Origin of the sequence: Allofournierella massiliensis (genome assembly GCF_004345265.1) — a bacterium.
Lineage (GTDB): Bacteria > Bacillota > Clostridia > Oscillospirales > Ruminococcaceae > Allofournierella > Allofournierella massiliensis.
On sequence record NZ_SLUM01000021.1, the window covers coordinates 1 to 54,971 of the forward strand.

54 protein-coding genes (1 of these 54 running past the window's edge) are annotated in these 54,971 nt (G+C 62.2%); 14 read left to right on the forward strand and 40 right to left on the reverse strand.

Annotation, left to right across the window (positions count from 1 at the left end):
- Positions 1 to 262: 262 nt before the first annotated feature.
- The 15 genes from EDD77_RS12100 to EDD77_RS12170 form a co-directional block, all read right to left on the reverse strand.
- Positions 263 to 919 carry an HAD family hydrolase gene (locus EDD77_RS12100; protein WP_058962656.1) on the reverse strand — a complete coding sequence of 219 codons (657 nt, stop codon included), beginning with the start codon at positions 917 to 919 and terminating at the stop codon, positions 263 to 265.
- 114 nt (positions 920 to 1,033) lie between these two features.
- Complete coding sequence (locus tag EDD77_RS12105) at positions 1,034 to 1,795, reverse strand: histidinol-phosphatase HisJ family protein (RefSeq protein ID WP_058962657.1); 762 nt, start codon at positions 1,793 to 1,795, stop codon at positions 1,034 to 1,036.
- On the reverse strand, positions 1,792 to 2,442 hold the full coding sequence (gene hisIE / locus EDD77_RS12110) for a bifunctional phosphoribosyl-AMP cyclohydrolase/phosphoribosyl-ATP diphosphatase HisIE (protein ID WP_058962658.1): 651 nt from the start codon (positions 2,440 to 2,442) through the stop codon (positions 1,792 to 1,794). The genes EDD77_RS12105 and hisIE overlap by 4 nt, the downstream gene beginning before the upstream one ends.
- Positions 2,443 to 2,445: 3 nt before the next feature.
- Positions 2,446 to 3,204, reverse strand: coding sequence for an imidazole glycerol phosphate synthase subunit HisF (hisF, locus tag EDD77_RS12115; RefSeq protein WP_058962659.1), 759 nt, complete (start codon positions 3,202 to 3,204; stop codon positions 2,446 to 2,448).
- Positions 3,201 to 3,914, reverse strand: a complete 714-nt coding sequence (gene hisA, locus EDD77_RS12120; RefSeq protein ID WP_058962660.1) for a 1-(5-phosphoribosyl)-5-[(5-phosphoribosylamino)methylideneamino]imidazole-4-carboxamide isomerase — start codon at positions 3,912 to 3,914, stop codon at positions 3,201 to 3,203. The genes hisF and hisA overlap by 4 nt, the downstream gene beginning before the upstream one ends.
- A complete protein-coding gene (gene hisH / locus EDD77_RS12125) occupies positions 3,911 to 4,531 on the reverse strand; it encodes an imidazole glycerol phosphate synthase subunit HisH (protein WP_058962661.1) in 621 nt (206 codons plus the stop codon). Before hisH ends, hisA begins: the two co-directional genes overlap by 4 nt.
- Positions 4,531 to 5,118 carry an imidazoleglycerol-phosphate dehydratase HisB gene (gene hisB, locus EDD77_RS12130; RefSeq protein WP_058962662.1) on the reverse strand — a complete coding sequence of 196 codons (588 nt, stop codon included), beginning with the start codon at positions 5,116 to 5,118 and terminating at the stop codon, positions 4,531 to 4,533. Before hisB ends, hisH begins: the two co-directional genes overlap by 1 nt.
- Positions 5,115 to 6,182, reverse strand: a complete 1,068-nt coding sequence (gene hisC, locus EDD77_RS12135; protein ID WP_058962663.1) for a histidinol-phosphate transaminase — start codon at positions 6,180 to 6,182, stop codon at positions 5,115 to 5,117. Before hisC ends, hisB begins: the two co-directional genes overlap by 4 nt.
- The gene (gene hisD, locus EDD77_RS12140) at positions 6,179 to 7,462 is read right to left on the reverse strand and encodes a histidinol dehydrogenase (RefSeq protein ID WP_058962664.1); all 1,284 of its coding nucleotides are present in this window, start codon (positions 7,460 to 7,462) and stop codon (positions 6,179 to 6,181) included. The genes hisC and hisD overlap by 4 nt, the downstream gene beginning before the upstream one ends.
- Position 7,463: 1 nt before the next feature.
- The gene (gene hisG, locus EDD77_RS12145) at positions 7,464 to 8,084 is read right to left on the reverse strand and encodes an ATP phosphoribosyltransferase (RefSeq protein WP_058962665.1); all 621 of its coding nucleotides are present in this window, start codon (positions 8,082 to 8,084) and stop codon (positions 7,464 to 7,466) included.
- Positions 8,078 to 9,184 carry an ATP phosphoribosyltransferase regulatory subunit gene (locus EDD77_RS12150; RefSeq protein WP_058962666.1) on the reverse strand — a complete coding sequence of 369 codons (1,107 nt, stop codon included), beginning with the start codon at positions 9,182 to 9,184 and terminating at the stop codon, positions 8,078 to 8,080. The genes hisG and EDD77_RS12150 overlap by 7 nt, the downstream gene beginning before the upstream one ends.
- Before the next feature lie 161 nt (positions 9,185 to 9,345).
- Positions 9,346 to 9,885, reverse strand: a complete 540-nt coding sequence (rbr, locus tag EDD77_RS12155) for a rubrerythrin (RefSeq protein WP_058962667.1) — start codon at positions 9,883 to 9,885, stop codon at positions 9,346 to 9,348.
- A gap of 180 nt (positions 9,886 to 10,065) precedes the next feature.
- Positions 10,066 to 10,482 (reverse strand): IS5 family transposase, encoded by a 417-nt coding sequence (locus EDD77_RS12160; RefSeq protein ID WP_058962668.1) that lies wholly within the window; start codon positions 10,480 to 10,482, stop codon positions 10,066 to 10,068.
- 330 nt (positions 10,483 to 10,812) lie between these two features.
- Positions 10,813 to 11,805 carry a GGGtGRT protein gene (locus EDD77_RS12165; RefSeq protein ID WP_058962669.1) on the reverse strand — a complete coding sequence of 331 codons (993 nt, stop codon included), beginning with the start codon at positions 11,803 to 11,805 and terminating at the stop codon, positions 10,813 to 10,815.
- Positions 11,806 to 11,823: 18 nt separating this feature from the next.
- Positions 11,824 to 12,516 carry an iron-sulfur cluster assembly scaffold protein gene (locus EDD77_RS12170; protein ID WP_058962670.1) on the reverse strand — a complete coding sequence of 231 codons (693 nt, stop codon included), beginning with the start codon at positions 12,514 to 12,516 and terminating at the stop codon, positions 11,824 to 11,826.
- A gap of 358 nt (positions 12,517 to 12,874) precedes the next feature.
- Here EDD77_RS12170 and EDD77_RS12175 point away from each other — a divergent pair, with 358 nt between their 5' ends.
- Positions 12,875 to 13,126 carry a hypothetical protein gene (locus EDD77_RS12175; RefSeq protein ID WP_058962671.1) on the forward strand — a complete coding sequence of 84 codons (252 nt, stop codon included), beginning with the start codon at positions 12,875 to 12,877 and terminating at the stop codon, positions 13,124 to 13,126.
- 307 nt (positions 13,127 to 13,433) lie between these two features.
- Here EDD77_RS12175 and ucpA read toward each other — a convergent pair whose 3' ends face one another.
- Both ucpA and EDD77_RS12185 read right to left on the reverse strand, forming a co-directional pair.
- Positions 13,434 to 14,231, reverse strand: coding sequence for an SDR family oxidoreductase UcpA (gene ucpA / locus EDD77_RS12180; protein ID WP_058962672.1), 798 nt, complete (start codon positions 14,229 to 14,231; stop codon positions 13,434 to 13,436).
- Positions 14,232 to 14,322: 91 nt separating this feature from the next.
- Positions 14,323 to 15,498: an MFS transporter gene (locus EDD77_RS12185; RefSeq protein WP_132587401.1), complete on the reverse strand. Its 1,176-nt coding sequence runs from the start codon at positions 15,496 to 15,498 to the stop codon at positions 14,323 to 14,325.
- Between the two features lie 143 nt (positions 15,499 to 15,641).
- On the opposite strand from EDD77_RS12185, the gene hisS reads away from it, so the two are divergent.
- Complete coding sequence (gene hisS, locus EDD77_RS12190) at positions 15,642 to 16,886, forward strand: histidine--tRNA ligase (protein WP_058962674.1); 1,245 nt, start codon at positions 15,642 to 15,644, stop codon at positions 16,884 to 16,886.
- A gap of 74 nt (positions 16,887 to 16,960) precedes the next feature.
- Here the strand turns inward: hisS and EDD77_RS12195 are convergent, their stop codons facing one another.
- Positions 16,961 to 17,719 carry a TraX family protein gene (locus EDD77_RS12195; RefSeq protein WP_058962675.1) on the reverse strand — a complete coding sequence of 253 codons (759 nt, stop codon included), beginning with the start codon at positions 17,717 to 17,719 and terminating at the stop codon, positions 16,961 to 16,963.
- 220 nt (positions 17,720 to 17,939) lie between these two features.
- Between EDD77_RS12195 and EDD77_RS12200 the strand changes: the two genes are divergently transcribed.
- The gene (locus EDD77_RS12200; protein ID WP_058962676.1) at positions 17,940 to 20,453 is read left to right on the forward strand and encodes a ribonucleoside-diphosphate reductase subunit alpha; all 2,514 of its coding nucleotides are present in this window, start codon (positions 17,940 to 17,942) and stop codon (positions 20,451 to 20,453) included.
- A gap of 20 nt (positions 20,454 to 20,473) precedes the next feature.
- Positions 20,474 to 21,517, forward strand: coding sequence for a ribonucleotide-diphosphate reductase subunit beta (locus EDD77_RS12205; RefSeq protein ID WP_058962677.1), 1,044 nt, complete (start codon positions 20,474 to 20,476; stop codon positions 21,515 to 21,517).
- A 141-nt stretch (positions 21,518 to 21,658) separates the two neighbouring features.
- Here the strand turns inward: EDD77_RS12205 and EDD77_RS12210 are convergent, their stop codons facing one another.
- The 7 genes from EDD77_RS12210 to EDD77_RS12240 all read right to left on the reverse strand — a co-directional run bounded on the left by EDD77_RS12210 (position 21,659) and on the right by EDD77_RS12240 (position 30,500).
- Positions 21,659 to 24,160 carry a glycoside hydrolase family 3 N-terminal domain-containing protein gene (locus EDD77_RS12210; RefSeq protein ID WP_058962678.1) on the reverse strand — a complete coding sequence of 834 codons (2,502 nt, stop codon included), beginning with the start codon at positions 24,158 to 24,160 and terminating at the stop codon, positions 21,659 to 21,661.
- Positions 24,161 to 24,233: 73 nt separating this feature from the next.
- Positions 24,234 to 24,428 (reverse strand): hypothetical protein, encoded by a 195-nt coding sequence (locus EDD77_RS12215; RefSeq protein ID WP_058962679.1) that lies wholly within the window; start codon positions 24,426 to 24,428, stop codon positions 24,234 to 24,236.
- Between the two features lie 345 nt (positions 24,429 to 24,773).
- Positions 24,774 to 26,273, reverse strand: a complete 1,500-nt coding sequence (gene glpK / locus EDD77_RS12220; protein WP_058962680.1) for a glycerol kinase GlpK — start codon at positions 26,271 to 26,273, stop codon at positions 24,774 to 24,776.
- Positions 26,270 to 26,647 (reverse strand): DUF1667 domain-containing protein, encoded by a 378-nt coding sequence (locus EDD77_RS12225; RefSeq protein ID WP_058962681.1) that lies wholly within the window; start codon positions 26,645 to 26,647, stop codon positions 26,270 to 26,272. Before EDD77_RS12225 ends, glpK begins: the two co-directional genes overlap by 4 nt.
- Positions 26,644 to 27,915, reverse strand: a complete 1,272-nt coding sequence (locus EDD77_RS12230) for an NAD(P)/FAD-dependent oxidoreductase (RefSeq protein ID WP_058962682.1) — start codon at positions 27,913 to 27,915, stop codon at positions 26,644 to 26,646. The genes EDD77_RS12225 and EDD77_RS12230 overlap by 4 nt, the downstream gene beginning before the upstream one ends.
- A complete protein-coding gene (locus EDD77_RS12235) occupies positions 27,912 to 29,357 on the reverse strand; it encodes an NAD(P)/FAD-dependent oxidoreductase (protein ID WP_058962683.1) in 1,446 nt (481 codons plus the stop codon). Before EDD77_RS12235 ends, EDD77_RS12230 begins: the two co-directional genes overlap by 4 nt.
- Before the next feature lie 15 nt (positions 29,358 to 29,372).
- Positions 29,373 to 30,500, reverse strand: a complete 1,128-nt coding sequence (locus tag EDD77_RS12240) for an endonuclease/exonuclease/phosphatase family protein (RefSeq protein WP_058962874.1) — start codon at positions 30,498 to 30,500, stop codon at positions 29,373 to 29,375.
- A gap of 341 nt (positions 30,501 to 30,841) precedes the next feature.
- Between EDD77_RS12240 and EDD77_RS12245 the strand changes: the two genes are divergently transcribed.
- Positions 30,842 to 31,408, forward strand: coding sequence for a glycerol-3-phosphate responsive antiterminator (locus EDD77_RS12245; protein ID WP_058962684.1), 567 nt, complete (start codon positions 30,842 to 30,844; stop codon positions 31,406 to 31,408).
- Between the two features lie 293 nt (positions 31,409 to 31,701).
- Here EDD77_RS12245 and EDD77_RS12250 read toward each other — a convergent pair whose 3' ends face one another.
- Entirely contained in the window at positions 31,702 to 32,130 is a 429-nt protein-coding gene (locus EDD77_RS12250) for an Hsp20/alpha crystallin family protein (protein WP_058962685.1), read from the reverse strand.
- A 399-nt stretch (positions 32,131 to 32,529) separates the two neighbouring features.
- Between EDD77_RS12250 and EDD77_RS12255 the strand changes: the two genes are divergently transcribed.
- From EDD77_RS12255 to EDD77_RS12280, 6 genes are all read left to right on the forward strand, one after another.
- On the forward strand, positions 32,530 to 32,850 hold the full coding sequence (locus EDD77_RS12255) for a PadR family transcriptional regulator (protein ID WP_058962686.1): 321 nt from the start codon (positions 32,530 to 32,532) through the stop codon (positions 32,848 to 32,850).
- Positions 32,847 to 33,356, forward strand: a complete 510-nt coding sequence (locus tag EDD77_RS12260; RefSeq protein WP_058962687.1) for a DUF2812 domain-containing protein — start codon at positions 32,847 to 32,849, stop codon at positions 33,354 to 33,356. Before EDD77_RS12255 ends, EDD77_RS12260 begins: the two co-directional genes overlap by 4 nt.
- A gap of 233 nt (positions 33,357 to 33,589) precedes the next feature.
- On the forward strand, positions 33,590 to 34,039 hold the full coding sequence (locus tag EDD77_RS12265; protein WP_058962688.1) for a helix-turn-helix transcriptional regulator: 450 nt from the start codon (positions 33,590 to 33,592) through the stop codon (positions 34,037 to 34,039).
- A 30-nt stretch (positions 34,040 to 34,069) separates the two neighbouring features.
- Positions 34,070 to 34,279 carry a hypothetical protein gene (locus EDD77_RS12270; RefSeq protein ID WP_058962689.1) on the forward strand — a complete coding sequence of 70 codons (210 nt, stop codon included), beginning with the start codon at positions 34,070 to 34,072 and terminating at the stop codon, positions 34,277 to 34,279.
- Positions 34,280 to 34,475: 196 nt separating this feature from the next.
- Positions 34,476 to 35,462: a helix-turn-helix domain-containing protein gene (locus EDD77_RS12275; RefSeq protein ID WP_058962690.1), complete on the forward strand. Its 987-nt coding sequence runs from the start codon at positions 34,476 to 34,478 to the stop codon at positions 35,460 to 35,462.
- A gap of 194 nt (positions 35,463 to 35,656) precedes the next feature.
- Positions 35,657 to 36,742, forward strand: coding sequence for a helix-turn-helix domain-containing protein (locus EDD77_RS12280; RefSeq protein WP_077138442.1), 1,086 nt, complete (start codon positions 35,657 to 35,659; stop codon positions 36,740 to 36,742).
- A 49-nt stretch (positions 36,743 to 36,791) separates the two neighbouring features.
- Here EDD77_RS12280 and EDD77_RS12285 read toward each other — a convergent pair whose 3' ends face one another.
- The 5 genes from EDD77_RS12285 to EDD77_RS12305 form a co-directional block, all read right to left on the reverse strand.
- On the reverse strand, positions 36,792 to 37,034 hold the full coding sequence (locus EDD77_RS12285) for a helix-turn-helix domain-containing protein (protein ID WP_058962876.1): 243 nt from the start codon (positions 37,032 to 37,034) through the stop codon (positions 36,792 to 36,794).
- A gap of 30 nt (positions 37,035 to 37,064) precedes the next feature.
- Positions 37,065 to 38,276 carry an NADP-dependent isocitrate dehydrogenase gene (locus EDD77_RS12290; protein ID WP_058962691.1) on the reverse strand — a complete coding sequence of 404 codons (1,212 nt, stop codon included), beginning with the start codon at positions 38,274 to 38,276 and terminating at the stop codon, positions 37,065 to 37,067.
- 44 nt (positions 38,277 to 38,320) lie between these two features.
- Positions 38,321 to 39,505: an aminotransferase-like domain-containing protein gene (locus EDD77_RS12295; RefSeq protein WP_058962692.1), complete on the reverse strand. Its 1,185-nt coding sequence runs from the start codon at positions 39,503 to 39,505 to the stop codon at positions 38,321 to 38,323.
- A 34-nt stretch (positions 39,506 to 39,539) separates the two neighbouring features.
- A complete protein-coding gene (locus tag EDD77_RS12300) occupies positions 39,540 to 40,718 on the reverse strand; it encodes a cation diffusion facilitator family transporter (RefSeq protein ID WP_058962693.1) in 1,179 nt (392 codons plus the stop codon).
- Between the two features lie 148 nt (positions 40,719 to 40,866).
- On the reverse strand, positions 40,867 to 41,085 hold the full coding sequence (locus tag EDD77_RS12305; protein WP_058962694.1) for a DUF896 domain-containing protein: 219 nt from the start codon (positions 41,083 to 41,085) through the stop codon (positions 40,867 to 40,869).
- 467 nt (positions 41,086 to 41,552) lie between these two features.
- Between EDD77_RS12305 and EDD77_RS12310 the strand changes: the two genes are divergently transcribed.
- Complete coding sequence (locus tag EDD77_RS12310) at positions 41,553 to 42,194, forward strand: epoxyqueuosine reductase QueH (RefSeq protein ID WP_058962695.1); 642 nt, start codon at positions 41,553 to 41,555, stop codon at positions 42,192 to 42,194.
- Positions 42,195 to 42,508: 314 nt separating this feature from the next.
- On the forward strand, positions 42,509 to 43,447 hold the full coding sequence (locus EDD77_RS12315) for a hypothetical protein (protein ID WP_058962696.1): 939 nt from the start codon (positions 42,509 to 42,511) through the stop codon (positions 43,445 to 43,447).
- Between the two features lie 82 nt (positions 43,448 to 43,529).
- On the opposite strand, the gene EDD77_RS12320 is transcribed toward EDD77_RS12315, so the two are convergent.
- The 9 genes from EDD77_RS12320 to EDD77_RS12360 all read right to left on the reverse strand — a co-directional run bounded on the left by EDD77_RS12320 (position 43,530) and on the right by EDD77_RS12360 (position 54,565).
- The gene (locus EDD77_RS12320) at positions 43,530 to 46,760 is read right to left on the reverse strand and encodes a M56 family metallopeptidase (protein ID WP_058962697.1); all 3,231 of its coding nucleotides are present in this window, start codon (positions 46,758 to 46,760) and stop codon (positions 43,530 to 43,532) included.
- Positions 46,761 to 46,777: 17 nt separating this feature from the next.
- Positions 46,778 to 48,934, reverse strand: a complete 2,157-nt coding sequence (locus tag EDD77_RS12325; RefSeq protein ID WP_132587403.1) for a M56 family metallopeptidase — start codon at positions 48,932 to 48,934, stop codon at positions 46,778 to 46,780.
- A gap of 4 nt (positions 48,935 to 48,938) precedes the next feature.
- Positions 48,939 to 49,319 carry a BlaI/MecI/CopY family transcriptional regulator gene (locus tag EDD77_RS12330; protein WP_058965348.1) on the reverse strand — a complete coding sequence of 127 codons (381 nt, stop codon included), beginning with the start codon at positions 49,317 to 49,319 and terminating at the stop codon, positions 48,939 to 48,941.
- A gap of 195 nt (positions 49,320 to 49,514) precedes the next feature.
- Entirely contained in the window at positions 49,515 to 50,399 is an 885-nt protein-coding gene (locus EDD77_RS18695) for a TPM domain-containing protein (protein WP_132587404.1), read from the reverse strand.
- Positions 50,396 to 50,962 (reverse strand): LemA family protein, encoded by a 567-nt coding sequence (locus EDD77_RS12340; protein WP_058962700.1) that lies wholly within the window; start codon positions 50,960 to 50,962, stop codon positions 50,396 to 50,398. Before EDD77_RS12340 ends, EDD77_RS18695 begins: the two co-directional genes overlap by 4 nt.
- Before the next feature lie 3 nt (positions 50,963 to 50,965).
- Positions 50,966 to 52,135, reverse strand: a complete 1,170-nt coding sequence (locus EDD77_RS12345) for a toxic anion resistance protein (RefSeq protein ID WP_058962701.1) — start codon at positions 52,133 to 52,135, stop codon at positions 50,966 to 50,968.
- Between the two features lie 197 nt (positions 52,136 to 52,332).
- Complete coding sequence (locus EDD77_RS12350) at positions 52,333 to 52,962, reverse strand: 5-bromo-4-chloroindolyl phosphate hydrolysis family protein (RefSeq protein WP_058962702.1); 630 nt, start codon at positions 52,960 to 52,962, stop codon at positions 52,333 to 52,335.
- Between the two features lie 313 nt (positions 52,963 to 53,275).
- Entirely contained in the window at positions 53,276 to 53,755 is a 480-nt protein-coding gene (locus tag EDD77_RS12355) for a DNA-deoxyinosine glycosylase (protein ID WP_058962703.1), read from the reverse strand.
- A gap of 12 nt (positions 53,756 to 53,767) precedes the next feature.
- Complete coding sequence (locus EDD77_RS12360; RefSeq protein WP_058962704.1) at positions 53,768 to 54,565, reverse strand: Cof-type HAD-IIB family hydrolase; 798 nt, start codon at positions 54,563 to 54,565, stop codon at positions 53,768 to 53,770.
- A gap of 251 nt (positions 54,566 to 54,816) precedes the next feature.
- Here EDD77_RS12360 and EDD77_RS12365 point away from each other — a divergent pair, with 251 nt between their 5' ends.
- On the forward strand, positions 54,817 to 54,971 hold the beginning of the coding sequence (locus EDD77_RS12365; protein ID WP_058962705.1) for an AzlC family ABC transporter permease. It continues 577 nt past the right edge of the window; 155 of the gene's 732 nt are visible here — the first part of the coding sequence; its start codon is at positions 54,817 to 54,819; its stop codon lies beyond the right edge, outside the window.

The following is a 54,971-nucleotide window of genomic DNA, read 5'->3' on the forward strand; positions in this document are numbered from 1 at the left end:
GATATTGTTCAATTTTCAAGGTCCTGTGCCGCTCTCCCTCGCGGGACAGCTTGTTTATTATATCTCGCAAAGTCTTGTTTGTCAAGCACTTTTTTTGAAATATTTTTTCAAGCTCTTTCGAGCGGCTCGCCGTCGTTGACGGCTCAGTTATAATACCACACCCTCTAAGCAGAAGTCAACACCTTTTTTCAATTTTTTCTGAAAAAGTATCACTTTGCTAATATGCTGCCCGGTTTGTCCTTTCTGTATAGAAAAAAGGCCCTTACAGGCCCAGCAGCGGGGCCAGCTGGGCAACCGCATCCAGCGGGTGGGTGGAATGTTTTTTCATGAAGGCACGCACCGGCTGCACCTCGCAGCCCCAGCCCGCAAAGGCAAAGGGCACGCCGCAGCGTTGCGCCATCTGACAGCCGGGCTTTAAATCGTCCACCATTAAAAGCTCCTCCGGCGCAAGGTCATAGTGGCGCATGATCTCCTCCAGTGCATAGGGGGCGGGCTTGCGCTTTTGGGGCGGCAGATCCCAGCCGAACACCAGCTCCGGCTCGAAGCCGCAGTGAATGCGGTAATCCCGCCGGATCATCTCCTCGCTGGAATGGCTGGCCACGCAGATAATTCCCCCGGCATCCCGGTACCGGCGCAGCAGGTCGGCCATGCCCGGGAACATGGGCGGCACATGGGTGCTGGTCCACTTTCTCCAGATCTGCCCCTCCAGCTCCATCTCCTCATCGGTCAGGTGCAGCATATCCCGGCAGAGGGCTTCAAAGCCCGGTTCGAAATTATACAGCACATACTCCTGCAGACTCCAGTTCACTTCCGGGCGCAGAATCCTCATGGCATCCAGAAAGGCCGGGTAGTGGATGGTGGGCGTGCTGGCCACCACGGTATCGTCATGATCCAGCACCAGACAGGGCAGACAGGCCATATTCGTTCCCCCTTATAATAATATAACGTATTATAGCAGACCGGCCCCGCCGGGGCAAAACAAAGCCGCCCGATGGGGAACGCTTTTCCCCCGCCGGGCGGTGTTGTTTGTGTATTACAGGGAGGGCCCGCACAGGCTGCCCCATTCCTGCCAGCCGGCCAGCAGCTGGTCGGCCTTGTGGCAGTCGCTGGAAAAGATCAGCCGGGCGCCCCGGGCCTGCAGCTCCTCCAACAGCCAGTTGGCCGGGTAGGGCTGGGTGCGCCAGCCCTTGGCCACCGCGCCGGTGTTCACCTCGAAGGCCACACCCTCCCCTGCCAGCCGATCCAGCGCGGCCAGTGCCGCTGCCCGGTAGCGGGGGTGGGCTTCGTCAAACAGCACGCCGCCCTCGTTGAACTTGGCGATCAGGTCGAAATGGCCCACGATATCGCACCCGGTGCGCCGGTGCACATCCGCCAGCGTGGCGAAGTAATCCTCGGCGAAGGCATAGTAATCCCCGCCGTAGTGGTCGGCCACAATGCGCTGCTGCCACTGGGGGTCCTCATCCACCGGCAGATACTCCCCGTGCCGATGGAGATAATGCACCGAACCGATGACAAAATCGTACCCTTCGGCGGGCTGTTCCGAGTAATAGTCCTGCTCGATGCCAAGCAAAATCCGCAGCTTCGGCGCGTATTCGCTTTGCAGCTGCCGCACCCGCCGGATATAGTCCCGGGTGCCCGCAGGGCTCATGCAGTACCGCTCGTCAAAGCCGGTGTGGCTGTGACCGGAAAAGCCCAGGGTTTCGCAGCCTGCCGCCAGCGCCGCCGCGGCCAGCTCCTCGGGGGTGTTGTCGCCGTCGCAGAAGGTGGTGTGGGTGTGCAGATTGTAAGGTCTCATGAGGTCATCTTTTCCTGCTTGACCTTGTGGTCGATGATGTGACGGCTGGCCAGCTCGTCCCGCACGTCCTCCACGGTGATGTCCATCTGCACCATGAGCACCATGGCGTGGTAAGCAAGATCCGCCAGCTCGTAGATGGTCTCCTTCTTATCCTCGGCCTTGCCCGCGATGATGACCTCGGTGCATTCCTCGCCCACCTTTTTCAGGATCTTGTCCAGACCCTTCTCGAACAGATAGGTGGTGTAGGAGCCCTCGGGCCGGTCGGCGTTGCGCTGACATAAAAGGTCGTACAGGCCCTCCAGCGTGAAGTCGCCCCGCTCGTCGCTCTGGAACAATACGTCCTCAAAGCAGGAGTCGTTGCCCAGATGGCAGGCCGGGCCGTCCTTTTCCACCAGTACCAGCAGCGCGTCCCGGTCGCAGTCGGCGGTGATGCTCACAATGTGCTGGTAGTTGCCGCTGGTCTCACCCTTGAGCCACAGCTCCTGACGGGAGCGGCTCCAGAAACAGGTGAGCTTTTTTTCCATACTGATGGCCAGGCTCTCGGCGTTCATGTAGGCCACGGTGAGCACCTTGCGGCTTTTGGCATCCACCACCACCGCCGGGATCAGGCCCTTTTCGTCAAATTTCAGGTCTTGAATGGTCAGCATATCTTATCGCCTCACTATGATGTCGTTTTCCCAAAGGGTCTGCTTCAGATCCGGAATGGCAATCTCGCCGAAATGGAACACCGAGGCCGCAAGGCCCGCGTCCACACTGGGCACCTTTTTAAACAGCTCCACAAAATCCTGCTGGCTGCCCGCGCCGCCGGAGGCGATCACCGGAACCGGCACCGCCCGGCAGACCTCGTCCAACAGCTCCAGATCAAAGCCCTGCTTCACGCCGTCGGTGTCGATGGAATTCACCACCACCTCGCCCGCGCCCAGCTCCACGCCCCGGCGCAGCCAGCCGATGGCCTCGATGCCGGTATCCTCCCGGCCACCCTTGGCGAACACCTGAAACCGGCCGTTCACCCGCTTGATATCCGCCGAGAGCACCACGCACTGGTTGCCGTAGCGCTTCGCAGCGCGGCGGATCAGCTCCGGGTCCCGGATGGCCCCGGAGTTCACGCTCACCTTGTCGGCGCCGCACTTGAGCACCCGGTCAAAATCCTCCAGCGTGTTCACGCCGCCGCCCACGGTGAGGGGGATGAAAATGGTCTGGGCCACCCGGCAGAGGATGTCGGTGAAGAGCTTGCGCCCCTCGGCAGAGGCAGTGATGTCGTAGAACACCAGCTCGTCGGCTCCGCTCTCGGAATAGTATCGGGCCAGCTCCACCGGGTCGGACACATCCGACAGCCCTTGGAAGTTCACGCCCTTGACCACCCGGCCGTCCCGCACGTCCAGACAGGGGATGATTCGTTTTGTGATCATTTCGCCGCCTCCAGTGCTTCGGCCAGATCCACTGCGCCGGTGTAGTAGGCCTTGCCCAGAATGGCCCCGTAGAGATTCATCTCCCGCAGGGCCTTGATGTCATCCAGACTGCTCACGCCGCCGGAGGCCACGATCTGCAACCCCTGCCGTTTGGCAAGCCTTCGATACAGCTCCAGATTCGCCCCCCGCATGGCTCCGTCCCGGGAAATGTCGGTGCAGATCATGGTGGAAACCCCAAGGCCCTGCATCCGGTCGAAGAAGGCTTCCGCTCCCTCGTCGCTGGTCTGCTGCCAGCCCCGGATGGCCACCTGACCGCCCCGCAGGTCGGCCCCAACGGCCACCCGCTCGCCCCAGGTATCGAGAGCGTTTTGCAGAAAGTCCGGGTCGGTGACGGCGGCGGTGCCCAGAATCACCCGGCTCACCCCGTTTTCCAGATAGGCGCGGGCAATGTCCATAGTGCGGATGCCGCCGCCCACCTCCACAAACAGGCCGGTCTCGGCGGCAATGCGCCGGATCAGCTGCAGATTGGGGGTGGTGCCGTCCCGCGCGCCCTCCAGATCCACCAGATGGATGTGGGTGGCGCCGGTTTCGGCAAATTTCTTGGCCAGAGCCGCCGGGTCGGGGTTGTACACGGTCATCTGCCGGTAATCGCCCTGATAGAGCCGAACCGCCTGCCCTTCGTACAGGTCGATGGCCGGAAACAGAATCATGCTTTTCCCTCCTCTTCACAAAAGGCCCGCAGAATGGCAAGGCCCACCGGGCCGCTCTTTTCCGGGTGGAACTGGCAGCCCATCACGTTCCCCTTCTGCACCATGGCGGTGATGGGGATGCCGTACTCCGCCGTGGCCACCAGACTGTCGGCGCAGCCCTCGGCGTAATAGGAATGAACAAAATACACGCAGTCGCCGGGCTTCACGTCCCGCAGCAGCGGGCTTTCGGCCACCGGCTGCAGGGCGTTCCAGCCGATGTGGGGAATCTTCAGCTCCGCCGGGAGGGCCCCCTCCATGGGCACCACCCGCCCGGCCAGCAGGCCCAGCCCCCTGTGACGGCCGTATTCAAGGCTCTCTTCAAAGAGCAGCTGCATGCCAAGGCAGATGCCCAGCACCGGCACGCCTTTTTGCGCCTGCTTGATCACCAACTGATCCAGCCCGGTGGCCCGCAGCTTGTCCGCCGCGTCGCCAAAGGCGCCCACGCCGGGCAATACCAGTTTATCCGCCTGTTCCAGAACGGCGGGGTCGGCGCTCACCTGCACCTCGGCCCCCACATAACGCAGGGAGGAGCAGAGGCTGAACAGGTTGCCCACCCCGTAATCGATCACGCCGATCATCACAGCACCCCTTTTGTGGATGGAATTTCCCCGGCAAATTCCGGGTCGATGGCCACTGCCGTGCGCAGGCAGCGGGCCGCCGCCTTGAAGGCTCCCTCCATGATGTGGTGGGAGTTGGCCCCCGCCATCTTTTGCAGATGCAGGGTCAGCTGAGCCTGCCGGGCGAAGGCAATCCAGAATTCCTCGAACAGCTCGGTGTCGAAGTCGCCCACCTTCTGGGTGGGAATCTCCACCTGCCCATAGTAGCCGCCCCGGCCGGACAGATCCGCCGCCGCCAGAATCAGGGTTTCGTCCATGGGCAGCAGGGACTGGCCGTACCGGCACACGCCCCGCTTGTCGCCCAGAGCCTGCCGGAAAGCATCGCCCAGGCAGATGCCCACGTCCTCCACCGTGTGGTGGTAGTCCACATAGGTGTCGCCGGTGCAGGTCAGCTCCAGATCGAACCGGCCGTGCCGGGCAAACAGCACCAGCATGTGGTCCAGAAAGCCGCAGCCAGTGGCGCAGCTGCCCTTGCCGGTGCCCTCCAGCACAAGGCGCAGGGAAATGTCCGTCTCGGCGGTGGTGCGTTTGATCTCTGCCGTTCTCACTGGGCTGCCTCCTTCATGATTTCCTTGATGGTTTGCATAAACCGTTCCATCTGGGCTTCGTCGCCCACGCTCACCCGGATGTAATCCCGGGTGCGGGGCGCGTCAAAATAGCGCACCAGCACGCCCCTTTGCCGCAGAGCCTGATACATGGCCCCGCCGCCCATGCCGGGGGCCGCCGCGAACAGGAAGTTTGCCTTGGAGGGCAGCACCTTCCAGCCCATGGCCTCCAGCTGGCCGGCCACCTTGTCCCGGATGGCGGCAATGCGGCGGCAGTTTTCCATATAATAGTCGTCCTGTGCCAGCGCGGCCTCGCCTGCCGCCAGCGTCATCCGGTTCACGTTGTAGGGGTTGGTGGAATAGCGCAGGGTTTCCAGGTCGGCAATCAGCGCCTCGCTGCCCAGCGCAAAGCCCAACCGGGCCCCCGCCATGGAGCGGGACTTGGAGAAGGTGCGCACCACCAGCAGATTGTCGTACCGGTCCAGCAGGGCGGCGGCGCTTTCGGCCCCGAAGTCCACATAGGCTTCGTCCACGATCAGCACCCCGTCCGGATTGGCCTTCAGAATCGCTTCAAAGTCATCCAGCCCCAGCGCCAGACCGGTGGGGGCGTTGGGGTTTGCGATCACCGCCACTCCGTTTTTGCCGAAGTAATCCGCCGGGTCGATGGAGAAATCCTCCTTCAGGGGAATCACCTCATAGGGCAGGCGGTTTTTGGCCGCGAACACCGGATAAAAGCCGTAGGTCACGTCCGCAAAATACAGAGGCCGCTCTTCCCCCGCAAAGGCGCAGAAGGCCAGATCCAATACTTCATCCGAGCCGTTGCCCACCATCACATTGGCGGGCTTCACCCCGTAGCAATCGGCCAGCGCCCGGCGCAGCCCGGCGCACTGGGGGTCGGAGTAGAGCTGCAATTTGCCGCACTGCTCGGCCACCGCCGCCGCCACCCCCGGCGAGGGCGGGAACGGGGATTCGTTGGTGTTCAGTTTCAGATAGTCCTGATCCTGCGGCTGCTCTCCCGGGGTATAGGGGGTGAGCGCCGCGTATCGACTTGAAAAAAACCGGCTCATTGTTTTTTCTCCTCCAGCCGCACGGTGACGCTGTTGGCGTGGGCGTCCAGCCCTTCCTTACGGGCAAAGCAGGCCACCTTTTCGCCCACCTTGGCCAGCGCGTCGGCGGTATAGTAAGTAAACTGGCTCTTCACCACGAAATCGTCCACCGAAAGCGCCGACGAGAATTTCGCGGTGCCGCTGGTAGGCAGGGTGTGGTTAGGGCCGGCGAAATAATCGCCCAGCGCTTCCGGGCAGTTCTTGCCCAGAAAGATGGAACCGGCGCAGCGCACCCGATCCAGATAATCAAAGGGCGCGTCCACGCACAATTCCAGATGCTCGGGGGCGATTTCGTTGGCAATGTCGATGGCCAGATCCAGATTTTCCGCCACAATAATTTTGCCATTGTTGTCGATGGAGGCCCGGGCGATCTCGCTGCGGGGCAGCAGCGGAATCTGCCGCTCCAGCTCGGCCTGCACCGCTTTGGCCAGCTCGCCGCTGTCGGTGACCAGCACCGCGCTGGCCATTTTATCGTGCTCGGCCTGACTGAGCATGTCCGCCGCCACGATCTTCGGGTTGCAGGTGCCGTCCGCCACCACCAGAATCTCGCTGGGGCCGGCAATCATGTCGATGGCCACCCGGCCGAACACCTGCTTTTTGGCTTCGGCCACATAGGCGTTGCCGGGGCCCACGATCTTATCCACCTTGGGCAGGGTCTCGGTGCCGAAGGCAAGGCCCGCCACGGCCTGTGCGCCGCCCACCTTGAAGATGCGATCCACGCCCGCGATCTTCGCCGCCGCCAGAATCACCGGGTTCACCTTGCCGTTTGCGCCGGGCGGGGTGACCATCACCAGCTGGGGGCAGCCCGCGATCTTGGCGGGGATGCTGTCCATCAATACGGTGGAGGGGTAGGCCGCGGTGCCGCCGGGCACATACAGGCCCACCTTCTGGATGGGCACAATCTTCTGACCCAGCACCACGCCGGGCTGGTCGGCCACCACAAAGCTGTTGCGGCGCTGCTTTTCGTGGAAGGCCCGGATGTTCGCCGCCGCCTGTTCCAAAATCGCCACAAATTCCGGCTCCACCGCCGCGAAGGCCTCGTCGATCTCCGCTTCGGTCACTTCCAGATTGGTCAGGTCGGCCTTGTCAAAGCGCAGGGTGTATTCCCGCAGGGCCTCGTCGCCCCGGGCGGCCACCTGGGCCAGAATCTCGGTCACCGCGCCCTCCACATTGGAGGCGATGTTGTCCCGGGCAAAAATTTCGCTGTTCGGTACCTGGCCGTATTCATAAATGGGGATCATGTCACTTCACCTGTTCCTTCATTCTGGCCAGCATCTCTTCCAGCTGGCGGTTTTTGAATTTAAAGCTGGCCTTGTTGGCGATGAGCCGGGCGCTGATGGGCAGGATGTCCGCCACCACCTCCAGATCGTTCTCCCGCAGGGTGGTGCCGGTTTCCACAATGTCCACGATCACGTCGGACAGGCCCAGAATGGGGGCCAGCTCGATGGAGCCGTTCAGCTTGATGAAATCCACATCCCGGCCCATGCCCGCGTAGTAGTCCGCCGCGATGGACGCAAACTTGGTGGCCACCCGCAGGGTGCGCTCTCCGTCGTCCCGGAAGGCGCGGGGGGCGGCCACCGCCATCTTGCAGCGGCCCACGTTCAGATCCAGCAGCTCGTACACATCCGGGTGGTATTCCAGTAAAATGTCTTTTCCGGCCACGCCCACATCGGCGGCGCCCCGCTCCACATAGATGCTCACGTCCGAGGGCTTGACCCAGAAGTACCGGATGCCCTTTTCGGCGTTTTCAAAAATCAGCTTGCGGCTGTTTTCCCGGATGGCCGGGCACTCGTAGCCCGCCGCCTCGAACATGGCGTAAACCTTTTCGCCCAGGCGACCCTTGGGCAGCGCGATGTTCAGCATGGTTTCCCCTCCTTGTCCAGCCGGATACATTCCTGATACCGCAGCTTGGGCGGCGCGGCCTTCTGGGCGCTCACGCTCTTGCCCTCGGCGCGCAATTTTTGCACCGCCGCCGCCACCGCCGCCGCGGGGGTCTCGTTTTCATAGAGCAGCAGCACCTGCACGTCCCATTCCGGGCGGGGGCTGCGCAGCTGATCCAGCCGGTCCAGATACAGCGCAAAGCCCACCGCGCCCTGACTGCGGCCCATCCGGCGCATCAGCCGGTCGTACCGGCCGCCTGCCAGCACACTCTGGCTCAGGCCCTGCAAAAAGCCCCGGAACACAATGCCGTTGTAGTAGTCCATGTGGTTGACCACCGAGAAATCCAGCACCACTTCCTCGCCCAGGCCCGCCGCGTCCAGCAGAGCGCTCAGCTGCTCCAGCTCGGCCACGGCCTCGCCGGCAAGCCCGCCGCACAGCGCCCGCAGCTTTTGCAGCGCCGGACCCCGGCTGCCGTAGATGGTTACGAGACCCGCCAGCCGCTGGGCGCAATCCGCCGGGACCCCGTTTTCCGCACACAGGCGGGCCAGATCGTGGGCGTTTTTCTGGGAGAGGGCCTCCAGCGCGCTGCGGCGGAATTCCCCGTCGCCGCCCGCGGCGTCCAGCAAAGCGGAGACAACGCCCAGATGGCTGATCTCCAGCACATACTCCGGGCCGATGAGCGCCAGACTCTTCGCCGCCAGCTCCACCGCCTCGAACACATCGTAGCCGTCCACGTCGCCGATGCACTCCAGACCGGTCTGCATGATCTCCTTGAACTGGCCCGACCGGCGGGACACCCGGTACACGTTTTCGTTGTAGCACACCTTGCGCTTGCAGCCGGGGTTTTCCTCTCCCTTTTGCAGGATGGAAAGGGTCACGTCCGGCTTTAAGGCCATCAGGCGGCCGTTGGTGTCGGTGAAGGTGATAACCCGGTCGCTGAGCAGAAAGTCCTTGTTGCGGGCATACAGCTCGTATTCCTCGAACCGGCTCATTTTGTAGGGCAGATATCCGTAGCTCTGGTACAGAGCCCGCAGGGCGATCACCGCCCGTTCCTCGTTTTTCAGCAGCTGGTCGTTTTGCATCCCGGCTCCCCTCCCTGTTTCGCGTTTCACTTTATTGTGATAATGTAATACTATAAAGAAGTATACAGGACAGACCGTCCTTCTGTCAAGAGCAGATGGGGAGTTTTCGCAAAACAAAAAGGCCCCCGGCGAAACGCCGGGGGCCAAAGGTTCAAAACAAATCAGTGATTTTCCGCGCGAAGCACGAAGTAGCCCTGAGGATGGTCGCAGACCGGGCACTTGGCGGGGGCGTGGGTGCCGATGTGGATGTGGCCGCAGTTGGTGCAGATCCAGACCTGCTCGGTCTCGCGGGCAAACAGCTTGCCCTCTTCCAGCAGCTTGGCAACCTCGCGGTAGCGGGCCTCGTGCTCCTTCTCGATGTCGCCCACCATGGTGAACAGGGCGGCGATGCGGTCGAAGCCCTCTTCCTTGGCGGTGGCGGCGAAGCTGGCGTACATGTCGGTCCACTCGTAGTTCTCACCGGCGGCAGCGTCGGCCAGGTTGGCCAGAGTGCCGGGAACCTCGCCGTCATGCAGCAGCTTGAACCAGATCTTGGCGTGCTCCTTCTCGTTGTTGGCGGTCTCCTCGAACACGGCGGCGATCTCGTTGTAGCCTTCCTTCTTTGCCTTGGATGCGTAGTAGGTGTACTTGTTGCGGGCCTGGCTTTCACCGGCAAAGGCGGCCATCAGGTTGGCTTCGGTCTTGGAACCCTTCAGATTCATGGTAAACTCCCTCCAATAAAGTAAGAATATTTTTTATTACAGCGCCCAAAGGCGCTATCTTCCGTTATCTTTCTCTAATGTATCACGCGGACGTGTGTTTGAAAAGTGACTTTGTCACAATCGACCAGGCACCGGCTGGCCGCAGCACGCCGCTGCCCCTATCCCATGAAGGAATGCCGTTCACTGTTCCCGCTCGCACTGGCGGGAAATGCGCTTGAACAGCTTCACCGCCCTGTCCACCTGCTCCTGCGGGATGCGCTGGCGAAAGCCCACCATACTGTGGGCCACAAAGGGCGCAGTGTGGGAAAAGCTGGTCATGCCGATGAAGTATTGCAGGTAGGGGTTTTCCCGAATCATCTGCACGGTCTGCCGGTCGGAAAGCTCCAGCGCCTGCCGGATGACCAGACTGCCGAAGGCCATGCGCAGGGGCAGCGCCTGATTGCCTGCCCGGCCGAAGTTGCCCGCGTAGTGGCGCTCCATCTCCTGCCAGTCGATCTCCTTCGCCAGCTTCACCCAGCGGTTATTCTCATCCAGTGTTCCCCCAAAGGGCTGCACATAATCGTAAAGGGTCATCTGTGATTCCGCCATATCATACATAACCCGCCGCCTCCTCTTTTTTGGACTGCATTACTTTTCTTATTGTAGCATAAAATCAAGGGTAATGCCGAACAATTTCCAGGTGGTGGAGCGCGCCGGAAAATTTTTTCGTGATATGAACCAAAAAGCACAGCCAATCCTTGGTAGACCCGCGAGCATTTTTGGAAAATAGCACGGAAAATTTTGGCGTGATACGCCGCCTGAGCCGTAAGGCGTGAATTGTGCGGTGTTGCCCAAAGGAGAAAAGCCAGTGCGCGGGCAAACAAAAAAGCACCGCTCCCAAAAGGGAGCGGTGCTCATGCTCAAAACGCAGTGTGCTTAACGGGTCGATTAAACCTGAGAAGCAGCAACAGCGCAGGCCACGGTGGCGCCAACCATGGGGTTGTTGCCCATACCGATCAGGCCCATCATCTCCACGTGAGCGGGCACGCTGGAGGAGCCGGCGAACTGAGCGTCGCCGTGCATACGGCCCATGCTGTCGGTCAGGCCGTAGGAAGCGGGGCCGGCAGCCACGTTATCGGGATGCAGGGTACGGCCGGTGCCGCCGCCGGAAGCAACGGAGAAGTACTTCTTGCCGTTCTCGATGGCCCACTTCTTGTAGGTGCCGGCAACCAGGTGCTGGAAGCGGGTGGGGTTGGTGGAGTTACCGGTGATGGAAACCTCAACAGCCTCAGCCTTCATGATGGCAACGCCTTCCAGAACGTCGTTGGCGCCGTAGCACTTAACGGCAGCGCGCTCGCCGTCGGAGAAAGCCTTCTCGCGAACAACCTTCAGCTCGCCGGTCTTGAAATCGTAATCGGTCTCCACGTAGGTGAAGCCGTTGATGCGGCTGATGATGTAAGCAGCATCCTTGCCCAGGCCGTTCAGGATAACGCGCAGGGGGGTCTTGCGGGCCTTGTTGGCGGTGCGGGCGATACCGATGGCGCCCTCGGCGGCAGCGAAGCTCTCGTGGCCGGCCAGGAAGGCGAAGCACTTGGTGTCGTCGCTCAGCAGCATGGCGCCCAGGTTACCGTGACCCAGACCAACCTTGCGCTGCTCGGCAACGGAACCGGGGATGGTGAAAGCCTCCAGGCCCTCGCCAATGGCGGCGGCGCACTCGGCGGCGTTCTTCAGGCCACGCTTCACAGCGATGGCGGTGCCCAGGGTGTAAGCCCAAACGGCGTTCTCAAAGCAGATGGGCTGCACGCCCTTCACAATAGCGTCGCAGTCGATGCCCTTCTCGAGGAGCATCTCACGGCAGGCGTCCAGGGATTCCAGGCCGTTGGCCTTCAGGCATGCCTCGATCTTAGGCATGCGGCGATCCATAGATTCAAAAGTAGCCATAGTATTTCTCCTCCTCTCTTACTCTTCGCGGGGGTCGATGTACTTGGCAGCGCCATCGAACCGGCCGTAGGTGCCAACGTTCTTCTCGAACGCGGTCTTGGGATCCTCGCCGTGGCGGATGGCTTCCAGCATCTTGCCCAGACGAACGAACTGATAACCGATGACCTCGTTGTTCTCATCCAGAGCGGTCTTCAGGATGTAGCCCTCGGTCAGCTCCAGGTAACGAACGCCCTTGGCCTTGGTGGAGAAGATGGTGCCGGTCATGCTGCGCAGACCCTTGCCCAGATCCTCCAGGCCGGCGCCGATGGGCAGGCCGCCCTCGCTGAAGGCAGTCTGGCTGCGGCCGTAAACGATCTGCAGGAACAGCTCGCGCATGGCCACGTTGATGGCGTCGCACACCAGGTCGGTGTTCAGGGCTTCCAGAATGGTCTTGCCGGGCAGGATCTCGCCGGCCATGGCGGCAGAGTGGGTCATGCCGGAGCAGCCGATGGTCTCGACCAGAGCTTCCTCGATCACGCCGTTCTTAACGTTCAGAGTCAGCTTGCAGGTGCCCTGCTGGGGGGCGCACCAGCCCACACCGTGGGTCAGGCCGGAAATATCCTTGATCTCATAGGCCTTAACCCAGGCGCCCTCCTCCGGAATGGGGGCGGGGCCGTGATGGGGGCCTTTGGTCAGAGGACACATACGCTCTACTTCATGAGAATAGGTCATAATAGTACTCTCCTTTGCTCTCTTTGTAAGCTTGTTGCGGATTTCACAACATCTACCTTTTCATTATAAATAGGGGGGCCGGGTTTTGCAAGGCGTTTTTGAATTTGTTCGGCTAAAAAATTGCACCGTGGGCCCCGTTTTTGCCCGGCACTGGATTTTTGTGCGAATTAAATCGTCATTTCTTACAAAGAATTCGTGTCTTGCTTGTTGCATCTGCACAAAGGCAGTGCTATATTATAGGTGCACGGCAGGCAAGGCCCTCCGTGCGTGGGAGAAAGTATTGGCAAACGCCAGAAAAGGCGGGCCGGCTGCCTGAATGCGCCGGTGCCCGCACAAGGGAAAGTGAGGAATCCGTTTTATGGATCGCATCAGTCTTCATAATTTCAACGTTCGTGATTTCAGCGAGATGCTGGCTTCCTGCAAGGGCGACGTTTACATGATCACCCCCGAAGGCGACCGGCTGAACCTGAAGAGCAAGCTGTGCCAGATCATCGGCTTCACGGCTCTGATCCAGGGCGGCCAGATTGCCGAGGCCAAGTTCGAGTGCTCCGAGCCCGAGGACGAGGCAAAGCTCTACCGCTTCAACCTGTTCGGCGACACCAAGGGCTAAGCATCACGAATCAAACGTCAGGGCCGCGCACCTATTTATAAGGGGCGCGGCCCTCAGCTTGTCGATAAATCAGCTCCAAAAACAAAGCGGTACAAAAACAGCGTCAGGATTCACGGGCATGTACCGGGAATCCTGACACCTTAACAGAAAAAACACCCGGTTTTGTGTGCGAAGTGCGCAAAACCGGGTGTTTTTTCGCCGGAAAAAGGGTACTGGGGGAAACCAATAAGCATCCACCGCGCCTTGCGTCGGTGGTGCGTTTGGTGTCCCTCAGGAGGCTGTCGAACTTTTTCGACAGCCTCAGAGGTCAGTTGGTGCCGATGCTCATGGTCTCGGGCAGGGTGCTGCCGCCGTCGATCACGATCTGGCTGCCGGTCAGATAGCTGGACTCGTCGATGCCCAGGAAGGCAAACAGCTCGCCAACCTCGATGGGCTTTGCCAGACGCTTCATGGGCACGCCCACGGCGATGTCGTTGATGGCGCTCTCGGGATCTTCGGGGTTGGACTCCACAGCCATCTTCTCCACCATGGGAGTGCGGGCATAGCCCAGCTGAGAGCAGTTCACACGGATGTTCCGGTCGGCGTATTCCACAGCCAGGCACTTGGTCAGGCCAACCAGAGCGGCCTTGGTCATGGCGTAGGCGGCTTCGCCCGCGTCGGCCACGATGTCGCCGGTGACGGAGGAGGCGATTACGATGTTGCCGCCGCCCTGCTTCAGCATGTAGGGGATCACGGCCTTGCAGGTGTTCCACACGCCCTTGATGTTCACATCGATGTGGAAGTCGCGGGTGGCGTCGTCCATCTCCTCAAAGGGAGCCAGACGGCACACGCCGGCGTTGCAGCAGGCCACGTTGATTTCACCGAAGGTGTCCACGCCCTTCCTGGCGGCTGCGTCCATCTGGGTACGGTCGGCCACGTTGGCCACCACGGTGATGATCTCGCTGCCGTATTCCTTGCGCAGCTTCTCGGCGGTCTCTTCCACCTTCGGGTCCAGATCCACCAGCACCATCTTTGCGCCGTATTTTGCGTAGGCGGTGGCAATGCCCTCGCCCAGACCGGCAGCCGCGCCGGTGATCAGTGCTACCTTGCCATCCAGTTTTGCCATGGGGAATCGCTCCTTTATCATTAGAATGCGGCGAGCCCTCACGCCGGGCCCGCCCGGTTACCTTCACCATAGCATTCCGGGCAGAGCGCTGTCAACCGGAGGTTTTCTTCTTTTGCGCCGGCCCCAGCTTCCACAAACAGAAGGCCCCGGCCAGTGCCGCGCCCACCGCCAGCCAGTGCCGCCCGTTTTCCAGCCCAAAAGCCTTTGCCGCGAAGGGAAAGCCCAGACTGCCCGCCGCCATGCCCAGCGCCAGCAGGCCGTAGTTGACCCCGGTGTGGGCAAGGCCGAACCGCTCGGTGCACAGGCTGGGCAGCACCGCCGCCTGCCCGGCGTAGAAAAAGCACAGCCCGGCGTAGGCGGCGAGAAAGAGCCAACTTTTTGCAAAGGCAAACCCGGCGGAAAGCCCGGCCAGCGCCCCGAAGGCGGCGATCAGCACCGCACGGCGGCCCAGCTTATCCCCCGCTGCGGCCAGCGTCAGCCGCCCGGCGGCGGAGCCCGCCGCGCCCACCGCCACCATCCAGCCGGCGGCGGTTTCCGGCAGGCCGCTCCGGCGGGCAAGCTCCAGAATGCGGGGGCTGAACAGCAGCACCGCCGGGGTGGCCAGCGCCACCGAGGCGGTGATCCACCAGTAGGCGGCGGTGCGCAGCATCTGGCCCGGGGTCATGCCCTGCTGCTTTGGGGCGACGGGCGTTTTTTCCGGGTTCTGCAACACAAGGCTGGCCCCGCCGCACACAAGGCCCAGCAGCGCCCCCAATGCCCAGAAGCAGCCCCGGATGCCCCACAGCCCGGTGAACCACTTCACCAGAAGCGTGAGCGCCGCGCCGGAAAGCCCCACCGCCACGCCGATCACCCCGGTGGCAAGGCCCTTTCTGTCCGCGTACCATTTCTGGGCGCAGCCCATCACCGCCGGATATAAAAAAGCGCAGCCCGCCCCCACCGGGGCGCTGAAGGCAAGATAAAAGAGCCACGGTTTTTCCGCCGGCACAAAGCCCGCCGCCACAAACCCGGCGCAGAGCCCGGCGCTGCCAAGAAGAGCGGCGAAGCGGGGGCCGAGCTTATCCTGCAAAAAGCCGCCGGCCACCCCGCCCGCGCCGAAGGCCGCCACCAGCCAGCTGAGCACAAAGCTGGCCGATTCCTCATCCAGACCATATTCCGCCCGCACCGGCTCCTGAAACACACCCCATGCGGTGGGGATGCCCGCCAGCAGCTGGATGGCCGCCCCCGCCGCCAGAATCACAAAGGGGTGCTGCTTTACAAACTGGCCCATTGCTTTTGTTTCCTCCCATGATTTTTTGGCTTAGTATGCCCCCTTTTTGTTGACAAATACCGGCCCGCCGGGCTATCATTAGAAGATAAAAGTGCTTTATTCTGTTAAAATACAAACGCTTTGATACTGTGGGAGGAACATCAATGAAAACCAATCCGCTGAAGGGCATGAAGGACTATCTGCCCGCCGAACAGGCGCTGCGTGACTATGTGCAGGGCCGCATTCTGGAAACCTACCGCGCCAGCGGCTTCGAGCGTATCTCCACCCCCATGCTGGAGGACATGGAGAATCTGGACAAGAGCGACGGCGGCGACAACCTGAACCTGATCTTCAAGGTGCTCAAGCGGGGCGACAAGCTGGCCAGTGCCATCGCTTCCGGCAACGAAAAGGATCTTTCCGACATGGGCCTGCGGTACGACCTGACCCTGCCCCTCTCCCGCTACTACGCCGCCAATAAGGACAAGCTGCCCAGCCCCTTCAAGGTGATCCAGACCGACCGGGTGTTCCGTGCCGAGCGGCCCCAGAAGGGCCGGATGCGGGAGTTCGTCCAGTGCGACATCGACATTCTGGGCGACGGCTCCTGCAACGCGGAGATCGAGCTGATCGACGTGACCGCCCGGGCGCTGCTGAACATCGGCTTTGACGACTTCACCGTGAACATCAACGACCGGCGCCTTTTGCGCGGCATGCTGACCAGCATGGGCTTTGCCCCCGAAAGTCTGGACAGCGTGTGCATCACCTTCGACAAGCTGGACAAGATCGGCGCCGAGGGCGTGGCCAGGGAGCTGACCGAGAAGGAATGCCCCGCCGAGGCCGTTGCCGCCCTGAGCGATTTTCTGGCGAAAGGCGAGTTCAGTCTGGAGGCCATCGGCGCTCTGTGCGAGGACAAGACCCTTGCCGAAAACCTGAAAAAGGTGATCGCCACCGTGGAAACGCTGGCCGGCGGCAAGTATAAAATCGCCTACTGCCCCAGCCTTGTGCGCGGTCAGGGCTACTACACCGGCATGGTGTTCGAGGTCACCTGCGCGGCCTTCAGCGGCGCGGTGGCAGGCGGCGGCCGCTACGACAACATGATCGGCAAGTTCATCGGCCAGCAGGTGCCCGCGGTGGGCTTCTCCATCGGCTTCGAGCGCATCTGCGGCATTCTGGCCGAGCAGGGCTTTGCCATTCCGGCCCAGAAGCCCAAGATGGCCCTGCTCTACCTGCCCGACGCGGACTTCGCTCAGGTGCTGGCCAAGGCGGCCACCCTGCGGGAGGGCTACACCGTGACCGTGCTGCCTCAGGCCAAAAAATTGGGCAAGCAGTTCGGCGCGCTGGAAAATCAGGGCTTTGCCGCCGTGGCCTTTGCGGACAACGACGACGTAAAGACTCTGGGCGCCAACGGCTGATTGTTCTCCGTTTCATTTTCAACACAAAAAGGCTCTGCCTGTGGAAAACCCACGGGCAGAGCCTTTTTTATTTATTATTGTAAGACAAGCAACTTGATCGCCGCCAGCACCGCCAGATGGGCCGGGTAGAACAGATAGAAAAACCACTTCCAGAATACCCGGCCGTGCTGGGCCCTCTTTCCGTTATAAAACAGCAGGATCACCGCGCCCGCCACAAGAATGCCCAGTGAGCTTGCCGCCGTGTGCAGCGCCGTCTGCACCGTCCAGTTTGCGGGCAGGCTCTGGAAGAAAAAGATCACCGCTTCCCCGAAAAAGACAAGCGCCAGCCCGCTGCGTCTGCCCCCCAGCCCGAACTTGCCGTACCGCCAGCTGCAGAATATGAAGGTGAACAGCGGGGCCATCGTTCCCCAGTCCATGAACAGGCTGACAAAGAACAACCCCAGCAGCGCCGCGAAATTCCGCCCGAGCCGCTCGCCGGGCCGGATGGCCATTTCATGGGCCACATGGGCGGTTCCCAGACAGACCAGCAGGGTGAACAGCATGTTCAGCTGGAAAAAGCCCAGCGCCAGCTGGTAGGGAATCTGGGCGATCACCGCGAAAATCAGCAGCCGCAGCGCGTAGGCCTTGCGGTTGCGGGTGTACTGGTAGCCCTCGGCCAGAAAATAGCACATAGTCACCGCGGTGAAGTAGCCGATGTTCACCAGCGGCTCAAACCATGGGCTTTGCGGCGAAAGCAGCACGTTGGCGATGTGATTCAACAGCATTGTGGCCATGGCGATGGCCTTGATGGCATCCCGGTTCAAACAGGGCCAGATTCCCACGCCGGGTTTCATGGGCGTTCCCCTCCCCTTGTTTCGTTTTCTTTATTCTAACAGAACATGGGGAGCCTGTCACCCCCGGGCGGCGTTTTGGGTGCCGGTTTATTTTCTCTGTTTTGTACACTATTTCGGTATAATTCACACACCAGATATGGGTTTTGCGCATTGAAGCAGATGCAAGATGTGGTGTATAATAGGAAACGTTGCAAAATAGACATTCACGGGAGGACACACCATGCAGATTCAAAAGCGCAGCGGCCAGGCCGAGGCCTTCGACGGGGGCAAGATTCTTGCCGCCATGGAAAAATCCTTTGCCAGCGTGGGGCAGGCCCCCAGCGTGGAGCAGCTGGCCGGCCTGCTGGACGCGGTGACCCGTCGCCTGAGCGGCGAGCTGGTCACGGTGGAGCAGATTCAGGACGAGGTGGAGCGGGCGCTGATGGAGCAGGGCCACTTTGAGGCGGCCAAAAGCTACATCCTTTACCGTTCCCGCCACGCGGAGCTGCGCGCCGCCCGCCAGAGCATTGCGGCGCAGGTGAACGCCCCCGGTCTGGAGGATTGCCTTGTGGGCATCCAGAATGATTTCGACCAGCTCTCCTACCCCCTCACCGCGCTGGCCGCCCGGTTTGCGGGCTTTGCAAAGCCGGAGATGGACGCTGCCGAGCTGCTGGCCGCCCTGACCAAGGCGGCGGTGGAGCTGACGTGCCCGGACGCACCCAAGTGGGAGTTCATCGCGGCCCGGCTTTTAAACCTTTCCTTCACGCTGCGGCTGGAAACCGAGCTTTCCCGCCGGGGCATCCACACCCTTTATGACAAGCTGCGCTACCTGACCGACGAGGGCCTTTACGGCAGCTACATTCTGGAGCACTATTCCCGGGCCGAGATCGGCGAGGCGGAAGCCTTCCTCTGCCCCGAGCGGGACAAGCTGTTCACCTATTCCGGCCTGGATCTTCTGCTCAAGCGGTATGTGATCCACACCCGGCAGCATGTGCCGCTGGAAACCCCGCAGGAGATGTTTCTGGGCATTGCCCTGCATCTGGCCATGGAGGAAAAAACCGACCGGCCGGGCTGGGTGAAAAAATTCTACGACATGCTCAGCCGGATGGAGGTGACCATGGCCACCCCCACTTTGTCCAACGCACGCAAGCCCTACCACCAGCTGTCCAGCTGCTTCATCGACACGGTGCCGGACAGCCTGGAGGGCATCTACCGCAGCGTGGACAATTTTGCGCAGGTGAGCAAGTTCGGCGGCGGCATGGGCCTTTACTTCGGCAAGGTGCGGGCCGCTGGCGGCAGCATCCGGGGCTTTGAGGGCGCGGCCGGCGGCGTGATCCGCTGGATTCGCCTTGTGAACGACACCGCGGTGGCGGTGGATCAGCTGGGCGTGCGGCAGGGCGCGGTTGCGGTGTATCTGGACGCCTGGCACAAGGATCTGCCGGAGTTTCTGCAGCTGCGCACCAACAACGGCGACGACCGGATGAAGGCCCACGACGTGTTCCCGGCGGTGTGCTACCCGGATCTGTTCTGGAAGCTGGCAAAAGAAAATCTGGACGCCCCCTGGCACCTGATGTGCCCCCACCAGATTCTCACCGTGAAGGGCTACTGCCTGGAGGATTACTGGGGCGAAGAATGGGAAACCCGTTACCGGGACTGTGTGGCCGACCCCCGCATCCAGAAGCGCACCGTCACCGTGAAGGAGCTGGTGCGGCTGATTCTGAAAAGCGCGGTGGAGACCGGCACCCCCTTCACCTTCAACCGGGACGCGGTGAACCGGGCCAACCCCAACGGCCACGCGGGCATGATCTACTGCTCCAATCTCTGCACCGAGATCGCCCAGAACATGGCCCCCATCGAAACGGTGAGCACCGAGATTTCCACCGCACAGGGCGACCCGGTGGTGGTCACCACCACCCGCCCCGGCGAGTTCGTGGTCTGCAATCTGGCCAGCCTGTCGCTGGGCAACCTGCCGGTGACCAACAAGGCCTACATGAATCAGGTGGTGGCCACCGCGGTGCGGGCACTGGACAACGTGATCGACCTGAACTTCTATCCCCTGCCCTACGCCAAACTCACCAACCGGAAGTATCGCAGCATCGGTCTGGGCGTCAGCGGCTACCACCACATGCTGGCCAAGGCGGGCATCCGGTGGGAGAGCGAGGAACACCTGACCTTCGTGGACGAGGTGTTCGAGACCATCAACAAAGCGGCCATCGCCGCCAGCAGCGCCATCGCCGCCGAAAAGGGCAGCTACGCCGCCTTCGAGGGCAGTGACTGGCAGACCGGCGCGTATTTTGCAAAGCGGGGTTACGACAGCCCCGAATGGCGGCAGCTGGCCGCCACCGTGGCAAAGCAGGGCATGCGCAACGCCTACCTGCTGGCGGTGGCCCCCACCAGCTCCACCAGCATTCTGGCGGGCACCACCGCGGGCGTGGACCCGGTGATGAAGCGCTTCTTCCTGGAAGAGAAAAAGGGTAGCATGCTGCCCCGGGTGGCCCCGGAGCTGGGCATGCGCACCTACTGGTATTACAAGAACGCCCACCAGATCGACCAGAGCTGGAGCGTGCGGGCGGCGGGCGTGCGCGGGCGGCACATCGATCAGGCCCAGAGCATGAACCTGTACATCACCAACGACTACACCCTGCGTCAGGTGCTGAACCTGTATCTGCTGGCGTGGGAACAGGGCGTAAAGACCATCTACTACATCCGCAGCAAATCGCTGGAGGTGGAAGAGTGCGAGAGCTGCTCTTCCTGAGCTTTGAAGGAGTGTGAACCATGACCCAGCTGATCAAAAAGCCCCTCTTCAACCCGGGCGGCGACACCGACGTGCGCCTGCGGCGGATGATCGGGGGCAACACCACCAACCTGAACGACTTCAACAACATGCGCTATGCCTGGGTGAGCGACTGGTACCGGCAGGCCATGAACAATTTCTGGATTCCCGAGGAGATCAATCTGGCGCAGGATACCCGGGATTACCCGAACCTTTCCGCCGCCGAGCGCACCGCCTACGACAAAATCCTCAGCTTTCTGGTGTTTCTGGACTCCATCCAGACCGCCAACCTGCCCAACATCGGGGAATACATCACTGCCAACGAGGTGAACCTGTGCCTGTCCATTCAGGCCTTTCAGGAGTGCGTACACAGCCAGAGTTACAGCTACATGCTGGACAGCATCTGCAGCCCGGTGGAGCGCAACGACATCCTCTACCAGTGGAAAACCGACGAGCACCTTTTGCGCCGGAACACCTTCATCGGTGACCTTTACAACGAGTTCCAGCAGAACAAAGACGCCTTCACCCTGCTGAAGGTGATGATGGCCAACTACATTCTGGAGGGCATCTACTTTTACAGCGGCTTCATGTTCTTCTATAACCTTGCCCGCAACGGCAAGATGCCCGGCTCCGCGCAGGAAATCCGGTACATCAACCGGGACGAGAACACCCACCTGTGGCTGTTCCGGAACATTCTGCTGGAATTGCAGAAGGAGGAGCCGGAGCTGTTCTGCCCGGAGAATGTGCAGGTGCTGAAGGAAATGCTGGAAGAGGGCGTGCGGCAGGAGATCGCCTGGGGCCACTATGTGATCGGCGACGCCATCCCCGGCCTGACCCGCCAGATGGTCACCGACTACATCCGGTATCTGGGCAACCTGCGCTGGACCGGCCTCGGCTTCGGGCCTCTTTTTGAGGACAACCAGACCGAGCCCGCCTCCATGAGCTGGGTGAGCCAGTACTCCAATGCCAACATGGTCAAGACCGATTTCTTCGAGGCCAAAAGCACCGCCTACGCCAAGAGCACCGCGCTGGTGGATGACTTGTAAGCCTGATTTTTCTTTCCCATAACAGCAAATCCCCCGATGGAGCTTCCATCGGGGGATTTTGCGTTTGCAAAGGGTGCAGACAGGCAGAAAAATGCCGGGCATTGCTGCCCGGCATTTTTCCATGATTGCAGTTTTTGCAGATTAACCCTCTGCGCCGTAGGATGCGGCGTAGGCTGCATAGTCGATGTTCTGCACCTTGGTCAGAGGCTCGGCGGAGTACTTCTCAACGCGCTCATCGTTGATCACGCCGGCCCAGTTCAGACCGAATGCAAAGTCGTAAGTATTGCCGTTGGCGTCAACGTAGCACTCCATATCGCGGGGCACGTCCTCCAGCTGAGCTTCCACGGCTTCCATGTCGGCGGGCTGCTGGAACACCAGCAGGCCGTTGGGCTCGGTCTCGCCCAGGATGATCTCGGCAACCACTTCGGGGCGCTGCTTGGAGTAGCAGCCCAGGATGACGTCGGCCATGGACTCGGTCTCGGTCCAGACCATGCCGCGCTCCATCTTCATGGAAACGATCACGGGGATATCGCCGGCCACGGAGTCCGCATACTGCAGAGCTTCCAGATCGCCGTAGTTGGCAGCAGCGGGAGCGGTGTTGCCCTTGTAGGAGCGGTTCTGCTTCTCGCCGTCAACGATAGGACCAGCAATAGAGGTCTCACGGGCGGTTTCCGCAGTGTACTCGCCGTACTGCATGGATACGGGGTACCAGTAGATGTCGTCCGGATACAGCTCGTTGTTCTTGTAGGCTTCCAGATAGCCAAAGGCGCTCACATAAGGATCGGTGTAGGAAATGCTGTACGGATTGCTCATGCCAACCAGAATGTAATCGCAGGCTGCGATTTCCTCGGCGGTGGCACGGGTCAGGTCGTCCTTGGTGTAGGTGGGGTTGCCTTCCGCATCGGCTTCGCCGGTGGGATCGCCCAGCTTATCGGTAACCACGTTGAAGTACTGGCCCATCACATCCAGATCCATGCCGGGAGTCCAGCTGGGAGTACCTTCGCTCACGCCGCCCATCCAGCTCACGCTAAAGCCGGTGTTGTAAACGTAGGGGATGTAAACGGTGGGCTTATCGGAGGTGGCGGAGCCGCCTTCCTTGATGGTGCCGTCGTTCTTCAGCATCACAACGGAGTCGCGCTGGCCTTCCAGCCCCAGCTCGCTGTTGCCGCCGGTGGTGATGATGGACTCGGCGTAAGCGGAGTCATTGTAGGGCTGATCGAACATGTTGAGGTTCATCATAACCTCGATGTAGTTGGAGGCAGCGTGGCTGATGATCTCCTTGGCGGTCTCTTCACCGTTGCGTTCCACCAGCTTGTCATAGGCAGCAGCCACAGTTTCCATGGTGCCGTAGCCGCCCAGCAGCTCAACACCCCGCTCCCAGCCGAAGGCGATCTTCTCAGCCTCGTCGGCCATATCCTCGGTGCCCCAGCAGCCAGCGAACTGGAATACGCCCCAGTCGGTGATGGTCAGGCTGTCGTAGCCGGCCTCGTCCAGCAGGCCATACATGTAGGCGTTGTAGGCGCCGGCCAGATCTTCGCCGCCGTAGGGGTTGCCCTCGCCGTCAACGTTCACGGAATACTGGGTCATGATACCGGAGGAACCGGTCTTGCCGGGCAGGTTGAACACGCCGTCAAAGTAGGTGATCAGGTGTGCTTCCAGGTTGTCGCCCGGGAACACCGCGTAGTGAGCAGTGTAGTGGTGGTCGTCGCGGCCGCCTTCGGTGGCGCCTGCGCCGGCATAGTGCTTGGTGAAGCAGAACACGGACTCGTCGCCCCAGCCCAGATCTTCGCCGTTCTCATCGTAGGTGGACTGCATGGCGTTTACATAAGCAGTGGCGATGTCCAGAGTCAGCTGAGGATCTTCGCCGTAGGTGCCGCCGGCACGGCTCATGGAAGCGCCGGCAATGTCAACCTGGGGTCCCAGCAGGGCGGTAACGCCCGCAGCGCGGTATTCCTTGGAGGTCTCCACGCCGATTTCAGCGGCCAGCTCGGGATCCATGGTGGAAGCCAGAGCGGTGGTCTCCACCAGGCCGGAGATGTTGGCCGGGTCGATGGAGATCATGGCCGGAATGCCGTAGTAGCAGCTCTCGGCAACGGCCTGAATCTGGTTGGTCCACTGGGCGTGGACTCCGCCGCCACGGCCGATGTTACGGGTAACGCCGCCGCGGCCGCCAGCCTCCAGGAAGGTGCGGGAACCATCGTCCTCAGCCAGAGGCTCGGTGGTGAAGTCGCCCCAGCCGCCGTGGGAGAGGATGGCCGCCATCTCGGCGCCCTCCATCTGGCCCACCAGGTCGGCGGTACGCTCTTCGGTGGTCAGACGCCAGTCTTCGTAGGCGTCCAGAGTGCCGTTCTGGTTCAGATCCTTGAAGGCATAGCCGTCGTCTTCAATGACCTTGACGCCGGAGTTGGGCGAAAGGCCCAGAACCTCGCCGCCTTCGTTCTCCAGCTTCAGCCAGCCGTCCTCGGTGGTGGTGACGGTGTACTTGGCGCCCTCACTGGGCTCCGGCATGTAGCCGCTGGGCTCCGCCGCCGTGGAGGTGGACGAAGAGGCGGGAGTGCTGGCGGGCGTCTGGCCGCATGCGGCCATGCTCAGCGCCATGCCGATTGCGAGGACAAATGCCAGGAAACGCTGTACGTTTTTCAAAGGTAATTCCTCCTGTTCCGTCTATGTTCCTTCAAAATGCGGGGAGCGCCTGCCCCCCGCTGTTGTTCATCAATCAGCCCTGCTTGTAGGGATCGGCGTAGGGATCGGCGTACGGATCAGCATAGGGATCGGAGGTAGCGCCCTCGTCGGTGGTGGAAGCAGCAGTGCTGGTGGAAGTAGCAGTGCTTGCGGGCTCGTCCTTGCCGCCGCAGGCAACCAGAGAGCAAGCCATCATCAGGGCCAGAACCAATGCAATAATCTTTTTCATGTGTAATTTCTCCTTCCTATCTTGCAACATGATCTCCTTGCAGCATGTTGCTTTTCTAACTGGCCCGATTCTACCACAGCCTTCACAGACGTTTCACACAGTCTTCACAAACTGCACATTTTACGCACAAATGGTAAAACGTATTATCCAGTTAGCACAAATGTGCGCGATATATTTTTGTGCATAACCAATAAATGCAGCCGGAGGATTTCCCGGAAACATTTTCGCCCCGCCGCTTCTGCAAAATTTGGGATTCCCCTCCTTTTCCGGGCAAAAAAGCCCCGCCGGGGCGGAATGTGCCTTCCGCCCCGGCGGGGTATTTTGTTGAATATGCTGCAATTTTACTCAGACGCCGGGCTTTGCCCATCCAAGGCTGCGGCCCACGGCCCTGTGCCAGCCCGCCAGCAGCTGATGGCGCTTGTCCTCCGCCATATCGGGGGCAAAGTCCACGTCGCAGCTCCACAGGCGGCTGATCTCGTCGGTGTCCTTCCAGACGCCCACCGCCAGCCCGGCCAGATAGGCCGCGCCCAGGGCGGTGGTCTCGCGGATCATGGGGCGGCGCACCGCCTTGTTCAGAATATCCGCCTGGAACTGCATCAGGAAGCGATCCCGGGAGGCGCCGCCGTCCACCTTAAGTACGCTCAGGGGGATGCCGGTGTCCTTTTCCATGGCGGCGACCAGATCCGCCGACTGATAGGCAATGGACTCCTGCGCCGCCCGGATGATGTGCTCCCGCTTGGTGCCGCGGGTGATGCCCACAATGCAGCCCCGGGCGTACATATCCCAGTGGGGCGCGCCAAGGCCGGTGAAGGCGGGCACCAGATAGACCCCGCCGGTGTCCGGCACCTTCTGGGCGTAGTACTCCGCGTCCCGGCTTTCGGTGAAAAAGCGCATCTCGTCCCGCAGCCACTGGATGACCGCGCCGCCCACGAACACGCTGCCCTCCAAGGCATACTGCACCGGCTGGCCCTTCACGGTGGCCGCGATGGTGGTGAGCAGGCCGTTTTCGCTCTGGTGGCGGGTCTCGCCGGTGTTCATCAAAAGGAAGCAGCCGGTGCCGTAGGTGTTTTTGGCCTGCCCGGCCTCAAAGCAACCCTGCCCGAAGAGGGCGGCCTGCTGGTCGCCCGCGATGCCCGCCACCGGCACCTGCACCGGCCCGATGGTGGTATAGCCGTAAACCTCGCTGGAGGAGCAGACGGTGGGCAGCATGGCCCGGGGAATGTCCAAAAGCTCCAGCAGCTCGTCGTCCCAGTCGAGGGTATCGATGTTATAGAGCATGGTGCGGGAGGCGTTGGTGCGGTCGGTCACATGGGCCTTGCCGCCGGTGAGCTTCCAGACCAGCCAGGTATCCACGGTACCGAACAGGATCTCGCCCCTTGCCGCCTTTTCCCGGCTGCCGGGCACCTGATCCAGAATCCACTTGATCTTGCTGGCGGAGAAATAGGCGTCCGGCACAAGGCCGGTTTTTTTGCGGATCATGTCGCCATAGCCCTTTTCCACCAGTTCATCCACAATGGGGGCGGTGCGGCGGCACTGCCACACGATGGCGTTGTAGATGGGGCGGCCGGTTTCCTTTTCCCACAGGATGGTGGTCTCCCGCTGGTTGGTGATGCCGATGCCCGCGATGGCCGCCGGATCCACCCCGCTTTTGGCCACCACCTCCATCATCACGCTGTACTGGCTGGACCAGATTTCCATGGCGTCGTGCTCCACCCAGCCCTCTTTGGGGTAGATCTGCTCAAATTCCCGCTGGGTCATTTCCAGAATGTTCTGCTCCTCGTCGAACAGAATCGCCCGGCTGCTGGTGGTTCCCTGATCCAGTGCCAGAATGTACCGGCTGCTCATTGCATTTCCTCCTTTGCCGCGCCCTGTGCATCCAGTGCGCGGGTGGTCACAAAGTCCGCCCCGGTGCCGCACACGTTGGCCACCGCCACCTGACCCAGAGCCACCGGCGCGGTCAGTTCCAGACCGTCCAGCGTCTGCATGGCTTCAAAGATCAGCCCCTTGGGAATGGGCTTTGTGGTTTTGACCGGGCAGCGGGGATGGGCCGCACCCCGCACCGCCACCGTGCTGGTGATGGTGCGGGTGGGGTTCGTTAGTTCCATTTTACCATATTCTTCGCCCCGTGGGCAGGTATTTCCGGTCACTTTGTAGCCATCGTTCTCGTCCACGTGCAGACGGCAGCCCTTGGGGCACACAATGCAGATCAGTTCCTTCATGCCTGTTCCTCCTCTACCGCCACTTCCAGCGCGCCCGCCGCCTTTGCCAGCAGGGCCGCGGGCAGGGTGATGTGTTCCATCTCGCCGGGGGCCAGATGCTCCCGTTTGAACCGGGCCAGCGGCGCGCCCTCACTGGTGACCACCACCGCCGAATTGCCGTAGACCCGGCGCACCCGGAAGAAGATCTCCAGCTTTTTGTCCACCGCCGCCGGGCGGTATTTCTGGGGCACGGTGTAGCCCACGCCCTCGCCGTTTTTGATCTCCACCGCCGGGCCTTCGCTTGCCTGCCCCAGCGCATACCGGGCGGCGGCGGCACCGGCCCGCTGGCTTTCGGCGGTGACAAAGTCCACCAGATCGTGCACATGCACCACATTGCCGCAGGCGAACACGCCGGGGGCGCTGGTCTCCATGTTCTCGAACACCACCGGCCCCTTGGTGCGGGGATCAAGGGTGATGCCCGCCCCGCTGGTGAGCTCGTTTTCCGGAATCAGGCCCACGCTCAAAAGAATGGTGTCGCAGTCAAAGACCATCTCGGTGCCGGGGATGGGGCGGCGGTTTTCGTCCACCTTGGCCACCACGGCCCGCTCCACCCGGTCCTTGCCCTGAATGTCGATGATGGTATGGGAGAGATACAGGGGGATGTCGTAGTCCTGCAAACACTGGACGATGTTGCGCATCAGGCCCCCGGAATAGGGCATGACCTCCACGCAGGCCAGCACCTTCGCGCCCTCCAGCGTCATGCGGCGGGCCATGATCAGGCCGATGTCGCCGCTGCCTAAGATCAGCACCCGCTTGCCCACCATGTAGCCTTCCATGTTCACATACCGCTGGGCCGCGCCCGCGGTGAACACGCCCGCCGGGCGGGTGCCGGGGATGCCGATGGCGCCCCTTGTGCGCTCCCGGCAGCCCATGGCCAGCAGAATGCTCTTGCCCTGCAGCAGCCGGTAGCCCAGCGTTTTGCTGATGGCCTGCACGGTGTGCGCCTGGGCGTTCACCTCCAGCACCATGGCCCCCAGCATCACCTCGATGCCGGTGCCCTCCAGCTGCCGGATGAACCGACCGGCGTATTCCGGGCCGGTGAGCTCTTCTTTGAAATGATGCAGGCCGAAGCCGTTGTGGATGCACTGGTTCAGAATGCCGCCCAGCTCCTCGTCCCGCTCCAGGATCAGCACATGCTCCGCGCCGTTTTCCCTTGCGCTCAGGGCGGCTGCAAGGCCCGCCGGGCCGCCGCCCACCACAATCACATCATATTCCTGCCGCTCTGTCATACGGTTTTGTCCCCCTTTGCCTGTTTCGTCCGGCCGGTGAGCAGAATGCTCGCCGCCCCCTCCTGCGGAATCTCCAGCGGGCTTTTGCCCAGCTCCCGGCTCAAAATCTCCATCACCCGGGGCCCGCAGAAGCCGCCCTGACAGCGGCCCATGCCCGCGCCCACCCGGCGCTTCACCCCGTCAATGCTGCGGGGCGGGATGGAGGTGTGGCAGGCGGCGATGATCTCGCCCTCGGTCACCGTCTCGCACCGGCAGATCACCCGGCCATAGGAAGGCTCCCGGGCGATGAGCGCCGCCTTTTCCTCGCCGGGCAGCTCTTTGAAACGAATCCGTTTGCGGGTGGTCACCGAGTTTTCCTTTTCCTTCAGCACAAGGCCCGCCCGCTGGAGCAGGGCCGCGGCCTCCTCGCCCACCGCTGCGGCGGCGGAAAGGCCGGGGCTCTTCATGCCCGCCAGATCGAGGAAACCGGGGGCCGCCCACTGGATGACGAAATCCGGCCGGTCGGTGTTGGCCCGGATGCCCGCAAAGTTGCGGATGCAGGCGGAAAGATCCACGCCGGGCACGCTTTTGCGGGCGCTTTGCGCCACCTGAGCAAGGCCCATGGCGGTGGTGGCGGTGTCGGCTGCATCGGGAATGTCCTGTGCGTTGGGGCCGACGATCAGATTGCCGTGCACCGTGGGGGCCACCAGCACGCCCTTGCCCGCGGCGGTGGGGCACTGGAAGATCACCCGGCCCACGGTATTGCCGGCGGATTTGTCCAGCAGATAATACTCGCCCCGGCAGGGTTTGGTGACAAAATTCTCCGGCGCGGCCATCGCGTGCACTTTGCCCGCGTCCACACCGGCGGCGTTCACCACAAAGCGGGCTTCAAAGTCGCCCTTTGTAGTCTGGATCTTCCAGCCGCCCTCGGTGGGGGTAAGGCCGGTGACCCGGGTTTCCAAGTGCAGGTCAGCCCCGTTTTGCACCGCGTTTTCCGCCATGGCCAGCGCGAACTCCCATGGGCTCACGATGGCGGCGCTGGGCGCGTGCAGGGCGGCGGTGATCTCCGGCGAGAGGTTCGGCTCCAGTGCCCGGGCCTTTTCGCCGCTCAAAATTTCCAGCCCCGGCACCCCGTTGGCGGTGCCGTTTTCGTAGAGCCGCCGCAGCGTTTTCTCCTGCTCGGGGCCGAAGGCCACCACGAAGCTGCCGGTCTGCTTGTAGGGCACATCCAGCGCGGCGCAGATTTCCTTCGCCAGCGCGCTGCCCCGCACGTTCAGCCGGGCCATGCTGGTGCCGGGCTCCGGGTCGTAGCCCGCGTGCAGAATGGCGCTGTTGGCCTTGGTGGTGCCCATGGACACATCGTTTTCCGCTTCCAGAATCAAAACGCTGACCTGCTTTTTCGCCAGCTGGTATGCCACCGCCGCGCCGGTCACGCCGCAGCCGATGATTGCCACATCTACCATATCTGTTTCCTCCTTTTATTCCGCAGCCTGACCCAGCCGGAAGGTGAGCTTCACCGGGTTGTGGTCGCTGTAAGCAAAATTGGTGTCGATGTTTTCCGCCGTGGCGGACACGTTATCCGAAACGATAAACCCGTCCAGCACGGTGGTGTAGTTGACCCCCGGCTCCCAGGGAAGATCCGCGGTGCGGCAGGTGGGGGTCTGGTACTCATTCTCCGCCCGCCGGATGGAAAAGCCCGCGGGCAGATCCGCGTCGGTGAGCTGGGCCACCCAGCCCGGCAGCTGCTGGCCGCTTTCAAAGGCTTCGGCCATGCCCTCGCCCAGCGCGTGGTTGAAGTCGCCGCCCACGATGACGTAGTTGCCCTTTTCGTATTCCGTTTGCATCACGTCACAGAGCATTTCCAGCTGGCGGGCCCGCACGGTGCCGCCCTCGTCGTAGGCGGACATGTGGCTGTTGATGAGCACCAGCTCGCCGCCGCCCTCCACCGGGATGCGCAGCTGGGCAAAGCAGCGATCCAGATCGGTGAATTTCACAAAGAAGCTCTCGTCCACCGGGTAGCTGCGGCGCACTGCCTCGTCGATGCGGTAGCGGCTCAGGGTAAGCAGCCCCGCGTTCACCGCGCCGTGGGGGTCGTGGAAGGGGTAGAGCAGATACCGGGTGTGGAAGTTGCAGGCGAACACCGCCCCGTAGCCGGGCAGGCCGTCTTTCAGCATGGCGCTCTGATCCACCTGATGGCTCCGGTCCGCCTTCACATCCACCTCCTGCAAAAGCAGAAAGTCCGCGTCCTGGGCGGCGATGGTCTCCAGCGCGCCCCGGGTGTTGGCCAGCACCGATTCCCGGTTGCGGGCCTTGCCCCATTTGCCCTGCACCGGGGTGCCGTCCGCCATGGTGCCGGTGTCCATGAAGAAGCTGTAATCCGGCCCGTAGGCGCCAAAGCCGATGTTATAGGTGAGGGCGGTGTATTCCTGCCCGGGGGCCAGCGGCTCCAGCTGGGGGGTGGTGATTTCCAGCGTTTCCCCGTCCGGAATGCGGTAGTAGCCGCTTTGCAGCCAGCCCACATAGCCCGTCAGCGCCGCCGCCAGCACCAGCACAAGGGCCAGCAGCGCCAGCCCGATTCGTTTGAACCATTTTTTCTGCTTTGTCATCATGCACCTCGCTGTTCAATCTGCGGCAAATCCCAATACACTTCATTCCAACAAAAAAAGGCAGCAGAAACACACCGTCATGGCGTCTGTTCTGCTGCTCTTCACTCTTGCACAGGCCGGAGCCTGCCGAAAGCCCCGGGCATTTTTCTGGCGGCGCGTCGGCCGCGTTTATTGGTCATACTATTATTATAGAGGGCGGGGCCGCCGGGGCGCAATGGGCAGACCCGCAAAAATTATCCCCGGGTTTTTGTGGCATGCGCACAAAGCGCCCCCCGGCATTGCCGCCCCCGGTTTTCGGGTGCTATAATAAGGTATCATCAAACCGGAAAAGAGGATGCCCCATGGATGCCCGCCTGCAGGAACTGCTGGAAGAAAACCCCATCATCATCGCCATCAAGGACGAGGAGGGCCTTGCCCGCTGCCTTCAAAACCCCAAGCCGGTGGTGTTCGTTTTATATGGGTCTGTGGTGAGCATCCCGGCCATCGTGCAGCGGCTGAAGCAGGCGGGCAAAACCGTGTTTGTGGACGTGGATCTGCTGGACGGCCTTTCCGCCCGGGAGGCGGCGGTGGAATATCTGGCCGGGGCCACCCGGGCGGACGGGGTGATCAGCACCAAGGCGGCGCTGGTGCGGCGGGCAAAGGCGCTGGGCCTTGCGGGGGTGTACCGCACCTTTCTGCTTGATAACATGGCCCTGCAGAGCCTGCGCAAAAGCGGCGGCAGCCAGTGGGCGGACTTCATCGAGATTCTGCCCGGCCTGATGCCGAAGCTCATCGCCCGTTTGAGCCACGAGCTGGGCGCGCCGCTCATCGCCAGCGGCCTGATTGCGGACAAGCAGGACGTGATCGACGCGCTGGGCGCGGGTGCGGCGGCGGTGTCCAGCACCTGCCCGGCGGTGTGGCAGCTGTAACGCCGTTACAGCTGCCGGTATTCCCGCCGGATGCACACGCCGCCTGCCACTGCCGCCGCCATGCGAAATTCCCGCCTGCTTGCGGCAGGCTGCAATTCGTTTTGCCAGACTCATTCCATCGCCCTCCTTTTTCTGTTTCTATCATAGCAGGGCGATAGGATTTTTTCCAGCACACCGGACGGGAATTCCGCCCGCCGGATGTGTCATTCTGCCCGGATACGCAAAAAGGCCCCGGCCAGCGGGTTTGCTGGCCGGGGCCTTTTGTGCTTTTGCCGTGGGGCTCTGCTCTGCGCTTAGCCCTCGATCTGGATGCTGCGGGATGCGGGAGTAACTTCGCCCTTCTTGGGCAGGGTCAGCTCCAGAATGCCGTTGTTGTAGGCGGCCTTGATGGCGGTGGTGTCGATGCCGCTCACGTCGAAGCTCCGGCTGAAGGAACCGAACTTGCGTTCCCGGCGCACATAGTTGCCCTTGTCGTCCTTCTCGCCGCTCTCGGAGTTGTGGCGGGCGGTGATCATCAGGCTGTCGCCATTCAGGTCGATGGAGATGTCCTCCTTATTGAAGCCGGGCAGCTCCGCTTCCATCAGGTAGGAATCGCCCTTGTCCTGAATGTCGCAGCGGAACTGGCTCATATCGCCAAAACCGGTAAAGAGGCTGCGCTCCATGTTATCCAGATAGTTGAACAGACTGTTTTCTTCACGGCCAAACGGAATCATACCAAACATAAAATGCTCCTTTGCTCCGCGCCATTTATCATAGATTTTTGTTGTAATGCGGTGCGCATGGTACGCGGGGGCTGCGCCGCTTTGTCAATCGGAATTGTCCGGATCGCTTCCAAAGGCTCTTGCCTTCAGGTCCCGTTCCCTTTTGACAACTATATTCTACCGCCGGTTTGTGACATAAAATCGGTGGATTTATGAACATTTTGTTAATTGTTAGCACTCTACCGCTTAGAGTGATAATCCATTTTCTCCGCTCTTTCTGCCATAGATTTTTGTCGCAATCATCCCCTATCCTACCCTGCCGCCGGTCCCCGACTGCTTGACAAGTATATCGGCACCTGATATAGTTGTATCGGAAGGCGATATAACGCTTGCCGAGCAAACAAAAAAGGAGGGCCGCAGATGAACGAACACATCGCACTGACCGAAGCCTTTTATTATATTCTGCTTTCGCTGTACGAGCCGCTGCACGGCTACGGCATCATGCAGAAGGCCGAGGAATTTTCCGACGGGCGGGTGCGGCTGGCGGCGGGCACTTTGTACGGCGCGCTGAACACCCTGCAGGACAAGGGCTGGATTGAGGCGCTGCCCTGCGCCCCGGGCAGCCGGAAGAAGGAATACCGCATCACGGCCGCAGGCCGCGCCGCCGTGGAAAACGAGCTGGCCCGGCTGAAGGAGCTGGTGAAAAACGGCGAACAGGTCACAGGAGGGAATCCGGTATGAAAAAGATCATCCACCGCACATTTTTTGTCTGGAATTTTGAAAAGGAAATCGACTGGCTGAACGACATGAGCCGCCAGGGCTGGCAACTGTGCCGGGCCGGGTTCTTCGTGTATGAATTCGAGCAGGGCGAGCCGGGCGAATACCAGTACCAGTTGCAGCTGCTGCGAAAAGCCGACCCGGACTATCTGGCCTTTCTGGAGGAAACCGGCATTCAGGTGGTGGGTCGCTGCCTGAACTGGATCTATTTAAAAAAGAAATCGGACGGCCAGCCCTTCGAAATTTTCTCGGATCTGGAGGGCGTGCTGCGACATCTGGACGGGGTCATGGCTCTCTGCGGCGTAGTGATGGCGGTTAACGTGCTGCCCGGCTTTGCCAATCTGGCCAACAGCCATCTGCAACAGCTCAGCTGGCTGAATCTGGCGCTGGCCGCCGTAGGCGCCTTTGGCTTCTTCAAGCTGTATTTCCGCCGCCGGGCGCTGGCCGCCCGGAAGGATCTGCACCGCTGACCGTTGCCCTGCCCCGCCCGCCGGGGCTATAATATAATAAGAAAAAACAAAAAGGCAGGTGTGTGTTCATGACCGACGACGAGCTGCTGGACTGGGCCGAAGAAGCCTATCAGTTCGCCATGGTCAAGTGATGTTACAAAACCGGGCGAAACCGTCGGCTTTGGTTGGTGGCCTTTTGGCCCTTTAGGCGGTATACTGAGAGAGCCAAAACAGAAAACAGGAGGTTTTTTCCCATGAGCTTTGCAAGCGGTTTGTATCACGCCCGCAAAAAGAGCGGCCTTTCCCAGGAGAATGTGGCCGAGAAGCTGGGCGTTTCCCGCCAGACCATCTCCAAATGGGAGACCGGAGAAACATTGCCGGACATCCGCCAGTCGAAACGGCTGGCCGTTTTGTACCACATCACGCTGGACGAGCTGGTGGAGTACGATTTCGACGAACAGCAGGCCCGGGAGATGATCGACAGCGTGAGCGAGGAAGCCCAGGCGAAGATCGACTGGAACAGGGTGTGGAGCAAAAAGTACCCGGTGCTGGCCACCTACCACAAAACGGTGCGCATCGACGACTACGCCCCCCAGCTGCGGGAGATGCTCACCCAGCTGCAGGTGGAATACGGCTACAACACCACCGACGCACTTCTGGTCTTGAAGGACATTCTGGCCCGGGTCTGGAAGGGCCAGATGTGACCCGCATCCCCCAAAAAGAAAGGACACCCCATGGACTACACCCGCGAAGAGCTGGCCGAGGCAAAGCGCCAGATCGACTCCACCCTGCACAAGCTGCGCCAGACCGTGAAAACCCTTGAGGAAAAGGAAAATCCGGCGCGGTACAAATCCCAGCTGACGCTGGCAAAAAGGCGCATCGAGGCCTTCACCCTTGCAAACGAGCTGATCCGGCGGGAGCTGGAAGCCCTGCCCACGGAATAAGCCCCAAAACCGGCCCCTGCCTTTGTGCAGCGGGGCCGGGCGGCCTTTTTCTGCCCGAAAACAGGCGGTGCACATCGGTTTTGCCCATCCGCAACCGCCGGTTGACAAATTGCCCAGCGGGCTGGGTGGCGGGTAACCGGCACTTCTGCTACAATGAGAGCAGCAAAACAGAACCCGCAAAGAAGGAGTTGGGAATATGATCTTAGCAGAAAAAATCATGAAGCTGCGCAAGGCGCAGGGCTGGTCGCAGGAGGAGCTGGCGGCGCGGCTGGGGGTGTCCCGGCAGTCGGTGTCCAAGTGGGAATCCATGGCCTCCATGCCGGATCTGGATAAGATTTTAAAAATGAGCGAGCTGTTCGGGGTGAGCACCGATTACCTGTTGAAGGACAACGCCGCCGAAGAGGAGGGCTGCGCCGCCCCCCTGCTGCCGGAGGAAGGCCCCGCGCCCCGGCCCATCTCGCTGGAGGAGGCCAACTTTTATCTGGAGCTGAGCGAGCGCTGCCACAAATTCATCGCGCTGGCGGTGGCGCTGTTCATCCTGTCGCCGGTGCCGCTGATCGCCATCACCGGCATGGCGGAATACGGCCGAATCGCCCTCAGCGAGGACGTGGCCGCCGCCGTCGGCCTGTTGCTTTTGTTCGTGATCGTGGCGGCGGGGGTGGCCATTCTGCTGCCCAGCGGCATCAAGCTGGAGCGGTATGAATTTCTGGAAAAGGAGCCCATCGCCCCGGAATACGGGGTGGCGGGCATTGTGGAAACCAAACGGGAGGCCTTTGCCCCCATCTACCACAAGGGTCTGGTGGTGGGCATCGTGCTGTGCATCCTGAGCGTGGTGCCGCTGTTTTTCTGCATGGCGCTGGAAGCCGAGCTGTCCTGCGTGTTCGCGGTCTGCCTGCTGCTGGCCCTCATCGCGGTGGGCGTGTATATCATCGTCCGGGTGGCCTGCCCCTGGGAGAGCTACGAAAAGCTGCTGGAGGAGGGCGACTACACCCGGGAGCACAAGGCGGAAAACCGGCGCAACGACCCCTTCACCGGCTTCTACTGGTGCCTGATCACCGCCATTTATCTGGGCTCCAGCTTTTACACCGGCCACTGGGCCCGCACCTGGATCATCTGGCCGGTGGCGGCGGTGCTGTTCGCCGCGCTGCTGGCGCTGCGCCGGATGCTGCGCCCCGAACGCTGAGCCCCTTTTTCGTTTTTTCCTTTGCCCCGGCAGCCGAAGCCCTCGGCCGCCGGGGCTTTTTTGTAACCGCCGGTTACAAAAACCTGCCCGGCGCGTAACGACCCGTCGCTTGTGGCGGCGGGCGGGATGGTCTACAATAAAGGCAGGAAGAAGCGCGGCGCACATCCACATTTGACCCGAACAAGGAGCACACCATGGAACTGAACCGGATGAAGATCGGCGCGGCCATTGCGGCCCGCCGCAAGGAAAAGGGCCTGACCCAGGAGCAGCTGGCGGCCCGGCTGGGGGTGAGCGCCCCGGCGGTGAGCAAGTGGGAGACCGACACCTCCTACCCGGACATCACCCTGCTCTGCCCGCTGGCCCGGGCGCTGGGCACCAGCGTGGACGCGCTGCTGCAATTTGAGGAGACCTTAAGCGACGAAGAGGTGGTGCGGCGGGTAAACGACCTGCTCACCGCCGCCATGAATCAAATGCCGGACGGCTGGCAGGCCGCCGAGCAGCAACTGGAGGAGCTGCTGCACCAGTACCCCGGCTGCACCGCCCTGCAATACAACGCGGTGGCCAGCTACGACGCGCTGGCCATGTTCTTCCCCGCGGCGGGCGAGGAAGCCCGCACCCGCTGGCGGGCCCGCAAGCGCCAGCTGCTGGAGGAGGTGCGCGAAAGCGGCAACGCCGCCTACTGGCAGACCGCCACCATCGGGCTGGCCATGCTGGAAATCACGGACGGCGACGCGGAAACCGGCGCGGCGCTGCTGCGCCAGCTGCCCGAGCGGGGGGGCGACCCCACCGGCACATGGGCCCGGTATTACCTGAAAACCGGCCAGCCCGGCAAAGCACTGGAGACCACCCAGAAGCAGCTGTACAAGCTGATCAGTCAGGCCCAGAGCCTGCTGGCCACCATGATGGACCCGAAGCTGCTGCCCGAACCGGAGCGGCGGCGGGCGGTGTGCGAAGCCTGGGGGGCGCTGGCCCGGGCCTTCGATTTTCCGGACATGAGCGCAGGCCTTGCCATGGAGCTGTGGTTGCAGGAAGGAAGGCCGGACGAAGCCGCCGCCTGCTTTGCAAGCTATGTGGAGGTGCTCACCGGCCCGCCCGCCTTCCCCCGGGCGGACATCTTCGCCCCGGGCGTGACCGCGAAGCACCCGGAAGGCGCCGAAGCCAGCAGCCGGGAGCTGCGCCGCCTGCTGCTGAGTGAAATCCGGCAGGACGAAAAATACCGCCCCCTGCTGAGCCACCCGGTGTTTGCCGCCGCCCTCGCCCGGCTGGAGGAGAGCATTTGATACAAAAAACCGCCCCCATTGGCCGTTTCCAATGGGGGCGGTTTTCTGCTTATTTCAGTTCCTGTTCCAGACCCCGGAACAGCGGGGAATGGAAAAACTCTTCGATGGTGATGCCCAGCCCGTCGCACAGCTTCTGGATGGTGGACACGGTGGCGCTGCGGTTGCGGCCGCTGATGATGTTGTTCACCGTGGACTGGGTCACGCCGCTCATGCTGCACAGCTTATTGATGGAGAGGTCCCGCTCCCGGCACAATTCCAGAATGCGTTCTCTCACCGCTTCACCAATGTTCACGGGCATCACCTCACGTTTTTCGGGCCGCGCTCAGGCCAGCTTGGCTTCCAGATTGGCGCGGATGGCGCGGATGAATTCCAGACTGTCCACGGGCTTTGTCTCCACGCCCTCAGCCAGGCCGCACAGGTCCCTGGTCATCACGCCGCTGGCCAGGGTGTCCAGGCAAGCCTGCTCCAGCGTTTTGGCGAACTTCACCAGCGCGTCGTTGCCGTCCAGCTCGCCGCGCTTTGCCAGCGCGCCGGTCCAGGCGAAGATGGTGGCCATGGGGTTGGTGGAGGTGCTCTCGCCCTTCAGGTAGCGGTAGTAGTGGCGGGTCACGGTGCCGTGGGCGGCCTCGTACTCGTAGTTGCCGTCCGGGCTGACCAGCACGCTGGTCATCATGGCAAGGCTGCCGAAGGCGGTGGAGACCATGTCGCTCATCACGTCGCCGTCGTAGTTCTTGCAGGCCCAGATGAAGCCGCCCTCGCTGCGCACCACGCGGGCCACCGCGTCGTCGATCAGAGTGTAGAAGTATTCGATGCCCGCGGCCTCGAACTGCTCTTTGTACTCCTTCTCGTAGATCTCGGCAAAGATGTCCTTGAAGGTGTGGTCGTATTTCTTGCTGATGGTATCCTTGGTGGAGAACCACAGATCCTGCTTTGTGGACAAAGCATAGTTAAAGCAGCTGCGGGCAAAGCTCTCGATGGAGGTATCCTTGTTGTAGGTGCCCTGCAGCACACCGGCGCACTCAAAGTCATAGATGGTCTGGCGCATCTCGGTGCCGTCCGCGCCGGTGAACACCAGCTCGGCCTTGCCGGGGCCGGGAACGCGGAACTCGGTGCCCTTGTACACGTCGCCGTAGGCATGGCGGGCAATGGTGATGGGCTTTTTCCAGGTCTTGACCACCGGCTTGATGCAGTCCAGTAGGATGGGCGCACGGAACACGGTGCCGTCCAGCACGGCGCGGATGGTGCCGTTGGGGCTCTTCCACATCTCGTGCAGGTCATACTCGGTCATGCGCTGGGCATTGGGGGTGATGGTGGCGCACTTGACCGACACGCCGTACTTCTTGTTGGCCAGCGCCGCGTCCATGGTCACCTGGTCGCCGGTGGCGTCCCGGTTGGGCAGGCCCAGGTCGTAATATTCGGTGTTCAGCTCCACAAAGGGGCACAGCAGCTCCTCCTTGATCCACTGCCACAGCACGCGGGTCATCTCGTCGCCGTCCATCTCCACCAGCGGGGTGGTCATCTTGATCTTTTCCATCGGCTTGTCCTCTCTTTCTGTCTAATCGGGGCGAACAGGCCGCGTTACGCGCCCAGCTCCCGCAATACCTTGTCCATGATCTCCACGCCCTGTCTGATCTGCTCTTTTGTGGGGGTGGAGAAGTTCAGCCGCACGCTGCGGCAGTCCGCGTCGGCGGTGTAGAAGGCGCTGCCCGGCACCACCGCCAGCTTGTGCTCCAGGCACTTTTTCACGAAGGCGTCGGTGTCCACCGTTTCGGGCAGGGTGGCCCAGATGAACATGCCGCCCTCCGGCCTGATGTAGCTCAGCCGGCCGGCCAGCTTTTCATCCATCTCGGCCATCATGTAGTTGGCCTTTTCCCGGTAGATTTCCTGCAAACGGGCCAGATGGGCATCCATGTCGGTCTGGGTGAGAATCCGCTCGCAGACCCGCTGGGCCCACACGTTGGTGTGCACGTCGCTGCCCTGCTTTGCCACCACCATCTTGCCGATGAACTCCGGCTGCCCGGCGCAGAAGGCCAGCCGCATGCCCGGGCACAGCACCTTGCTGAAGGACCCGGCATACACCACCGCGCCGGTGGTGTCGAAGTGCTTGATGGGCGGAACCGCTTCGCCGGAGATGCGCAGCGCGCCGTAGGGGTCATCCTCCAGCACCGGCACGCCGTAGCGCACCGCCAGCTCATAGATGGCCTTGCGCTTTGCAAGGCTGGTGGTGTAGCCGGTGGGGTTCTGGAAGTTGGGGATGCAGTAGAAGAATTTGGGCTTTTCGTCCCGGAACACGGTTTCCAGCGCGTTCAGATCCACGCCGTCCGCCTCCAGCGGCACACCGGCAAGGCGGGCGCCGAAGCTGCGCATGGAATTGTAGGCCCCCAGAAAGGCGGGCTCCTCCACCGCGATCACGTCGCCCTCGTTGCACAAAAGCTTTGTCATGAACTCGATGATCTGCTGGCTGCCGCTGGTGATGATCACCTCATCCGCATCGCGCACCACCGGCCACTGCCGGTTGGCGTAGTCCCGGGCGGCTTTGCGCAGGGGGCCGTAGCCCTCGGTGACGGAATATTGCAGCATGCCCACCGGGTCGGTGGCCAGCAGCTCGTCGCTGAATTTGCGGATGGCCTCGGCGGGGAAGCTGTCCGCCGCCGGGTTGCCGCCCGCAAAGCTGATCAGCTGCGGGTCGCTCATCTGCTTGAGCAGCTCGCGGATGATGCTGGGCTTCATCTGTTTGACCTTGTTTGAATAACGGAATTCCATGCCAAATCGCTTCTTTCCTTTTAAAAATATCCCATTAATGGGGGATGGAGGCATAGCCGCTCTCCACCGTGATGACGCAGAAATAATCCGGGCGGCTGCTGCGCACCGCCTGCTTGATGGCCTGCTTCAGGTCGGCCTCGTCCATCTCGAAGCCCGCGGGGGTCACGCAGTCGAAGATCAGGTTGGTGTGGGTGGGGCCCGCCACCATGCGCAGATCGTGGATGGAAAGCGCCGGGTCGATCTCCTTCACCAGCTCGCCCAGCCAGTGGCGGGCGTCGTTCACCTTTCCGTTGCTGGTGATAATGGGGTCGAAGTGGATGACCACATGCAGGTGGTCATTGTCCCAGAAATCCCGCTCGATGTTGTCGATCACATCGTGGCTTTCCATCACATCGGCTTCGGCGGCCATCTCCACATGCACGCTGGCGAACTGGCGGCCGGGGCCGTAGTCGTGCACCATCAGGTCGTGGGTGCCCAGAACGCCCGGGTAGCTCATCACCTTGTCGTGGATGTAGTGCACCAGCGCCTCGTCCGGGGCCTGGCCCAGCAGGGGATCCAGCGTCTCCCTGATCAGGCCCGCGCCGCTGTACAGAATGAACGCCGCCACCGCAAGGCCCATCCAGCCGTCCAGCTCCAGCGGGGTGAACCGGCTGATCAGGGTGGCCAGCAGTACCGCGCCGGTGCTCAGCACGTCGTTGCGGCTGTCTGCCGCGGTGGCCTGCAGAGTGGAGGAATCGATCAGCTTGCCGATGTGGGTGTTGAACAGCGCCATCCACAGCTTTACCAGAATGGACGCCGCCAGCACCGCAACCGACAGCCAGCTGAACACCACCGGGGTGGGATGCAGGATTTTGTCCAGACTGTTCTTGGCCAGCTCCACGCCGATGACCAGCACCATCACCGCCACCGCCAGACCGGCCAGATACTCGAACCGGGCGTGGCCGTAGGGGTGATCCTCGTCGGCGGGCTTTTCCGCCAGCTTGAAGCCGATCAGGCTCACGATGTTGGAGGATGCGTCGGACAGGTTGTTGATGGCGTCCGCCGCGATGGCGATGCTGCCGAACACGGTGCCGGCGATGAACTTGCCGGCGAACAGCAGCAGGTTGCAGAAGATGCCCACCACACCGGCCATGCGGCCGTAGGCGCCGCGCACAGCGGGGTCGCGGGTGTTCTCATGGTTTTTTACAAAAAGCCGGATCAGGGCTTTGGTCACGTTGAATCCTTCCTCTCTTGTGGCAAACCGAACCGGATTTTTTCGATTCACCGCTTTATTATAGCATAGCAAAAGCCCGTTGACCAGTGGTTGTACGGGCTTTTTGCTTTTGCCGGCGTTTGTTTTGCGGTTGGCGCACCGGCCGTTTTCAGTTCTTCACTTTTTTCAGGTCGGACACCGGGCGCCGCACGCCCTTGTCGTCGATGTAGTCGGCATTGTCCAGCTGGCTGCGCAGGCTCTGCTTCATCTCGTCGATGTACTCCCGGCGCAGGGCAGCCTGTTCGGCCTTTTCGGCCTCGGTGAGGCCCGCTTCGGTGCGGGATTTTTTGGCCAGCTCGTTGATGCGGGCAATCTTTTCCTTGGTCATATTCCATGCGCTCACTTTCTGTGTTTTTCTTCCAGACATATAAGGGTATTGTAACAGATTTTACCGCAAAACGCAAAGTCAGCCCGGCATTTCTGCCGGGCTGGCTTTGCAACAGCGATTATAAGGAAGCTTTCCTTTACAGAGGAAAACGGAGATGGTTGTCTGGTCCCGGCTCGGCACTGCAATGCCTCGCATCGCCGGGCTCCAGTGTAAGTGCGCAGCGGGCAGCAATTCGGCCCTGGCCGCCCTGCCGCAGCAGTAATACCGGGTTTTGAAAGACGATTGTCTTTCCTTCGGTCTACGCTTCTTATCTTACAGGCAAATTGTGGATAAATCGTGATAGGCCTATAAACATTCTGCGAAAAGCGTGAAAGGCGGGCCCGCACTGGCGCGGCGGGGCAAAACGTGATACAATTAGCGCCGAAGGGCCGCCCAAAACATGGCCCGCGAAAAAGGAGATTTTTCCCATGGCAAACCGCCCCAACTACCCCAAAATGATGGAACAGGTGCTGCTGAGCCTGGGCGAAAGCCGCCCCCGGCTTTTGCTGCATGCCTGCTGCGCCCCCTGCTCCAGCGCCGTGCTGGAGATGCTGTGCGGCTTTTTTGACATTACCATTTTATATTATAACCCGAACATCTGGCCCGCATCCGAGTACCGCCGCCGGGCGGACGAATTGCACCAGTTTGTGAAGCAGGCAAAGCTGCCGGGCATCACGCTGGTGGAGGAGGGCTACGACCAGAGCGAATTCTACACCGCGGTGGCCGGGCTGGAAGCCGAACCCGAGCGGGGCGGCCGCTGCACCGTGTGCTATCGGCTGCGGATGGAGCACGCAGCCCGGTACGCCGCCGCAAACGGATTCGACTGGTTCTGCTCCACCCTTTCGATCAGCCCCCGCAAGGACGCAGAGAAGATCAACGCCATTGGCCGGGAGCTGGAAGCCAAATACGGCGTGCGCCACCTGCCCAACGAGTTCAAGCGCAAGGAGGGCCACAAGCGCAGTCTGGAGCTTTCGGCCCAGTACAGCCTGTACCGGCAGGACTGGTGCGGCTGCGAATTTTCGGCCCGGGGCAGCGCCCCGAAGCCGGAGCAGCCCGCCCCAGAAAAATAACCGCATCAACACCGCCCCGCCCGGCCCCGCAGCCGGCGCGGGGCTTTTTTGTGCCATCCCCTCCTCCGCCGCGAAAAGCCCGCTTTTTTTCGCATTTTGACCCTTGAAAAGCCCGCTTTTTTCCGGCATTTCACCCTTGGCAGGCCCGGTTTGACCTGTGCTACCATATAAACTGAGAAGATAAGGCGGAGCCGGATTTCTGGCCCCGCCTTTTTGCAAACCGTCATCCGGTGCGCCCTGCTTTTTCAACAGGTGTGCCGGGGGGCGGTTTTTGTTTTCCCGGTTGATTTCCAAGCCAAAAAAGGAGGGTCAGAATGTATTATTCCTTCGATGTGAACGCCGCCGTCCGGTACGGCGTGGAAGAGGCGGTGCTGCTGGAACACATCCGCTTCTGGTGCGAGAAAAACGCGGCAAACCCGGACTGCCAAAAAGAAGGCCGCTGCTGGATGTACGCCAGCGCCCCCCGGCTGGCCGAGCATTTTTCCTTCTGGAGCGTACCCAAAATCCGCCGCCTGTTAAAAAGCCTTGTTCGGCAGGGGGCGCTTCTGGAAGGCCGCTTCGGTCGTTTCGCCTTTGATCGCACCTTGTGGTATGCAATCAGCGAAACCGCTGCTTCCATGTTTCAGAATCGTCACTTGCAAAAAACGAATCCGGAACATTCAAATGCCGAATCCGAAAGAGCAATAAAAGATACCCAAAAAGATACCCAAGAAGATTCCCAACACACATACACCGCCTGCGGCGGTGGGCGTGCGCCCTCTCCCCTTTTTGAAAAATCCGGGAACGCTGCGCCAAAGACTGGGTGCAAACCGAACCCCTGTTTCACCGATACGCCAGCAACTGCAACACAGGTAATCCCGGCGCAAACCGCCAGCCAACCGGCCAACATTACCCCAAACGGCTTTGAGCGGTTCTGGCAGGCCTATCCCCGCAAGGCGGATAAGCGGGCGGCCCTGCTGGCATGGAAGGCGCTGCGGCCCAGTGAAACCCTTGTGAACACCATGCTGGCGGCGCTGGCTGCCCAGTGCGAGAGCGCCCCATGGAAGGAAAGCGGCGGGCGGTACATCCCCCACCCGGCCAAGTGGCTGAGCCACCGCCGCTGGGAGGACGCGGCCCCCACGGCACAGGCCCCGGCCAAAAGCTATTCCATGCCCGCATGGGCTCAGCAGACCAGCCGCCCCTTTGACCCGGCTGTCGCCGTGGACATTCTGGCCCGGCACCGCCCCCGCCGCCTCAAACAGCTGGAGGCCTGACCCGGCCCGGCCCCCATGCAGCAAAAAAGCGAAGCGCAAACACGCTTCGCTTTTGTTTCGCTCAAGGCCGGTGGATTTCCCCTCAGCTGACGGTGATGCCCGCTTCGTCCTCGGCCAGGGTCACGCCCTCGGGGGGCTGAATCTGCAACGCCACCAGCTCCTGGGTGCGGCCGTCCAGCTCCAGCGTGCCCCGGGAGCGCACCCGGCCCTCCGGGTAACCCTCGCCGCCCAGAGAGTCGATCGGCATGGGGGTGGGCGTGGGGCGGTACGTTGACTGACTGGCCACCCAGTCCTCATACTGGCGTTCGGCCGCATCCGCCGCATCGGCCTGTGCGGGCATCGGGGTGGTGGTGGGGGCGGGCTGACCGGTGCTGCCGTTTTGCTGCATGTCGCTCAGCTGCTGGCGCAGCTGCTCCAGCACCTGTTCCCGGTTCTGCCGCTCCTGCTGTATGCTGCTCAGCTGCTGGCGCAGCTGCTCCAGCGCCTGTTCCCGGGCCTGCCGCTCCTGCTCGGTTGCGGCCTGTTCCACCTGGCTGATGCCGGTCTGAATCTCCTGTTCCAGCCGGGTCTCGCTTGCCAGCAGGCTTTCGACCAGTTTTTCCGTCGCGGCCACCAGCGCCTGCTGGTCGGCCTCTGCGTCGGTGGCGGAGGCTGAGGCGGGCGGCAGCAGAATCTGGGCCGAGGCGTTCAGCAGGGTGTTGCGCACCTCCAGCCGGTAGCTGCCCTGCTGGCTCATCACGGTGCGGTCCACCGTCTCCTGCTGGCCGGGCTGCCAGCCCTGACTCACAAAGGCGTCCGGCAAACCGGCGGAAAGGCTGCTCCAGCTGCCCCGGCTCTCGTTGTAGCGCACAAGGCGCAGCTCCCACTCGCCGGGTTCGGCGGTTTCGGGGATGGTCACGGTGAGGGGCGCGTCGCCGCCCTCGTACTGAATGCCATCGGCCAGCTCGTCCAGCCGCTTGGTGAACTCCACAGACGCCTGCGGCTCCACCACCATCTCTTCATAGCTGTATTTTCGGGAATCGACCGGTTCGCCATCGGTTTTGGCGGGCTGCCGGTCGGCGGGCGGGTCCGGCAGGCGAAGATAGCTTTCCTGCCCGGTGGCCTTTTCCCGCACATGCAGCACCAGCCGGGTGTAGGATGCCGTGGCGTTGGCGCTCAGGGTCAGGGTGTCGCCGGGCTGCCAGCTCTGGTTCACCAGCGCGTCGGACACGCCCTCCCCTGTGATGGTGGTTCCGCTGCCATCCAGCAGATACACCCGCGCCCAGGTTCCGGTGGGGTCGGTCACGGTGGATATGGCCGCTGTCGCGCCTGTCTGCTTCTGGCCGTAGACGTGCAGCTCCACCTGTTCGCTGGTCAGGCCCTCGGGAATGGTGAAGGCAAAGCCCTCCTGCTGCCAGCGGCCGCTGCGCCACAGCTGCTCCAGCTGCTGCCAGCGTTCGGTTTCGGTGCGCGTTGCCTCCTGTGTGCCCACCCTGCCGCCCAGCGAAAAGCCGATGCCGCCGCTTTCGTACAGGCCGGTGTACAGCGCAAACAGATCCTGCACCCGGTAGGTAACGCCCTGCGCCGGGTCGGCCCCGGCGGTGGCGGCCAGCTGCACCTCCAGATCCATGGGCGCGCCGGTGAGCAGCTCCAGCGGGATGGTATAGCTTTCCCCCGCCTGCCAGCTCTGGGTGGTGAACACCTCGGGCAGGCCCGTTTCCACCGGGGCGTCGCCGCCGTTTTCCCACAGATAGATGCGCCAGTCCGCGCCGGAAAGCCCCTCTGCCGGGGGCACAAGGAAGGTCAGGCCGTTTTCATCCAGCCACATGTTGTACACCAGCTGCTCCACGGCCTGCCGCTGAACATCGTATTCCCCGGTCTGGGCGGTGTCCGCATACAGATCCACCAGCTCGCCCGCTTCCAGCCCGGATTCGGTCCAGGTATACCGCTGCATCCGGCCGTCCGGGAACAGCAGGTTCAGCTCCACCTGTCTGGTGGCCTCGTCCAGCACGCCGTTTTCATACCGGCTGCTGCCGGTTTCGGTCACGGCCGTGGCGCTCAGCGGATCCCGCCGCAGCAGCCGCCCCTCGTAATACAGGGTGCTCTCGGCGGTGTTGTCCCGGGTGCTGTCCCAGTAATAGAGCCGGAACCAGCCCTCCGTTTCGGTCAGAACCTGACCGTCGGGGGCGCTGTCCGCCTGGGCGAGAATCAGTTCCCGATTCGCGTCCCCGGTCTGCCAGATCAGGCGCTGGCGCACGGTTTCGCCCTCGCCGATCAGATCATCCGCGCTGGCGATGGTTTTTCCCATGGCCCCGGTGAAGGTGCAGGCGGTGAGCAGCACCGCACCCGCCAGTGTGAGGGCGATGGCGGCCCGGCGGGGCTTTTTGGCGGTGACGATGGCCTTTAACCGCCGCTGCATGGCCCCGGCGCTGCCGCTCATGGAGGTGGCGGCAAGCAGAGCCGTACCCGGCACCCGCCGGGGAATCAGCTCCACAAGGCAGCGGCCATAATCCCGCCGCCGGGCTTCTTCCATGGCGGCGGTGACCGCTTCGTCGCAGGCAAGCTCGCAGTCCCGCCTGGAGGCTGCCGCCGCCCACCAGACCAGTGGGTCGAACCAGTACACCGCCAGAAGCACGCAGCGCAATGCGCCCCAGATGTGGTCCCTGTGGCGGTAATGGGTTTTCTCGTGGGCCAGCACAAAGTCCAGCCGCTCACGGTTTTCCAGCGCCGCCGGGTTCAGATAGATGGCGGGATGAATCAGCCCGTGCAGGCAGGGGCTGGCCAGCTCGTGGCAGAGGTACACCGGCAGACCGCCGGTTTGTTCCGGGGCAAGATCCAGCTGGCACCGGGATCGAGATTTCCGCAGCCGCAGCGAAAAGCGGAGATTTGCCCACAGCAGGGCCCCGCCGGTGAGCACAGCGCCCGCCGCCCAGATTACGGGCAGCAGCGCCGCCGGGTTCAAAGACCATTCCGGGTGCGGTTCACTGCCGGAAGTATCTGCAATGCCGCCGGAAAGCCCCGCCTGCGTGCCGCCGGTGGCGGTCTGGGCAAGGTCGGTTTCCGGGGCGGTGCCCGTTTGAGCCTCGGTATCCACCGGGACGGGCAGCGTTTCGCCGGAAAATTCTTCCGGTCGGGCAAGGCTGACCTGCACGGTGTCCGGCAGGGCGTTCAGCACGCTGGCCCGGCTCTGGGGCAGGCTGACCGGCAGCAGCAGCCGCAGCAGCACAAGGCCCCACAGGGCGTACTGCATCCGGCGGCTGATCCGCCCGGCCAGCAGCGCCCGCGCCGCCAGCACGGCCAGAATCAGCAGACTGGAGGTGATGAGAAGTTCCATCCTGTTCCCCTCTTTCTTTACTCAAATTCCACCGACAGGGTGGTGTTCCACAGGGTATTGGTTGCGTTCAGCCGGTAGTGACCGCCCTCCGGCAGGTTCTCGCCCTTCAGGGTGACCGTCTCGCCCGGCTGGGGTTCAGCGTCCGGCAGCAGGGCGGAACAGGTGACCCAGCTGCCCCGCTCCGGATTCCGCTGGCTCAGCTCCAGCTTCCATTCGCCGGGGGCGGCGGTTTCGGGTATGGTGAAGGTGAAGTCCCGGGTATCCGGGTTCCACTGAACGGTCTCGGAAAAGGCGGTCATCGCCGCCTGATACTCCACCAGCGCGTCGCCGGTGGGGTTTTCCTCCTCACTCTGGGCGGAGAAAAGCGGCGCGGTCAGGCGCTGGTAATCGTTCAGGAGGATGATTGGCAGCGGCGCCACATCCTTCTCCTCGATCAGCAGCTGCAGCATGGCGGTTCCCTCGTTGCCGGTGGGCAGGGCGTCCAGCGGGATGGCGTATTCCTGCCCCGGCTCCCATTCGCCGCTGGCAAACGGTTCCGGTACGCCCTCGGTGATCTCGGTTCTTTCGATTTCGCCGGTGGGCGTCCAGACCAGAGCCAGCCGCCAGTGCTCCGGCCGATCCTTCAGCCCTGCCGGAATCGTAAAGCGGATGGCGTCGCCCTCCGGATGGATGCTGTTCGCCAGCTCGGTGTTCAGGTCCATCAGCTCCCACACCAGTTCCGGCCACTCGGACAGGGGCGGATAATCCATCTGAAGCATCGCCCACTGCTGAAACAGAGTGAACTCCAGCTGGGTGCCATCCGGCTGCAGCAGCGTAACAATGAGCTCCTGCACCTGGGCCGGATCCTCGTTGCCCCGGTACTCCTCCAGCGGCACAACATCGTCCGAACCGGGCTCCTCCGCCGACCACTTCACCTCCAGCGAGCCGTTTTGCACCTTACCGGCAAATCGCAGGGCATCCGCTTCGGGTTCGGCGGCGCTGTCCCAGTAATAAACCTTCACATACTCCTCGCCCTCGGCAAGGGGTTCGCCCTCCGGGGCGGGGGCCCGCGCCACCAGAAGCTCCTGCATCCGGCTCTCGTCGCCCAGGGCGCAGAGCTTCCACTCGGTTTCGCCCTCGGCCAGATAGTCCCGGGCGCTGGTAATGCCCTTCGCTCCGGTGAAGGTGCAGGCGGTGAGCAGCACCGCCCCCGCCAGCGTGAGGGCGATGGCGGCCCGGCGGGGCTTTTTGGCGGTGACAATGGCCTTTAACCGCCGCTGCATGGCCCCGGCGCTGCCGCTCATGGAGGTGGCGGCAAGCAGGGCCGTACCCCGCGCCCGGTTCGGGATCAGCTCCACAAGGCAGCGGCCGTAATCCCGCCCCCGGGCTTCTTCCATGGCGGCGGTGACCGCCTCGTCACAGGCAAGCTCGCAGTCCCGCCTGGAGGCTGCCGCCGCCCACCAGACCAGCGGGTCGAACCAGTACACCGCCAGCAGCACGCAGCGCAAAGCGCCCCAGATGTGGTCCCTGTGGCGGTAATGGGTTTTCTCGTGGGCCAGCACGAACTCCAGCCGCTCGGGGCTTTCCAGCGCCGCCGGGTTCAGATAGATGGCGGGATGAAGCAGCCCGTGCAGGCAGGGGCTGGCCAGCTCGTGGCAGAGGTACACCGGCAGACCGCCGGTGATTTCGGGTTCCAGATCCAGCTGGCATCTCTCCCGCCGCAGCCGCAGCGAAAAGCGAAGATTCGCCCACAGCAGCGCCCCGCCGGTGAGCACAGCGCCCGCCGCCCAGACGAGCGGCAGCAGCGCCGCCGGATTCAAAGACCATTCCGGGTGCGGTTCGCTGCCGGAAATATCTGCAACGCCGCCGGAAATTCCCGCCTGCATCCCGCCGGTTGCGGTCTGGGCAAGGTCGGTTTCCGGGGCGGTGCCGGTTTGAACTTCGGTATCCGCCGGGGCGGGCAGGGTTTCGCCGGAAAATTCTCCCGGGCGGGCAAGGCTGACCTGCGCCGTGTCCGGCAGGGCGTTCATCACGCTGGCCCGGCTCTGGGGCAGGCTGACCGGCAGCAGCAGCCGCAGCAGCACAAGGCCCCACAGGGCGTACTGCATCCGGCGGCTGATCCGCCCCGCCAGCAGCGCCCGCGCCGCCAGCACCGCCAGAATCAGCAGACTGGATGTGATGAGCAGTTCGATCATGCGATCACTCTCCTTTTTCGCCGGGGGCCTTTTCCAGAATCTTCAGCAGCTGGGCGCGCTCGGTTTCGCTGATGCCCTTCTGCTCCACAAAGGCGTTGACCAGCAGGCCCAGGCTGCCGCCGTAGATGCGATCCAGCAGGCTCTCGGTCTCCCGCAGGGCAACCCCGGCCTTTTCCACCGCCGGATAGTACTCCTTGGCCCGGCCGCCCTCCTCGTGGCGTACCGCGCCCTTGGCCTCCAGCCGGTTGAGCATGGTGATCACGGTGTGCTTGGACCAGCCGGTCTCGTCGGCCAGATCGGCCACCAGCCGGGTGATGGTGCGGGGGGCGTTTTGCCACAGCTGATTCATCAGCTTCCACTCCCCGGCAGACAGTTCCACGTTCATGTTTCTTCCTCCCCTCAAAAAGGTAGTCTCTTGTCTACCTTTAGCATAGCAGACAGGTAGACAGCTGTCAACCAGAAATCCAAAACTTCCCTTTCCCCTGCCCGCCGGGCGCAAAAAAAGCGCCCGTGCCCCGGCGTTTTCGCCAAAGCACGAGCGTTTTTTCTGTTGATTTGTTTTAGGGAATGGCTCCGGCCATCAGCCGCGGCCCGCGCCGCCGCCGCGGGAGCCGCCGCCATCGAAGCCGCCAAAGCCGCCGCCACCGAAGCCGCCGAAACCACCGCCGCCAAAACCTCCGCCAAACCCGCCGGGGCCGAACCCACCGGGCCCAAAGCCGCCCGGCGGGGGCCGGTGATAATGCCGTGGCCTGCCCCAGCCGCCCAAAAACAGGGGCCAGAACACCACGTCACGGCCGCGGCCTCCACCGCCGCCCGGGCCTCCACCGCCGCCGCGGCTGCCCATGCTGATCACCACAATGATCAGCACCGCCGCCGCCAGCAGGATCAGCAGCGTTCCATCCGAGCTGCTGCTCTGCTCCACCGGCCTTGGCTGGGGCTGGCCCTCGCCCGGGGTGATGCCGTACAGGCTGCACAGCTCGCTGTAAACAGCGCCGGTGAACTCGGTCACGCAGGCGTCGTAATCGCCCTTTGCAAAGGCGGGCTCGGCGTAGTCGTTCAAAAGGCTTTTCAGCCGGCTGTAGGTGATCTCGCCTTCAAGACCGGTGCCCAGCGTGCAGTAATAGTTCTGATCGCCGGTCACCAGCAGAAACAGCACGCCGTTTTCCTTTTTTTTATCGCCGATGCCCCATTCGTTGAACACCTGCAGGGCGTAATCGTCGATGCTCAAATTTCCGGTGAAATCCACCGTGAGCACGCCGATCTGGGCTCCGGTGGAGGAAAGGGCGTTGTTGTAGCCGTCCACCGTGTTGATGGTCTCCTCGCTGAGCACCCCCGCCTGATCCAGCACCGCGTGGCCGCTGGGTGCGGCGGGAATGTCGGCTGCGAAGGCCGGAAGGGCCAGCGCAGCCAGCACAATGGCCGACAGCACAAGGCCGGTCAGCCGCCGTTTGATTGCCTGTTTCATGCAAAATACTCCGCTTCGTCTACCCCCCACAGCGCGCCGATCAGGCTGGCGGGGAATGCGTTTCGATCTTTGTTGAACTGCTCGGCCTGCTCGTTATAAGAGCTGTTGCGAAGAATGGTGCCCCGGCTCATGAACTCGGAATGCTGCTCGCTGAGCAGATCCTTCTGGGTGTCGTCCGCCAGCGGCAGGGCCGCGTCGTACAGCGCCTCCACCGCCGCGTCCAGCGTTTCGTTGGCCGCGCAGGTATCCGCCGGGCCAAGGGGCTCGCCCAGCGCGTTCACCGCATCCTCGGCGGCGGTGAGCAGGGCCTGGTCCACCCCGGCGATCTTCTTCGCCACCGTCACCACGTTGGCGGCGGCGCTCACCCGCTGATCCAGATCGGCGGTGATGCTGTATTTGCCGCTGTTAAAGCCCGCCATGGTGCTCGAATAGTACCCGGCCAGCTTCGCCCCGCCGATGCCAAACACGCTCACCGCCAGCAGCACCAGCGCGGCGATCTGCGGCACGCCGGCCTTTTTCAGGGCGGCGGGCAGCTTTTGTTCCAGCTTTGCCAATTGTTTCATCGGTTAATGCAACTCCATCAGCTTTTGTTTCAGCTCGCCCTCAATGCGGCCCAGCTCCTGCTCGGCGGCGGCGCGCTTCTGTTTGCCTTCGGTCTGGATCTTGGCCAGCTCGTCCAGCGTTTCGATCAGGCTCTTGTTGGTCTGCTGCAGGGTCTCGATGTCCACAATGCCCCGCTCGGACTCCTTGGCCGTGTCGATGGTGCCCTGCTTCAGGGCGGCGGCGTTCTTTTTCAGCAGCTCGTTGGTCATGTCGCTCACGGCGCGCTGGGCGTCGATGGCCTGCCGGGAATGGGCAAGGCCCAGCGCCAGCACCATCTGGCTCTTCCACAGGGGGATGGTGTTCACGATGCTGGTCTGGATCTTCTCCGCCATCATGGTGTCGTTGTTCTGGAGCAGACGGATCTGGGGGCCCATCTGGATGGAGATGGTGCGGGTGAGCTGCAGGTCATACAGCTTTTTTTCGAACCGGTCGCACATGTCGGCCAGATCCCGGGCGGCCTGTGCGTCCTCGGGCAGGCCGCTGGCCTTTGCCTTGTCCATGGCCTGTTTCAGGTCGGTCTCGCGCACCTGGGCCAGCTTTTTCTTGCCGGCCAGAATGTACATGGTCAGCTCCTTGAAATAGAGCATGTTCATCTGGTACATCTTGTCCATCAGGGCGATGTCCTTGAGCAGCTGCACCTGATGGGCCTCCAGCATGGCTTCGATGCGCTCCACGTTGGTTTCGGCCCTGGCGTACCTGGTTTTCATCTGGTCGATGTTGTTGCCCGCCTTCTTGAAGAAACCGAAGATGCCCTTGGACTCCTCTTCCTCGGCGTCGAAGTTTTTCAGCTCACCCACAAGGCTGGCCAGGGCTTCGCCCACCTCGCCCAGATCCTTGGTGCGCACCTTATCCAGCGCGGCTTCGCTGAAATCGCCCACCTTTTTCTGGGTGGCCGCGCCGTACTGCAGCACCATCTGGCTGTTGGTCACGTCGATCCTGGCGGCGAAGTCCTCCACCATCTTCTGCTCCTCGGGGCTGAGCTTTGCAGCTTCCTCGGCCAGCGGATCCGGCGCGGGGGCCGGTTCGGGCCTCGCTTCCTCCTTGGGCTGCTCCACCTCCAGCGTGAGGCTGGGCATGGCAGTGGCGTCGAAGCTGTCGAAATTCAGTTCGGGGGTCATTTTGTTGTCGTCCATCTCTATGCTTCCTTTCTTTTATGGCAATGCCGCACCATTCCAGGTGGTGGAGCGCACCAGAAAATTTTTTGCGGGATGAACCAAAAAGCGCAAGCAAGCCTTGGTGGCTTGACGAGCATTTTTGGAAAATCCCACGGAAAATTTTGGGGCGATACGCCGCCTGAGCCCTCTGGGCGTGAATGGTGTGGAATTGCCGTTCAGTCCACAAGGCCCTGGCCCTTCAGCATGCCGTTCAGCACTTCCAGATCGGTGCTGATGTCCAGCGCATCCCTTGCGAACAGGCTGTCCAGCTGATTTTCAAAGGCGGTGGCGATGGTCTGGGCGTTCTGGGCAACCTCTGCCCGCACCCCGGCCGCGTTCTCGCCCTGCACGCCCTTTTCTTCCAGCTCGGCGTAAAGGGTGAGGATCTTCACCGCGTCCTGCAGATAGTAATTGGCAAAGCGCCGCACCTGCGCGGCCTTTTCCGGGTGCTGCTCCACCTCGTTCAGAATGCCGAGGCAGGCTTTTTCCATCCGGTCCATGGCGGCGCTCAAGGGCGCATCCTCGATGCGCACGTTCAGTTCGTGCAGCTCCCGGCGCTTCTGGTCAATGAGGGCCAGCATCTGGTCGGCGTCCTCCTTGCCGGTCATGAAGGGAACCTCCTTGCGGGTGACCACATCCGGGCAAACCCGCCGGGCGGCGACAAAGCCCACCACGGACAGCACCGCGACCACCACCAGCGCCCACAGCTGATAGATGGGCAGCGCCAGCGCACCCACCAGCCAGACAAGCCCGGCGAAATACCAGGGCAGCACCGACTTGCGGCGCACCTCGATCCATTTGCTCATACTATTTACCTCCACCTTTTAGCGGACTCGGCCGTCGGCTCAGTCCAATCGGCATCCCCCGCGCACCGGGTTTTCCTCAGCAAACACCGCCAGCTGCCTTTTGGGCGGACTCGACCGTCGGCTCAGTCCAATCGGCATCCCCCGCGCACCGGGGTTTCCTCGGCAAACACCGCTAACTTCCCTGGGGCCGGGCAAATTTCATAAAATTACCCGGTTTACATTATTTCTTTTATCATACCAACCGGCCCCTGAAAAATCAATGAACAGGGTGTTAAACCTCTTTAGTAAAAGAAAGTATTTTTCGCCGGAATCTTCACCCCAGAAACGGCCCCAGCGCCTTTCCCCAGGCTTCGGCCAGCTTATCCGGGTTCCAAGCCGCGTTGGCCGGGCTGGTGCTGGGCAGCTTCACCGCCTCAATGCCGCTCACCGGCTGCAAAAACCGGCCGTACAGCTCATACGCCGCCGCCCCGTTGCAGAACACCGCCTCGATGGGCGAAGCATTTAGTACCCGTTTCAGATCCACCGGCACCGGATCCCGGATGGTGGCGTCCTGCGCGCCCTCGATGGTGCAGCTTTCCAGCACGTCCCAGAGGGCGAGGCCGTGGGTTAAAATCAGCGCGGATTTTTCCTCCACCGTGCCGGGCGTTTCGCAGCCGCACAGCCTTGCCAGCAGCGGCCAGAACCGGTTGCGGGGATGGCCGTAGTAAAAGCCCTGCTCCCAGCTTTTGGGGCTGGGCCAGCTGCCCAGAATCAGCGCCCGGCTGCCGGGGCCATACACCGGTTCAAAGCTCATGAAAGTTCCCCCTTACTGCAAAAACAGCTGCTCCACCACCTGCCGCACGCCCTCTTCCTGCACGCTGGGGGCGATGTGCTTCGCGGCGGCCCTGGCCTTTTCCGAGCCGTTCGCCATACAATACGAGCAGCCCGCCAGCTGCATCATGGCAATGTCGTTTTCGTTGTCGCCCATGAACACCAGCTCCTCGGCCGTCCAGCCGGTGAGCTCCATCAGGCGCTCCATGCCCCGGGCCTTGTCCACATCCGCCTGCATCACATCGTAGTAGCCGGGGCGGTAGGGCACGAATTTCAGGCCCAGATAGCCGTATTTCTCCTGGAATTTTTCCACCTGCTCCGGCGGCAGGATGGCGAAGGCACCGAAGGGCATGCTTTCCAGATGCCGATCCTGATCCTCGCCGTCCAGCACATACTCGCCGTGGCCGGTGGCCTTTTTGTAAAACTCCCACATTGCCTTGTATTCCACATAGACGTAGTAGTTATCCGCGAAATTGAAGGCCAGCGGATAGTCGAAATCCTCGAAGAAGTCCACCAGCGCATACATCTCCTCGGCGGTCAGATCCTGACTGTACAGAAGCCTTCCCTGCCCGTCCAGAATCTGGGCGCCGTTGGCGCAGATCATGTAGTCCGGCCTGATGCCGCCCAGAATCTGCGGCTCGATGGCAAAGCTGGTGCGCCCGCTGGCAATGACCACCTTCACGCCCTTTTTCTGGGCCGCCTTCACCGCCGCCGCCACCGCGGGCCGGGCGCTGGGCTCGCCGTGGGCCACCAGAGTGCCGTCCACATCCAGAACGATCGCTTTATACTGCATACTTCAAAATTCCCCTCTTTTTTCTTTTTGGCAACACCGCGCATTTTACGGCAAACACCTCAGGCGGCGTGCCTGCCCCTGAAATGATGCGAGATCGCCCCCATGAACGGGTTCGTCTTTTCTGATTGTATTATAGGGCATTTGCCCGCCGGGGGCAAGGCTGGGGCACCGGTTGGAAAAATCGCTTTACTTCCCTTCGCTTTATTTGTATAATGTGATACAGCACTTTATTTTCAAAGGGGGAGCGCCCCATGAAAGGGGAATACAAAGCGGGCCTTGCGGACGGGCTCGCCATTGGCATCGGGTATTTTTCGGTGAGCTTTACCTTCGGCATTCTGGCGGTGAAGGGCGGGCTTTCGGCGCTGACCGCCGGGCTGATCAGCCTGACCAATCTGACCAGCGCCGG

What these genes read in the sequence shown, in the direction of transcription:
- EDD77_RS12100 (WP_058962656.1), bottom strand. Translation starts at nt 919, where the DNA reads ATGGCCTGTCTGCCCTGTCTGGTGCTGGATCATGACGATACCGTGGTG.
- EDD77_RS12105 (WP_058962657.1), bottom strand. Translation starts at nt 1,795, where the DNA reads ATGAGACCTTACAATCTGCACACCCACACCACCTTCTGCGACGGCGAC.
- hisIE (WP_058962658.1), bottom strand. Translation starts at nt 2,442, where the DNA reads ATGCTGACCATTCAAGACCTGAAATTTGACGAAAAGGGCCTGATCCCG.
- hisF (WP_058962659.1), bottom strand. Translation starts at nt 3,204, where the DNA reads ATGATCACAAAACGAATCATCCCCTGTCTGGACGTGCGGGACGGCCGG.
- hisA (WP_058962660.1), bottom strand. Translation starts at nt 3,914, where the DNA reads ATGATTCTGTTTCCGGCCATCGACCTGTACGAAGGGCAGGCGGTTCGG.
- hisH (WP_058962661.1), bottom strand. Translation starts at nt 4,531, where the DNA reads ATGATCGGCGTGATCGATTACGGGGTGGGCAACCTGTTCAGCCTCTGC.
- hisC (WP_058962663.1), bottom strand. Translation starts at nt 6,182, where the DNA reads ATGAGCCGGTTTTTTTCAAGTCGATACGCGGCGCTCACCCCCTATACC.
- hisD (WP_058962664.1), bottom strand. Translation starts at nt 7,462, where the DNA reads ATGATCCCCATTTATGAATACGGCCAGGTACCGAACAGCGAAATTTTT.
- hisG (WP_058962665.1), bottom strand. Translation starts at nt 8,084, where the DNA reads ATGCTGAACATCGCGCTGCCCAAGGGTCGCCTGGGCGAAAAGGTTTAC.
- EDD77_RS12150 (WP_058962666.1), bottom strand. Translation starts at nt 9,184, where the DNA reads ATGCAAAACGACCAGCTGCTGAAAAACGAGGAACGGGCGGTGATCGCC.
- rbr (WP_058962667.1), bottom strand. Translation starts at nt 9,885, where the DNA reads ATGAATCTGAAGGGTTCCAAGACCGAAGCCAACCTGATGGCCGCCTTT.
- EDD77_RS12160 (WP_058962668.1), bottom strand. Translation starts at nt 10,482, where the DNA reads ATGTATGATATGGCGGAATCACAGATGACCCTTTACGATTATGTGCAG.
- EDD77_RS12165 (WP_058962669.1), bottom strand. Translation starts at nt 11,805, where the DNA reads ATGGCTACTTTTGAATCTATGGATCGCCGCATGCCTAAGATCGAGGCA.
- EDD77_RS12170 (WP_058962670.1), bottom strand. Translation starts at nt 12,516, where the DNA reads ATGACCTATTCTCATGAAGTAGAGCGTATGTGTCCTCTGACCAAAGGC.
- EDD77_RS12175 (WP_058962671.1), top strand. Translation starts at nt 12,875, where the DNA reads ATGGATCGCATCAGTCTTCATAATTTCAACGTTCGTGATTTCAGCGAG.
- ucpA (WP_058962672.1), bottom strand. Translation starts at nt 14,231, where the DNA reads ATGGCAAAACTGGATGGCAAGGTAGCACTGATCACCGGCGCGGCTGCC.
- EDD77_RS12185 (WP_132587401.1), bottom strand. Translation starts at nt 15,498, where the DNA reads ATGGGCCAGTTTGTAAAGCAGCACCCCTTTGTGATTCTGGCGGCGGGG.
- hisS (WP_058962674.1), top strand. Translation starts at nt 15,642, where the DNA reads ATGAAAACCAATCCGCTGAAGGGCATGAAGGACTATCTGCCCGCCGAA.
- EDD77_RS12195 (WP_058962675.1), bottom strand. Translation starts at nt 17,719, where the DNA reads ATGAAACCCGGCGTGGGAATCTGGCCCTGTTTGAACCGGGATGCCATC.
- EDD77_RS12200 (WP_058962676.1), top strand. Translation starts at nt 17,940, where the DNA reads ATGCAGATTCAAAAGCGCAGCGGCCAGGCCGAGGCCTTCGACGGGGGC.
- EDD77_RS12205 (WP_058962677.1), top strand. Translation starts at nt 20,474, where the DNA reads ATGACCCAGCTGATCAAAAAGCCCCTCTTCAACCCGGGCGGCGACACC.
- EDD77_RS12215 (WP_058962679.1), bottom strand. Translation starts at nt 24,428, where the DNA reads ATGAAAAAGATTATTGCATTGGTTCTGGCCCTGATGATGGCTTGCTCT.
- glpK (WP_058962680.1), bottom strand. Translation starts at nt 26,273, where the DNA reads ATGAGCAGCCGGTACATTCTGGCACTGGATCAGGGAACCACCAGCAGC.
- EDD77_RS12225 (WP_058962681.1), bottom strand. Translation starts at nt 26,647, where the DNA reads ATGAAGGAACTGATCTGCATTGTGTGCCCCAAGGGCTGCCGTCTGCAC.
- EDD77_RS12230 (WP_058962682.1), bottom strand. Translation starts at nt 27,915, where the DNA reads ATGACAGAGCGGCAGGAATATGATGTGATTGTGGTGGGCGGCGGCCCG.
- EDD77_RS12235 (WP_058962683.1), bottom strand. Translation starts at nt 29,357, where the DNA reads ATGGTAGATGTGGCAATCATCGGCTGCGGCGTGACCGGCGCGGCGGTG.
- EDD77_RS12240 (WP_058962874.1), bottom strand. Translation starts at nt 30,500, where the DNA reads ATGACAAAGCAGAAAAAATGGTTCAAACGAATCGGGCTGGCGCTGCTG.
- EDD77_RS12245 (WP_058962684.1), top strand. Translation starts at nt 30,842, where the DNA reads ATGGATGCCCGCCTGCAGGAACTGCTGGAAGAAAACCCCATCATCATC.
- EDD77_RS12250 (WP_058962685.1), bottom strand. Translation starts at nt 32,130, where the DNA reads ATGTTTGGTATGATTCCGTTTGGCCGTGAAGAAAACAGTCTGTTCAAC.
- EDD77_RS12255 (WP_058962686.1), top strand. Translation starts at nt 32,530, where the DNA reads ATGAACGAACACATCGCACTGACCGAAGCCTTTTATTATATTCTGCTT.
- EDD77_RS12260 (WP_058962687.1), top strand. Translation starts at nt 32,847, where the DNA reads ATGAAAAAGATCATCCACCGCACATTTTTTGTCTGGAATTTTGAAAAG.
- EDD77_RS12265 (WP_058962688.1), top strand. Translation starts at nt 33,590, where the DNA reads ATGAGCTTTGCAAGCGGTTTGTATCACGCCCGCAAAAAGAGCGGCCTT.
- EDD77_RS12270 (WP_058962689.1), top strand. Translation starts at nt 34,070, where the DNA reads ATGGACTACACCCGCGAAGAGCTGGCCGAGGCAAAGCGCCAGATCGAC.
- EDD77_RS12275 (WP_058962690.1), top strand. Translation starts at nt 34,476, where the DNA reads ATGATCTTAGCAGAAAAAATCATGAAGCTGCGCAAGGCGCAGGGCTGG.
- EDD77_RS12280 (WP_077138442.1), top strand. Translation starts at nt 35,657, where the DNA reads ATGGAACTGAACCGGATGAAGATCGGCGCGGCCATTGCGGCCCGCCGC.
- EDD77_RS12290 (WP_058962691.1), bottom strand. Translation starts at nt 38,276, where the DNA reads ATGGAAAAGATCAAGATGACCACCCCGCTGGTGGAGATGGACGGCGAC.
- EDD77_RS12295 (WP_058962692.1), bottom strand. Translation starts at nt 39,505, where the DNA reads ATGGAATTCCGTTATTCAAACAAGGTCAAACAGATGAAGCCCAGCATC.
- EDD77_RS12305 (WP_058962694.1), bottom strand. Translation starts at nt 41,085, where the DNA reads ATGACCAAGGAAAAGATTGCCCGCATCAACGAGCTGGCCAAAAAATCC.
- EDD77_RS12310 (WP_058962695.1), top strand. Translation starts at nt 41,553, where the DNA reads ATGGCAAACCGCCCCAACTACCCCAAAATGATGGAACAGGTGCTGCTG.
- EDD77_RS12315 (WP_058962696.1), top strand. Translation starts at nt 42,509, where the DNA reads ATGTATTATTCCTTCGATGTGAACGCCGCCGTCCGGTACGGCGTGGAA.
- EDD77_RS12320 (WP_058962697.1), bottom strand. Translation starts at nt 46,760, where the DNA reads ATGGAACTTCTCATCACCTCCAGTCTGCTGATTCTGGCCGTGCTGGCG.
- EDD77_RS12325 (WP_132587403.1), bottom strand. Translation starts at nt 48,934, where the DNA reads ATGATCGAACTGCTCATCACATCCAGTCTGCTGATTCTGGCGGTGCTG.
- EDD77_RS12330 (WP_058965348.1), bottom strand. Translation starts at nt 49,319, where the DNA reads ATGAACGTGGAACTGTCTGCCGGGGAGTGGAAGCTGATGAATCAGCTG.
- EDD77_RS18695 (WP_132587404.1), bottom strand. Translation starts at nt 50,399, where the DNA reads ATGAAACAGGCAATCAAACGGCGGCTGACCGGCCTTGTGCTGTCGGCC.
- EDD77_RS12340 (WP_058962700.1), bottom strand. Translation starts at nt 50,962, where the DNA reads ATGAAACAATTGGCAAAGCTGGAACAAAAGCTGCCCGCCGCCCTGAAA.
- EDD77_RS12345 (WP_058962701.1), bottom strand. Translation starts at nt 52,135, where the DNA reads ATGGACGACAACAAAATGACCCCCGAACTGAATTTCGACAGCTTCGAC.
- EDD77_RS12350 (WP_058962702.1), bottom strand. Translation starts at nt 52,962, where the DNA reads ATGAGCAAATGGATCGAGGTGCGCCGCAAGTCGGTGCTGCCCTGGTAT.
- EDD77_RS12355 (WP_058962703.1), bottom strand. Translation starts at nt 53,755, where the DNA reads ATGAGCTTTGAACCGGTGTATGGCCCCGGCAGCCGGGCGCTGATTCTG.
- EDD77_RS12360 (WP_058962704.1), bottom strand. Translation starts at nt 54,565, where the DNA reads ATGCAGTATAAAGCGATCGTTCTGGATGTGGACGGCACTCTGGTGGCC.